The sequence below is a fragment of the Filimonas lacunae genome (assembly GCF_002355595.1).
GTDB lineage: Bacteria > Bacteroidota > Bacteroidia > Chitinophagales > Chitinophagaceae > Filimonas > Filimonas lacunae.
In genome coordinates this window covers 3,806,315-3,863,985 of sequence record NZ_AP017422.1, presented here as the reverse complement: position 1 = coordinate 3,863,985, position 57,671 = coordinate 3,806,315, and the positions used below count along the sequence as shown (strand labels likewise).

Genomic DNA, 57,671 nt, shown 5'->3' with positions numbered 1-57,671 from the left:
CAGTCATCAACGCTATTTAAGCATGAACAAAACACAGGCGGGCGACCCGATAAAAGCGGCAGAGGTGATGATGCAACTGGTAGAAAACCCAGCCCCTCCGGTGGTATTGTACATTGGAACAGATGCCTATAACCGGGCAGCGGCTAAAATGGATGAACACAGGGTAGCGCTGGAAGAGAATAAAAACATCAGCTTTTCTACCGATTACACTGTGTAGGTAGTGCCGGCAAATGAAAAAGCAGTGGATGCTTTACATGGGTAACATGTAAAGCATCCACTGCTTTTGTCTTGTATACTATTTATAGATCTTCTTCTCTTTCCAGCATCAGCACTGCACTTTGCGGAACGATATAGTATTTGTCATCTTCATATACTATTTCCGTAGCGCCACTTAACAGGAAGATAGCCAGGTCGCCTTCACGGGCCTGTAAAGGCACATATTTCACCTGTTCTTCACTATTGCCCCGCCACGATTCATCTTCTACCGGCATGGGAATAGCGTAGCCCGGGCCGGCTTTAATTACATAGCCCTGTTGTACTTTCTCCTTTTCCTGTACGCCGGGTGGCAGGTATAAACCGCTTTCTGTACGCTCGTGTTGTTTAGACGGACGTATTAACACACGGTCACCAATTATAATCAGCTTTTTAAACTTGTTGTCTGTTGTCAATCGCATAGTTCTCTGTTATCCTGCTACTTTTCTGCCTTTCATTTCTCTCTTTTCCACTTTGGAATTGTTGGCCACACTTTTCTTAATCTGTAAGCGTGCTTCGGAACCAGAAGGCAGAATATAATATTGATGTCCATCGTAATTAATGGCACCTAAGTCGCGCCCCCACGAATCGGCATACAAAGTATAAGCAGCATGGCTATCCCTTTGCAGCTTGCCAAAGGTAAGGTGTTTGCCATCTCCCATTTCAAACGACACATCTATTTTGTCGGCATAGGCTTTTGTGCAAACGCCAGGTGTGTTCTTTTTCAGGGTAATAATATTTACATATTTCCCGTTTTCAAACTTTACCACACCGGCGCTCACTTTGGTAGAGCCGGATGCTACTTCCCGTTTCAGTTCCACATCCCTGTCTACGTAATATTGAATTTTGGTAAGATCAATGCCGTTGGCTTCTACATTGGCGCGAACGGGTGGGGTAAAATACGTTTTAGGGGTGCTACACGCCGCAAATGCTATTGCGGTAAAGGTGGTCAGGATTACTTGTTTCATCTGTTTGCCTATTAGCAGTGTTCTAAAAATCATTATTGTGATAGCAAAAATGCATTATTAAGACCTGTTTTCGGGAAAAAAGTTACTATGCGAAAAGTTAAACATCTTTAAAAGACTGCTAAAACTGCTTTTACAAGGGTGGAAATGGCCGAATATGGCGATGGGTTTACATATATTTAATTTTTATAAAATCCTAACAACCTATTATGAACACTACAAGTGGTTTCCTGAAACAATGTTTGCTTGTATGTCTGTTGTTGTTTCCAATGGTATTACATGCACAGGAGCAGATGGAATTACCTCATGGGCGGAAAAAGTTAAAGATAGATACTTTGCCTTTTTGCCAGGTAGAGGTGTTGGATAACCGGTTTGATACGGTAAGATTAGTTACATATACTAACGCGCTTGGCGGGTTTTCTTATAAGAAATTAAGTCCTTCTTTGCCAGCGGCTTTTACTTCCTGGATAACAGCCGAGACAGCACACATACCGCATAAAGCAGGGAAAATACTGATGAATGTAAAGGAATTGCGGACATTAAATGGTGATAGCAGATTGAATGCAAAGTTGGATATTTACTGGGCTGTGGGAAAAAATCAGTATGCGTATTGGTTTAGCATACATCTGTATTACGAAAATATTATGGTGAATGTGGAAAACGCCATAACGGACATGTTGAAAAACTTATTGAAAAAAGCCGGTAAGGAGTCTTTGCCGGTTGGGGGAACGCTGTTGAGTAGAGAGCTGATCAATATAAGTGCACTTGCACGTTGGCAGCAGTTGCCGGTGATGAAAGATAGTTTGCCGGCAAACGGGGAGTTTTTGCGGAACGCCCATTTTTATAATAACGATAAAACAGCGTTAACACATCTGTTGCAGTATAATGCAAAGGACAGCACCTGGCACACCGCTAAACGTAGTGGTCATTTATACCCGGAAGTAATTATCCAGAATAGACAGTATTATTACCTGTATCGTCAAAATGTGTATTTGCGCATGCAAAAAATAGAGACAGGCTTTATGGTATATATACCTTATGCTTTTCCGGATATATACACCACCATGGCTATCGACGCAGCAGGACGTAAAAACAAGGATAATGATCTGACTTCTCATGTAGGCAATAATGGGTTGCTCGCCTTTGCTGTTGCAGTGTTTATTGATGGCTTTATTTCTATCTTTCATCATCCTTATTCCGATAAAGTGAAGGAGATAAAAGCGATGGCAGCTTCGCACAATTACCGTGTTTGCGTTTACGATATGGAATCGGGGGAACTGATGTATTAAATCGCATAAAAGCCGGCATGCGAATGTTTGTTTGCATGCTGGCATTCTTTTATATGTGGGAAATTTACTTGTATGAAGCATTTTTGCCGATGAATCAGGTGGTTTTTCCCGTTGTCGTAAGGTTTGTTCCCGATTTCGTTAACCAACGGCATCTGTATCCGGTCACCTTTGCAAAAAATTAACAAAGCTAAGATGACTCAACTACTCCGTAACTCGCTTCGGGCATTTGCTATTGTATTATTGGTATTCTGTAGTTTCCTGCATGTATTTGCCCGGGAGGGGGATAATGAAAATCCGGAAAAAGGAATGATCACCGGCCAGATAACTACCGCCGATAATAAAGTAGCCGAAGGGGTGGTGGTGCGTTTAAAAAGTACAGGTAAGGTAACCACTACTAATGAAAACGGTTTTTACAGCTTCAAAAACCTACCTGCCGGCAGCTATGAAATAGAAGTAACACTGATAGGGCACGAGCCTGTTACCAAAACCATTACACTGGATAAAGACGCTAAAAAGAACAATATTTCCTTTAAACTGAATATCTCACAGGGCGAACTGGATGAAGTGGTAGTAACTGCAGGTGGCAACCGTTATAAAACCAACGGTGTATCGCCAAGTCTGCGTTTACAAAGCTCTATCCTGGAAACGCCGCAGAACATACAGGTGATCGGTTCCCAGATATTGGCAGATCAGCAGGTGTATGACATTGTGGATGGCATCACCCGTAACGTAAGTGGTGTAACCCGCCAGGGACATTGGGATAACCAATATGCCAACATTCGCATGAGAGGTTCTAAAATACCTGCTTTCCGCAATGGGATGAACATTGAAGCCAGCTGGGGGCCTACTGCCGAAGATGCTTCTATGATTGAGCGTATTGAGTTTGTAAAAGGTCCTGCAGGTTTTATGCTGGCGGCTGGTGAACCCGGTGGTTTTTATAACGTGGTAACCAAAAAGCCTACCGGTATTACCAAAGGAAATGTATCAGTAAGCATGGGTAGCTTTAGCACTTATCGTACTGCGGTGGATTTGGATGGTAAATTAAGCAAGGATGGCCGCTTGCTATACCGCTTAAACATGGCAGCACAGCAAAAAGACTACTTTACCAAGTATAACTACAGCAACCGTTATGTAATTGCACCTACTTTAAAGTACTTAGTAGACGATAAAACTTCTGTTACTTTTGAATACACTTTCCAGGGTTCTAAATACCTGGCTAATGGTAACTATTCGTTCTCTACTAAAGGTTTTGCAGATACTGGTGTTAAAAATGACTTCTTTTATGCCGATCCTTCCCTGGAGCCTGGTAAGTTGAAAGATCATAGTGTGTATGTATACCTAGATCATAAAATGAGTGATAACTGGAAAATGCACGCCCAGGTAGCTTACTTTAACTTTAGCATGGTGGCAAATAGCATATGGGCTGATCACATGACCGCTAACGGCGACATGGTGCGTGCGTTTAGCATAGGGGATGAAGCAGGTGAAAACCGCTTTGCACAAATGTCTTTCACCGGTGAAGAAAGAACCGGTGCTATCAGACACCGTATTATGGGTGGCGTTGATTTTGGTAACAAGAAGTTCTGGGGCGATTTCAGGTCACTGGATTCTTCTATTGGCTTACCTAAAGGGCAGGTGTTTAACGTATATAATCCCATATATGGTATTTCTTTCGATTCCATTCCTGCTATTGACCGTTCCAAGAGTGTTCGCGTAAGAGCGGGATCTACTACCTATGCCACAGTAGTGTCTTATGGTTCGGTATATGCACAGGATGAATTAGGATTTTTGAACGATCAGTTGCGTTTGTCGTTGGGACTGCGTTTTACCTATGCTGAAACAGTGGGTAAAACCAATACTGCTAATATAAAAGACAATGTGTTTTCTCCTCGGGTAGGTATCAGTTACTCGATAGATAAGCAAACCTCTGTATATGGCTTATTCGATCAATCTTTTGTACCGGTTTCTGGTACGGATTACTTTGGTAATGGCTTTAAACCTATCAAGGGCACTGACCTGGAAGCTGGTATTAAAAAAGACTGGATGGGTGGTCGCTGGAAAACCTCTTTAACTGCTTACACTATTACCCGTAAGAATGCGTTGGTAACTGATACAGTGGCTTCACATAGAAACGGTTCGCAAACATACTCTATACAGGTAGGTGAAACCGTTACAAAAGGTATTGAGTTTGATCTGAGTGGCGAAATACTTCCTGGTTTAAACACTACCATTAACTATGCCTATACCAATTCTAAAATCACTAAATCTACCGACGCCAAACAGGTAGGCATCTGGACTGCAAATACTGCTGCTCACATTACCAATGGCTGGTTGCAATACCGTGTTCAACGTGGAGCATTTGAAGGCTTTGGTGTAAATGGTGGTATTCAATGGCAAGCCGATCGTTACATAGGTTCTACCACGGTAGCGAATTTTCCTAATTATTTCCGTGGAGATGCAGGATTATCGTTACAGCGTGGAAAATACAATATCTCCGTGCTGGTAAACAATGTGTTCAACAATCTGAAGCTGTTAACCGCCGGTTCTACTACCAGTGCCCAGCAATATCAGAAAAACTTATACAATGCGGTTAATTACTATTCTTATATCGTAGAAGCCCGCAGAAATTTCCGTATGACCATTTCCTACAGGTTTTAACGAATAGAAACTGTTTTTAAAGCTGTTTAGCCAAAAGCGTCTCCTGCGGGGCGCTTTTGGCATTAGTAGGGGGTGCCTGAAATAAAGCTTAAAAAGCGGGCTTTTTTAAAGCGGGTTATAAGGCGGCTTTAATACGCTATAGGTTTGGTGCTTTTCTTTAATTGACAATTAAGTAGTTACAAGGATGAGGTGTAAAGGGTAGTTCTACCTTTGTTACAGCAACATATATTCATGAGAGAACTTATTCAATAGTTGTTCCGTTTGTGTATGTGCATGTTCGATTAATCTTGTAACAATGAAAAAGAATTCGCAACAGAATAATGAGAAGAGCAGGCTGGCAGCCTTGCGAAGCTACCAGGTTCTGAATGCATGGCGGGAACCAGAGTTTGACCGCTTTGCTTTGCTGGCTTCTCTCATTTGCGAAGCGCCCGCAGCAGCCCTGTCGCTGGTAGACGAACATGACGTACACTTTAAAGCTACCTACGGATGCAACTTTACTTCTGTACCCCGTAACAATAGTTTCTGCCAGTATACTATCCAGGAGAAAGGATTGTTATACATAGAAGATATCCGTAAAGACAAACGTTTCCAACACCTGTCTGAAAACGAATCTTCTTATGTGTTTTATGCAGGATATCCTTTAATAGATGCACAGGGGCATGCCCTGGGGGCATTGTGTGCAATGGATGAAAAGCCACGCTCATTAACCGAAGCGCAGAAAAAGGCATTACAGGTGCTGGCTGAACAGGCTACTGCCTTTATAGCAGAGCGTAGAAGTAAAAAAGAGGTGAACAGTTTTGAAAAACTATTTAACCTGGCTAACGACCTGGTTTGTGTGGCGGGCACCGATGGTTATTTTAAAAAGATAAACCCGGCGTTTACCGCGTTACTGGGCTGGGATGAGCAATACCTGTTACAGCACAAAATTGAACAGCTGGTTCACCCGGACGATTCCGAAAGAACCCGTATTGAATTAGAGAAAATTGGTGGCGGCAAAGCCTGTATCCATTTTACCAACCGCTATCGTACTAACAATGACACCTATGTGTCACTGGAATGGGTAAGCAATATTGACCCGGTAAGTGGTAATATTTATGCTATAGCCCGCGATGTAAGTGATGAGGTTAAAAAAGAACGTAAGCTCAGAGCCAGTGAAAAAAGCTTTCGCGATTTTTTTGAAAGTTCGCAGGGCTTAATGTGTACCCACGATCTGAAAGGGAACTTTATATCCATAAACCTGGCTGGTGCGCAAATTTTAGGCTATACCCGCGAAGATCTGCTGAAGAAAAGCTTATACGATATCATTCCCGAAGAGCGGCATAAAGGATTACAACTTTACCTGGACGGTATTGTATCTAAAGGTAAGGCCAGAGGCATTATGCAAACCCTGCATAAAGATGGCTATAAAAAGATATGGTTGTTTCAGAATGTGCTGGAACACACGGCAGATGGAACGCCTTATGTAATAGGAAACGCTACAGATATTACCCAGGCTTATTACCTGGAAGAAGATTTGAAGCGCACCAAAGAAATGATGGAGCAAAGCAGCAGCCTGGCCGGTGTTGGCGCATGGGAAGTAAACCTGATTAAGCGTACCGTGTTCTGGTCGGAAGAAGTGCGTCGTATTCACGAAACTACCAGCGATTTTCAGCCTGATTTTGAATCTACATTATTGTTTTATAGAGAAGGAGCCAGCAGAGATCGTATGCTGGCGGCGGTGAACAAGGCTGTTGAAACAGGCGAAAGCTGGGATCTGGAAGTAGAAATTACTACGCATGGTGGTAACAGGCGCTGGGTAAGAACCATAGGACATGCTGCCTTTGCAAAAGGCAAGTGCGTGCGCATTTTTGGCGCTATACAGGATGTAGATCATATTTATTTGCAACGGGAAGAATTGAAAAAGGCTAAGCGTACGGCAGAAGATGCCAGCCTGGCCAAATCGGAATTCCTGGCTAATATGAGCCACGAAATACGAACGCCGTTAAACGGTATTATCGGCTTTACCGACCTGGTGCTGAAAAGCCAGTTGAACGAGTCGCAGCAACAATATCTTTCCATTGTTAATCAAAGTGCTAATGCTTTATTAAGTATTATTAATGATATTCTTGATTTTTCTAAGATAGAAGCCGGTAAGCTGGAGTTGAATATAGAAAAATGTGATTTGTTTGGTGTGGTAAGCGAAGCGGCTGATGTGGTGGCTTTTCAGGCGCAGCAAAAAGGGCTGGAAGTATTATTGAATGTGCAGCACGATTTACCACGCTATGTACAAGCAGATGCATTACGTGTAAAACAGGTATTAATAAACCTGTTAGGCAATGCGGTGAAGTTTACCGATAGTGGGGAAGTGGAATTGAAGATAGATGCAGTAAGGCATATAGCCCCTCATAAAATGCAATTTTGTTTTCAGGTGCGCGACACTGGCATTGGAATTGCTAAGGAGAAGCAACAAGTCATTTATGAAGCCTTTCTGCAGGAAGATGCTTCTACTACTAAAAAGTACGGTGGCACTGGCTTAGGGCTGGCTATCTCTAACAAGCTGTTAGGCATGATGGGTAGTAAGCTGCAACTGAACAGTACACCGGGCGATGGCAGTACCTTTTATTTTGATATCGTACTGGAAACAGAGGCCGATAATGCTTTGCCGGAAGTAAACCTGGATGTATTAAAAAGAGTGCTGATAGTAGATGATAATGAAAGCAACCGCATGATTGTAAAACAAATGCTGTTGCTGAAAGATATCGCATCACAGGAAGCACGTAATGGCTTTGAAGCATTACAGTTTCTTGCGATGGGAGAAAGATATGATGCCATACTCATGGATTATCATATGCCTTATCTGAATGGGATTGAAACCATTCGCCAGATAAGAGATGCGTTTAAAGACCGCGCAGAGAATACCCCCATTCTATTGTTGCAGAGTTCTTCTGATGACGAAATAATCACCAGGCAGTGTGAAGAGCTGCAGGTGAATAAACGATTGGTGAAACCTATAAAAATGCAGGACTTGTACAATTCTTTATCTAAACTCACAGCAGCTGAAAAAGCGCCTGTAGAGCCAGTTACCACAGCCAATATTACTGTAATTGATGTGCCTTTAAAGGTAATGATTGCAGAAGACAACAGGGTGAACATGTTGTTGGCTCAAACAATTGTAAAACGTTTAATTCCCGATGTTTCTATTATAGAAGCGCGTAATGGGATAGAAGCAGTAGAAAAATACAAAAGCGCTGCGCCTGATATCATTTTAATGGATATACAGATGCCCCAGATGAATGGTTATGAAGCTACCATCAAAATCAGGCAAATGCAAAAAGTGCATACTCCTATTATTGCACTTACCGCTGCCAATGTAAAAGGTGAGCGGGAGCATTGTCTGGAAATTGGTATGGATGATTACATTACCAAGCCATTTGTGGAAGAAGCCTTAATGCCGGTATTAACCCAGCTGGTACGTAGAATAAAACAGCAGCCGAAAAACCATATTGATATTCCTCTGCTCAAAGAGATGTTAGGGGATGATGAAAGCTTTTTGAAAGAGTTGTTAGCTGTATCTGCTGCAGAATTACAGAAATCTGATTCTTTGCTGGTGAATTATGCGCAACTAGGGCAGTACAATGAACTAAAAGCAACGGCACATAAGTTGTACGGTACCTGTGTTAGTTCCGGAATGAGAGAACTGGCAGGACTGGCCAAAAAAATAGAGTTGCTTACCGCCGATGAGTATCCACACTCTGTAACACTGGTAGAAAATGCCCACGACGAAATTCAATTATTATTACAGGAGGTGAAAGAATACCTCGAACCTGCTTCCTGATCCAACGTAGAGATAGCGCCCGGTTGGGTGAAGCTTTCACCTGGCCGGGATTGGCTATAGAAAAGGAATGATTTTACCGCTCTATCCGATGGAGCAGTGATCAGGGCCTTTTGTGGGTATACCGTAAAATGCCGTACGCCGTGTTGTACAACGACAGCCAGTACCGGTTAAACAACTCGGTAAACGCTTTTTCATCGTTGTGGTAAATGCGTTTTACTAAACTAATATCATCCAATGCTACGTAGTCCATTGCTCTCTCAGGGGTAAAAATAAGAAAAATAGGACTACGGCTATTTTCAAAGCAGGTTGTTGGGTATTCGTGGTTGCTCCTTTTATATTGTTAGTTTTTGTAAAAAGTACACATTAGGTTATATGAAATGATTCCGTATTCTCTGTTTTAGAAGAAGATTCGGGAAAAAAGGATACTTACAGTAATTTCGCCGCGCGGTACAGGATATATAGTGTGGTTAGACAGTTTTGTAGAATGCTATTAATATTCATGTTTCCTTGCTTCTGTATGTTAATGCCTTCTCTGGCTTGCCGGAAAATCCCTGTAAACCGTTAGTAAAATACCTGGTAGTTGAGACTACATTTACCCTACTTTTAGGGGCTGAAAGCTGTAAATTGCTGCTTTTTAACCTTTGCTCGTAAAAAACTCTTCATGAATAGGACCCTGTATGCACTTTTGTGTGCCTGTTTGCTTGTGCCAGGTACCCGGATATTAGCCCAGGAGCCGCATTTTTCCCAGTATTTCTCTTCTCCTATGACCATGAACCCCGCATTTGCCGGACGTATGGTGGATGACTGGCGTGGCAGTATTAATATGCGCAGCCAATGGTGGGGACAAGCTATCAAACCGTATTACACAGTAACTGCTTCCTTAGAAAAGAAAATTGCAAAGGGGGGAGATAATCCCAGCTATTGGGGACTAGGTGGTATGGTGGTAAGCGACCAGTCTAATGGCGGTATCTTAAAAAATAACTACTTCTCTTTAACAGCTGCTTATCATATTGCCCTGGATGGCAAGGGTAAGCATATGCTTGGGGCCGGTATTATGGGCACCTATGCTAACCGGGTGTTGGATGCCAATAAATTCCTGTTTCAATCGCAGTTGGGCTCTATGGGCTTTCAGCGCAGTACGCCTGCTAATGATGGAATTACCATACAAAAGAACAACTACTTTGATATCAGCGCTGGTTTATATTATAGCTATACCGGTGAAAAGAGCGGTTTCTCTGCAGGAGGAGCTTTATTCCATGCTGCCAAACCCAAGGAGGGCGCTTATGAGAATACTACCTACAATATGCCACGCAAATACAGTGCAAACGCCAGCTACTGGTTTACCTCCGGTGTGGATAATGAAGTGCACCTGAGTGGTTTTGCTGAGTTTCAGGGAGGTAACAGTATTTATACCCTGGGTGGTGTATATAAGATAGGGGTAGGGGATGAATTGTTGCGTAGTGTGAACGTAGGGGTATTTAATCGCTTTGGCGATGCCTGGTATCCTTATGTGACACTGGAAGCCAAAAGCTGGCTGGGTGGTTTTACCTACGATTTTGTGCGGTCCGATGTAAGCAAATACGCTTCTGTACAGAGTATGGAGCTGTCTTTTGTATGGAAAATGGGGCGTAAAAACAATAGCCGGCCGTCTGCCGCTGGCGTAGTAGCTTACTAGCTGCTGCCTATTACATGAAACATAGCTGAAAAGCATATTAAACATAGAATAAGAACCCTTCTGCAATGAAACAATGTATTTATGTAAGCCTGTTGTGTATGCTTACCCTTTTTCAGGTAACAGCACAGGCGCAGGATGCCAATGGCATTTTGTACGTTAAAAAAGGCAGCACCGGAACAGGTGTCAGCTGGGCCGACCCTTTGGGTGAATTGGCCGATGCTTTAAAGGCCGCTACGCAGCTGAACGCAGCTACAGCAGGAACTGTAAAACAAATATGGGTAGTTGCCGGTACCTATTTACCTATGTATCCTGCTGATGCAGTGACTACAGGAACGGCTACTACTACAGATCGTACCAATGCTTTCGTATTGGTAAATGATGTAAAAATATACGGTGGATTTGCCGGAACAGAAACAGCGCTTACCAGCCGTGATTCTTCGCGTGTCACCAATCAAACGATATTAAGTGGTAATCTGGGTGGTACTGCTTTAGCTACTGATAACGCACAGCGTGTGGTAATTGCTGCCGGGGCGGTAGGTGCGGCGGAAATCAACAGCTTTATTGTCAGGGAGGGTTATGGAAGCGGAGGCTCTGCTATAACGGTAAACGGGATAAATATTGCTAGCGGTTTAGGTGCGGGGATCGTTTGCTACGGTGCCCCTGGGAATTTAGCCTCTCCTGTCATTGCGAATGTTACCAGTACAGCCAACACCAACGCGACTGCTGGTGGAGGATTATATTGTAATGGTGCTGCACCTGTAATAAATGATGTCATCATCAGTGAGAATAGTGCCGGCAACGGAGGTGGAATGTTTAGTACGGTAAATACTGCTCCGGTATTACACAACGTCGTGATTAGTGGCAACAGTGCTATTAATAGTGGTGGAGGAATATATATTCTTAACCCAACTGCTTTAGCTGTTTTGTCAAATGTAGTTATCAAGGGAAATACAGCTAGCGGTAATGGAGGTGGCGTATATAATACCAGTGCTCCTACGTCTTTTACGAATGTATTAATGAGCGGTAATAAGGCGGGTAGTGGCGGAGGATTGTATAATATATCAGCTCCTAATATCGTTTTAACGAATGTGACTGTTGCCGGTAACGTAGCTTCCTCTAGTGGAGGCGGATTGTTTTATAACAATAACACCCCTAAACTATACAATTGTATTATTTATGGCAATAGTGCAAGTACTGCCACCTATGCAGGTATATATCCGTCCATCACACCATCCACTACCTGTCAATATAATTTAGTGCAAGGTGCAGTCGCCAACGCTACTTATCATATACAAAGTGGTAATACGGTTGATCCGGCGTTTACAGGGGCTTCTACTGCAACGGCTCCTTTTACAGATGGTGATTATAGTTTACAAAGTAGTAGTCCGGCAAAAAATGCCGGAAACGATGCTTTATATACTGCTATATTAGATTACCCCACAACAGATCTGGCAGGTTCGGCGCGTTTTAATGGAACCATTGACCTGGGGGCTTATGAAGTGCCGCTTTTTCAGCCTCAGACCATTACAGCACTGGCAGATACCACGGTTACTTACGGGGCGGTGTTTACGAGGGCTTTTGCTACCAGTTCAGGCTTAACGGTTTCGTTGAGTTCTGCTGATAATAGTGTTGCGGAAGTATACCAGGATGCAGGTGATAATAATATCTGGAAAATAAAGGCGAAGAAAATAGGCTCAGTGGTGATAACCATGAGCCAGGCTGGTAATGCCAGTTATGCTGCGGCAACTGATAAAAGCTTTACGTTAACGGTAAATCAGGCAGACTTAACAGTTACAGCAAACGGCAGTTTAATTACTTATACCGGCGCTTCTTTTAGCGGTGGTAACGGCATTACTTATACAGGTTTTGTGAACGGGGATGATTCCACCTCCGCTTTAACAGGCACACTTACCTATAGCGGTACCTCGCAGGGAGTTAGCAGTGTAGGCACTTATGTGATTACGCCCGGAGGTTTGAATGCTACTAACTATACTATTTCCTATGCTGATGGCAGTTTGTCAATAGTGCTGGCCACTAATGCCAACGGTGTCCTTTTTGTAAAAAAAGGAAGCACCGGTAATGGTAGCAGCTGGGCAAATGCAACAGGGGAGGTAGCCACTGCGTTAAGGGCGGGGGCTATAGCAAATGGGCTAACAGCAGGTACGGTAAAGCAGATATGGGTGGCCAAAGGTACCTATCTGCCTATGTATCCTGCCAATAATGTAGCGGGTGGCACGTCCACTACCACTAACCAGATTAATTCTTTTGTATTGCTGAAAGATGTAAAAATCTATGGTGGTTTTGCAGGAACGGAAACGGATACCGCAGCCCGTGATTTCACCAGCCCTGCTAATACCAGTATTTTAAGCGGTGATTTGGGGGCAGCAGGTGATATTTCGGATAATGCTTTTCATGTGTTACTTGCCGGTGGTAATATGGGTAATGCTGTTATCAGCGGCTTTACGGTAACAGGGGGAAATGCAGGTACAACAGCAGGTTCTACTTCCGTGAATGGATATTCCTTTGGTATGGGATATGGAGGAGGTATCAGTATGGGGGGAACTGTTGCTCTTTTCATGGAGGATATGACTTTCTCCAATAACACCGGATATTACGGAGGTGCCATATCGGTCAATGGGTCAAACCCCAGCAATGTAGCCATGGTTGGATTCAGGCGTGTGAATGTGTTGAATAACACATCGCTCAATTTGGGGGGAGCTGTGTATCTGGCCTTTAGTACTGTGGATATAGACAGTGCCAATGTTAGCTTTAATACCTGTACGGGTAATTATGCAGGCGGGATGTTTGTGAGCTACGCCAGCAATGTGAATGCTACCCGGTTACATGTGAACGACAATAATGTTACTGGCACAAGCGCTGTGGGAGGTGGAATATATGTTAGCAATTCATCAACTGTGAATATGACTAACAGTGAATTGTTGCGTGATACTGCTACTACCTCCGGTGCGCTTCTGTATGAAAACTCCACCACAGCCCAGGTGTTTAAAAATGTAAAGATGAGTGGAGGTTTGGGAGGCAGTACAGGTTCTGTTGTGTATTGTAGTCCCAGTACAAACATGACCTATATCAATACCCTGATAAGCGGTAATGCAGGGTTAGCCGTTTATATGGGTTCTGGTACACATAATTTTATCAATACCACTATCAGCGGTAACGGAACCGGGATTTATCCTTTTGGGGGTACTGTTACTATTCAGAATAGCATCATTTATGGTAACACCACTGAGGGTATACAATCCGGAAGTGCCACTGTTAATATACAATACAGTACGATACAAGGTGCAACGGATGACGCTACCAATTATATTACCAGCGCCAATCCGCTATTTAAAAGTCCTTCTTCTAATACTGCACCTTTTACCAATGGCGATTACAGTTTACAAAGCAGCAGCCCGGTGAAAGATGCCGGAAATGATGTTTTATATACGGTTGTATCCGGTTATCCCACAACGGATCTGGCAGGCTCGGCCCGTTTTGATGCAACAATTGATCAGGGAGCTTATGAAGTGTCAGGTGTACAGGGGCAGACTATTACAGCGCTGGCTGATACCACAGTACTCTATGGACAGGTGTTTACCAGGGCTTTCTCTGCCAGTTCGGGGTTAACGGTTGCCTTAAGCTCTGCTGATAACAGTATTGCGGAAGTATACCAGGATGCCAGTGACAATAATATATGGAAGATGAAGGCGAAGAAAGCAGGAGTTGTGTTGATAACGATGAGCCAGGCAGGCAATGCCGGTTATACTGCGGCTGCGGATGTAACCTTTTCATTAACGATAAGTAAGGCTGCGTTAACAATTAAAGCGAATGACAGTACAGTTACTTATGCCGGAACTGCTTTTAGTGGTGGCAACGGTGTTGCTTATTCTGGTTTGGTGAATGGTGATGATTCTACTGCTGCATTAACAGGATTGTTAACTTATAGTGGCACTTCTCAGGGTGCTAAGAATGTAAACACGTATGTTATTACGCCTGGTGGCTTGTCTGCTGCCAACTATACTATTACTTATACAAATGGCACTTTAACCATTGGCAAAGCTGCATTGACGGTTACGGCTAAAGATTCCTCTAAGGTGTATGATGGTTTAGTATTCAATGGTGGAAATGGCCTTTCTTACAGCGGATTTGTAAATAGCGAAGATTCTACTGCTGCCTTAACCGGTGCGGTAACTTATAGCGGCACTTCACAGGGAGCTAAGAATGTAAACACTTATGTGATTACGCCTGCTGGCTTATCAGCTGCCAACTATACCATTACTTATGCGAACGGTACTTTAACCATTGGTAAAGCTGCATTGACAGTTACCGCTAAAGATTCGTCTAAAGTGTATGATGGTGTAGCGTATAATGGTGGTAATGGTCTTTCTTATAGCGGATTTGTAAATAGTGAAGATTCAACTGCTGCCTTAACCGGTGCGGTAACTTATAGCGGCACTTCACAGGGAGCTAAGAATGTAAACACTTATGTGATTACGCCTGCTGGCTTATCAGCTGCCAACTATACCATTACTTATGCGAATGGTACTTTAACCATCGGCAAAGCTGCATTGACAGTTACCGCTAAAGATTCGTCTAAGGTATACGATGGCTTATCGTATAACGGTGGAAATGGCCTTTCTTACAGTGGATTTGTAAATAGTGAAGATTCTACCGCTGTCTTAACCGGTGCGGTAACTTATAGCGGTACTTCACAGGGAGCTAAGAGTGTAAACACTTATGTGATTACGCCAGGTGGCCTGTCTGCTGCTAACTATACCATTACTTATGCGAACGGTACTTTAACCATTGACAAAGCTGCATTGACAGTTACCGCTAAAGATTCGTCTAAAGTGTATGATGGTATAGGGTATAGTGGTGGAAATGGTCTTTCTTATAGCGGATTTGTAAATAGCGAAGATTCTACCGCTGCCTTAACCGGTGCGGTAACTTATAGCGGTACTTCCCAGGGAGCTAAGAATGTAAACGCCTATGTAATTACTCCGGGTGGTTTATCTGCTGCCAACTATGCTATCACTTATGCAAATGGTACTTTAACTATCGGTAAAGCTTCATTGACAGTTACTGCTAAAGATTCGTCTAAAGTGTATGATGGTGTAGCGTATAGTGGTGGTAATGGTCTTTCTTATAGCGGATTTGTAAATAGCGAAGATTCTACTGCTGCCTTAACCGGTGCGGTAACTTATAGCGGCACCTCCCAGGGAGCTAAAAATGTAAATACTTATGTGATTACGCCTGGTGGCTTATCAGCTGCCAACTATACCATTACTTATGCGAACGGTACTTTAACCATTGGCAAAGCTGCATTGACAGTTACCGCTAAAGATTCGTCTAAAGTGTATGATGGTGTAGCGTATAGTGGAGGTAATGGTCTTTCTTACAGCGGATTTGTAAATAGCGAAGATTCTGCTACTGCCTTAACCGGTGCAGTAACTTATAGCGGTACTTCCCAGGGAGCTAAGAATGTAAACGCCTATGTGATTACTCCGGGTGGTTTAACTGCGGGTAACTATACTATTACTTATGCAGATGGCACTTTAACCATTGGCAAAGCTGCTCTGACAGTTACCGCTAAAGATTCGTCTAAGGTGTATGACGGTTTAGCGTATAGCGGTGGAAATGGTCTTTCTTATAGTGGATTTGTAAATAGCGAAGATTCTACTGCTGCCTTAACCGGTGCTGTAACTTATAGCGGCACTTCTCAGGGTGCTAAAAACGTAAATGCCTATGTGATAACTCCGGATGGTTTAACTGCGGATAACTACGACATTACTTATGCAGACGGTACTTTGACCATCGGTAAAGCTGCTCTTACAATTACCGCTCAAGATTCGTCTAAAGTATATGATGGTGTAGCGTATAGTGGAGGTAATGGTCTTTCTTACAGCGGATTTGTAAATAGCGAAGATTCTGCTGCTGCCTTAACCGGTGCGGTAACTTATAGCGGCACTTCTCAGGGTGCTAAAAATGTAAACACTTATGTGATAACTCCGGGTGGTTTATTGGCGGGTAATTACGACATTACTTATGCAAATGGCAGTCTGGCTATTATTAAGGCAGCGCTGACTGTGACAGCTAAGGATTCTACTAAAGTGTATGATGCTACCGCATTCGCCGGAGGTAACAATGTAAGCTACAATGGCTTTGTCAGTGGCGAAGATTCCACTGCTGCTTTAACGGGTGCTGTTACCTATAGCGGTACATCGCAAGGTGCTGAGAATGTGAATACATATGTAATTACTCCGGGTGGCTTAACGGCTGATAACTATGCTATCAGTTATGTGAATGGAATACTCTCTATTAATAAGGCGTTGGTGACCATAACGGCGGCAGACTCTGCGCGTTGCTATGGTATTGCTAACCCAGTATTCCGAATTATCTACAGTGGACTGGCAGGTAACGAAACCGAATCTGTGTTTACCAACGCAGCACAGGCTACTACAACTGCCACTACTCAGTCTGCTGCGGGTACTTATGCTATTACGGTGGCAGGTGCAGCTGCGGATAACTATAGCTTTGCTTATACCAACGGAGCACTTACGGTGAACGCTTTGCCGGTAAGTACTATTAGTGCAGGGGCAGGAACAGTATTGTGTGGTGTAAACGGTACCCGTGTGCTATCTGCATCCGGTAACTACAGTTTCGAATGGCTGTTTAACGGTACAGCAGTGCAGGGTAATGCCACTGACACCATACTGGTGTCAGCAACCGGTACTTATACTGCTGCTGCTACGGATAATAATGGTTGTGTGGCTCCGGCTACCAACAGTCTGGCTATAACCAGGTTATTGCCGGCACAACCTGCCTTTAGCTATGATTCTTATTGTGCGGGCACGGCTGTACAGTTTAGTAATGAAACTAATGTGGTTAACAGCGGTACAGTAAGTTATTCCTGGACAAGTGGCGATGGTCAGAACAGCAGCGATGCGGCTCCGCAGTTTACCTATCTGGCTGCGGGTAATTATACTGCTGCCTTAACGGTAACACCTGATGTGTGTCCTTCATTGGCGGCCACGGTAACCAAGGTGATACCCGTAGTAGTACCGGTAACAGGAGAGCAGTTGGCTACTGTGAATACAACAGCTGGTTTGCCTACAACGCTGGCTGCTCGTCAACTGACCAATGCTTCTTACAGTTGGTCGCCTTCTACAGGTTTGTCAGCTACTAATATTTATAACCCGGTAACTACTTTAGGTGCAAACCAGTTATATAATATCCGTATGGATTTCCCTTCGGGTTGTGTAACGGTGGATACCTTACTGGTAACTGCGTTTGTTACGAACGACATATTGGTTCCGAATGTATTTACTCCAAACGGTGATGGTCAGAATGATCTGTTGTATGCCAACCTCCGAGGGGTGAAACAACTGAATTACTTCCGCGTGTTTAATCGTTGGGGTAAAAAAGTGTTTGAAACTGCTGATGTGAATAAAGGATGGGATGGCCGTGTAAACGGAGAACTGCAACCTTTAGCTACCTATGTGTGGACAGCGGAAGGGGTGGATGAAAATGGAAGAACTATGCACAGGCAGGGGTCTGTAACCTTACTTAGATAGCATCCGGATAATGAACAGCCCCGATGGGGGAAATATTAAAAGGGGGCGGGTTGGCCCGGTCATGGTCGAAGATTTTTCTTCCCACTATGGCTGGGAGAACCTGCCTTTTTTGTTTTCCGGCAGAAAGTCGATCTTCGCAGCGAAATAAGCATATCCTATAATGGAATACACAAAAACTTACGTTACCAAAGATGAGCACATTGATGTGCAGCAAATAATGGATGGACTTTACTATCCGTTTTACATGGAAGATTGTCGCCACGCTTTTATTAAAGATGTACTGGGATTTGACTTTGTGGAAGAAGCAGAAAAAGGTGTGTACATGGTGCTTTCGCAATACTCTATAAAGTTTTTACGTTCCCTGAAAAAAGGCGATGAGTTTACCGTAACCTGTGCTGTATTTGGCGATGCTGGCGGGCAGCCGCGTTTGCATTTTAAGCAGTCCATTATGCTGAATAATAAGGTAATGACCTCTGCTGTATTTACCGGCACCTGTGTGCCTGCAACAGGTGGAAGGCCTTATTTGCCGGAAGGGTTAAAGGCGAAGCTGGAAGGGATACCTACGTTGGAGGTGTAAATGGTGGAGCTTGTTAATAAAACTGCTCAATTCTTTTATAGAATTGAGCAGTTTTATTGTAATGCTGATACTAAATGAATCTAAATAACTACACTAATCTTTGGGTGAATTTTTCTGGCCTCCTGCTTTCTTAATTTGCTGTCATTTTTTAGTTCAAAAGCTTTTTGTTTAGCTAATACTTCATACCATATTGGTGCGGGGAAATTGTAGTTTGAATGTATTTCCAGTCGCATCATGATTTTAGTATTGGGATCTCGTTGATTATGCAAAATTTGACTAAGAAGGGAAGGTGCTACGTCTATTTCATTAGCAAAGGTCTTCCCATTCAATTCAAAGCATTTCATATATTCTTCCAGGAAGAAACCAAATTGAAAATCAGAGTACTGACTTTTTAGAAAATTGTTAATCTCAAATTTTAATCGTAGCAAACGCAATTTTATCTTATCCTCCTCAGAAATTTGTTTGCTCGCTTTTTTACGATAAGTACCAAATGCAAGTAAAGCCTCTTGCTCTTGATTTTTAGTTAAGGCTGGAGACTGAAAGGAAATGTCATCAGTCTTTTCCTTTTTCTCTTTAGGATTATTTGGTTTCATCTGATATTGATTTATCTGTATACTCTTTGGCTAATTTTATCGAATTGATGGTGTCTGACATCATTCTTTCACCCGCTACACCTCCACCACTTCCGATATACTGAAAACCATATTTTTCATGAAAAAGTGCGGCTCTTTTGCTTTTCACTATTAATGCTAAAAATCCTTCATGTCCATATTGGTCTGATAATAGCGCGGCAAATCCAAGGAGATTGCCGCCAATTCTATCTAATCCTTTGTCTTTTCCTTGATGATCTTTGTTGATTTCTATTAATTTAATTTCAAGGCAATCATATTGTGGTTCGGGGTGGTCGATTACGCACATTAATCCCAAAATTTCAATGGTGCCAAGTATTGAAATTTTATAAACTTCCTCGTTTTTGTGTTTATCCCAATCAAATCCGAATTTTCCACTTTTTTTAATTTTAGGAAAGTCTTTGTTAGAGATTTTGTCAACCGTTACTTCCCATTTTTCGTTTGTCTTTAGGTCTTCAACATACATTAACACCCTCTTTTCTCAAATTTACAAAATCTGTAAATATTTACAAAATCTGTAAATTTGATAGGGGGCTTAATAGGCAGGAATTAATGATTGGATAGCTATAGAAGCAAAAGTGGGGAAATCAATAGCAGTACTTAGAAAAATAAGGTGTTATATTGAAAAGCCCCCCTGGCTCATTGCCAGGGGGGCTTTTACTAGAAGTCAATATCATCAGCAATATTTCCTCCGTTTTCTTCTGCAAAACGGGCGGCATATTCTTCTTTTCTTTCCAGGCGGTAGTTGGCGAAGGCCAGGATGGTTTCATGATCGTCCGTTTTCTGCACTTCTGACCACTGCATGGCAATAGACTGGAAATCGCCCAGGGAAATACCGTAGTTGTCCAGTATCCACTGTGCACCATCCAGACCGGCTTCGTAGGCGGCTTCACGTGCGCCATTCAATTCTTCATAGAAATAGCGGTCGCTGGCCATTTGTTGCAGGTAAGCTTGTCCGGAAGCGCTTACTGCTGGTTTTAAGGCGCCTAGTTTAGGGTGCTCATCGGCCTGCGAAAAGTAGGTGCCCATTTGCATGGCGATAATAAACTCGGAATCTTCCTGCATACGTTGTGCCCACAGACTGCTGGCTTCCTGCCATATCGGAACTTCAACGCCCAGGGCGCTGCATACATCTTCCAGGGCAATGTTGTTGGCCAGGCGTGCGTTGCCGGCTGAATAGTCGTACAGGCTGATACCGTGAATCGGTGCTAATAATGGATTTTCAGACATAACTAGAATGATAGATTGTTATTGTGGATTGTATTTTTTCTGTAGATAGCTTTCTTTAATGGATAAGAAGAATTTGTCGTTATGCTCGCTCAGGTCGGGTAATAGTTTAGTCATTTCGTCAAACATAGCGCGGTAGTAAGCTTCCAGTAGTTCCGGTGCTTTGCGGATAGCTTCCTGGCGTTCTGCTTCGAGGGCGGCTATTTTATTATTGACGGTGTTAATCGTGTTTTTGTCTTTTTCATGAATCAGGCTCAGGTGCAGTTCGTGGCCCTGCATATATAAATCCCTTTCGTGCTGGTTCATTTGCTCATGTGCATCCTTCATGGGTTTGCAGCGTTGCTCGGCCAGTTGGCGGGCGGTATGCTCCAGTTCGCGTGCGCTGGTGCCGGGGTCGAATATGTTTTGCGTGTTACAGAAATTACAGGGTATGTAAGTGCTGTAATAATAAACGCCCTCTATGGTAAGCTTAGCTCCGCATTGCTTGCAATGCACATTTTCCTTTTGCTGATGGTAGTTGTTCATCAGGTTGCTGAACACTACTTCATAGTCTTTCCATTCGGCTTTTTCAATAGCGGTATCCATGCGGTTGAACAGGTTGTCTTCCCATGCATTCAGGGTGTCTGTGCAACGGTTAAACCAGTCTTGCACGGTAGAGTACACCGGCGTGCCAAAGTTGGCGCTGGTGGCGTAGGATTCGTACAATGGCCTTATCTGCTTTTGCCGCACATCGTCTGCTTTCTGACGCAGGGTTTGTATTTGTCCGCGGGTGGCATTGGTAAAACGGTACATAGATTGTCCGTACTGGTCATCACCCGCAATAATAGCCGGGGCTTCTGCCAGGTAACCTTCTAATAGTTCATCGGCGCGTTGGTCCAGTTTCTGTAAAAAGGCATTCAGGCGCTGTTCGGTATCGCTCAGCTGCTGCATTAAGTCCTGCATGTGTGATAGTGGGTATTGTTATAGGGAATTGTCTTCTTTTTGAATGTATTTGCCGTCGGTAAGCTCGGTATGAATGAATACATGGCCGCAGTAACCGCATTTGGTAAGGCCATCATCCTTAGTGCGACCTGCGCCACAGTTAGGACAAGCAGCCTGCACGGTGCCTGCTTCGGTGGGTGTGGCGGTGCCGCCATAGTTTTGCTGATTTACCGCACGTTGTTTCATGCGTTCTACAAACGACAGTGGTTTTTCTTCCGGGTTCATGTGTTATAGGTTTTCCAGTAATACGGCTTTTCTTGCTTTATATTCCTGCTCATCTATCAGTTGATTCTCGAACAGGCTTTTCAGTTTCACCAGCTTGGCGGTAAGGTCATCTACAGGAGCAGCTGCGGGTTGTGGTGCAGCTGTAGCAGGGGCTTGTGCCTGTTGTGCTGCTATCGATGCCTGCACCATGGCTGCCATCGCTGCCCCCTGCAGGGTGGCGTCGTTTAAAGCGCTGCCTTTTTCGCCAACGGCATTGGCGGCATTGAATTTCGCAAACTTATCCATATCGGTAACCATGTTCATACCGGTTACCTGGTCGTAGTATTTCAGCACTTCTTCCGGCAGTGTAACACTGCTGATAACAAACTCTGTTACTTCTATACCAAAGGCATCAAAGTAAGGTTGTATTAAAGGTTTTATTTTCTGGTTTACCGATGTAAGATTACCGGCAACATCCACCACAGGCAAGTTGGCCTGTGCCAGTACCTCGGCAAAAGTGGGCGCAATAAAATCGCGCAGTTGCATCTGTAATTCATGAACGCTTAGCGCAGGGTAGGTACCAGCATATTCTTTAAAAAACTTAGCCACATCGGTAATGCGCACATTGTAGGTGCCAAAGGCACGTATACGCACCTGGCCAAACTGGGCATCGCGCATTAATACAGGCGCTGGAGTGCCCCATTTCAGATTTACGAATTGCTTGGTAGAAAAGAAATATACATCGGCCTTAAAAGGGCTTTCAAAGCCATGTTTCCAGCTTTTTAGCCTGGTGAGTAAAGGAATGTTGGCGGTGCTGAGCGTATGTAAGCCGGGTTCAAATACGTCTGCCAGCTGACCTTCATTCAATAACAATGCTTTTTCCGATTCCCGTACGGTAAGTTTTGCGCCGTTCTTAATTTCACAGTCTTCATCGGGAAACTTCCACATGAGAAGGTTTGGGCTATGTTCCACCCAGGCGATAGTTTCAATAAAAGGTAGCTTCATGTATGGTTTTTTACAGGTACTGCTTTACAAGTTAATAGGGTTGTGCAAAGATTATGCAATATATACATGTGTTGGTGTGATTAACAAAAAAATGTTTTGAGCCATAAAAGTGACCATTCTTTGAATGTTACAAGATTGAGTTTGAATTTTCTAAACAGTGGTGGCGTGATGCGTTTTAACTTTGCCGTATTATTTAAGCAAGGAATTATGTTACAAAGTGCGTCAGAAAAAAGGAAGAAGATAGCTACTATACTGGCTTTTATTTCCATACCCTTATCGGGGTTTGTTACGGATATTTATTTGCCCTCTTTTCCCGACATGGCTAAAAGCCTGGAAGTAGCCGAAAAGAACATACAGTTAACCCTAACCTGTTTCTTTTTAAGTTATGGTATATCGCAATTGTTTGTGGGCAGCCTGTTGGATAGTATTGGCCGGTTTAAGCCTGCTATGTATGCGCTGGTAGCGTTGGTGTTATCCAGCATGGTGATAGGGCTAACCAGGGATGTAAGGTTAATTTGTTTGCTGCGTGTGTTGCAGGGGATTGCCGTGGCATTTGTGGTGGTGGGTAAACGGGCTTTTTTTGTGGACTTATATACGGGGGATAAATTGAAGCATTATCTGAGTTTTTTTACCATCACCTGGTCGTTGGGGCCTATTGTAGCGCCTTTCCTGGGTGGCTTTTTGCAAAAGCTGTTTGGCTGGCAAAGTAACTTTTACTTTCTGGCTATCTATGCTTTGCTGATGCTGGTGTTTGAGTTGATATATAGTGGTGAAACGCTTGCTACGCGTAAGCCTTTTCATATCACTACCATTAAAAAAAACTATGCAATGATGCTGGGTAACCCGGTGTTTTTGCTGGGTATTATTACTTTGGGATTGGCGTATTCTGTAGTGATGGTGTTTAACATCTCCGGCCCGTTTGTAATAGCCAATAGTTTTCACTTTAGTTCGGTGGTGATTGGGTATTGTACATTAATGTTGGGCTTTTCGTGGATGATAGGCGGTATTGTTGCCAAGCGGCTTATTGCGCTGGAGTTTAACAAAAAAGTAATGGGGGCTGCTATGCTGCAATTGGCTTTAATTGTGGTGTTGCTGGCAATATCTGTTTATTCTCAGCAACTGTGGTGCTTTATGTTGTTTGCTTTTATTATTCATATCTGTTCGGGCTTTTTGTATACTGTTAACTTTACCACCAGCCTGTTGTTTTTTCCACAACATGCGGGCATGACCAGTGGCTTAATGGGAGGGCTGGTATACCTGATCACTTCACTGGCCAGTTATGTTATTTCTATTACGGGTAAGATAGCTACACAGGAAGATATTGTATGGCGTTACATATGTATCTCTGTGTTGCTGGTAGGCACTGTGGGTATGGCTATTTATAAAAAGAAAGAAAAATATTTGGTCGCTAAATAAATAATATTATACATTTGCTGCATAATAATTAACAAGTGTTACCGATCATAAACATAGCAAATATACAAGTCATAGGATGCTGTAAAGCCGCCGATGGTTTGATATGATGCTAATATCATTACAATTCTTTAGAACCCTCGGCATTACAGGCACGAGGGTTTTTTATTTCCATCATTTTATTGTTATTCTGTTACACTGTAACTACTGACGTTTAGCTCAGCTGGTTAGAGCAGGTGCCTTATACGCACAAGGTCATCGGTTCAAGTCCGATAACGTCAACTATTGTATGTCTGAAAGAGTGTGTACCCAATGTTGGTAGCGGGGATAGTCTGCAAAACTATTGTAACACCGGTTCAATTCCGGTCATGCTCTCTGTTATTACTGGCGTTTAGCTCAGCAGGTTAGAGCAGGTGCCTTATACGCACAAGGTCATCGGTTCAAATCCGATAACGCCAACTATTGTATCATAAAAACGTTGCCAGTTGTCTGTAGGTTTCTATAGGTATATCGTTAAGGTTGATGTTAAAGTTGCCGTTTTTTATTGCACCGGGTAATAAAGATTCTTAATGTAGGTTAAGCAGCGTGTAGTACCTGTTAAGTAGCTTTGATACCGAACCAGTAAATCTATTATATGAACACTTTTCGGGTAACCAGAGTATACCATGATGCAGCCGGGGAAAGTCATTTTGCAGAAGATGAATATCCGCTGACAGATAAAGGGGCCATAGGTTCCTTGTCTGAACAGGTGCAGGTGAAATCGCTCATTTTCCGTACCGTGCCACCTACGTATGATTTTGATTTTCATAATGCACCGCAGAAGCAGTTTATTGTGTTGCTGGATGGCAGTATTGAAATTGAAACTTCGTTGGGCGAGAAACGGGTGTTTAATGCCGGTGAGGTGATTAAAGTGGAAGATACGGAAGGGAAAGGACATCGTACCCGTAATCTGATACCCGTTACCCGGCATTCGGTATTTATTACCTACGAATAGGATCAAAAAGCACTGTTTTAGGGAATAAACCCTTTTCGGGTATAGCTTCTATCTACTGTATAGGGAATGCGTTCTATTTTTATCTGGAAATTCTGCATAAAAAACTGATGAAAACGATCCTGAACAGCAAACCCGCCAGGCAAGATGCTATTGCCAGTGCGGGAGGTTACTCGCATAACCCCATGGCCTTGCTTCAAAAAAAAGAAGCTACTGCCAATCCATTCGAAATATTAAAGGAAAACCCCTCTTTTCCTGTACAAGCCCGGTTGGTGCATCCCGGAGCTGCTATAGCGGGGCGTGTTAATAATGTTGCGCAGTTGCAGCTGACTGAAGATTTACCTATTGGGCAATTGTTTAAATCCACCGTGACAACAAACTACATGGCTAATCTGGATGCCTCAATAGCCTATTTTAAAAAAGCTTATAATGATTTAAACATTGGTTTTGCTTTATGCCAAAGTGAAAATATTCCTGCGCCTAAAACTACAGAATTGAGAACGCTATATCTCAACGATGTTTTCACTATTAAAGATGAGCTTGATGGGCAGTTTAGTAAAGGAAAGCAGGATAGGTTCAGGACAAAGTATGATAAAATTAAAAAAGCAGAGGAAACCAAACTGAAAAAAGATGCGGAAGAGGAATTGGGAACTAAGGCTACAGCTGGAGAAGGATTAAAAACTACTATCGAAAAAATTACAAAAGCTAATGCAGATGCGGCTCCTCGATATAATTTATTGAAGAACAGAAATGTTCCGTTGCCGCTATCAGACCAGCTTATTGCACTGGTAGCCAATGAGCCTGCTAATATGAAAAAAAATCTCGTTGCTCCTTTAGACAATATTAGGCTGTCTTTTTTCTACACGAAGTATAATGAATTAAAAGACGCTGAAAAAAAGATGATAAAAGATGCGTCAGATGAACGGAACGAATATTTTACGGCAGATGAATTATTGACGGGAAGAAAATCTGCCGATGTAATAACTGAGCGGCTAGGAAAAATGAAAGAAAGAACCGGGAGCACACAGTTGTTGTTTGGAGATGATATTGACCGGAATGATGCCAGTAAATGGACTTTTACTTATATATCTGATGGGCAGCCAGACGTTAAATGGGATATAAATATAGTAACAACTAATGCTAATCCATTAGCATTTACCTTAAACACAGCTTTCAACGCAAATACAGTAACCATTACTGTTAATAATGCTGTTGTGCCTGCAACGCAGCAGAAATTGTATCAGGAGATAATTATTAATCAACTGGCATTTGATTTTCGCGCTTATAAAAATGTAGCTGGTAATCGTGTATTGGTGCCAGGAGGAAATGCTTTGGCTCCATTAAGTGAAAACGACAAAGAAAGAATAGGCCTGTTTAAAGAGGTTTACAAAGTGTATACAGAAGAAAAAAAACGTTATGTTGCTAGTGCAGCTAGTGAAGGTTCTGCTTATAAACTTAGATTGATTACAGAGCGACTAGACACAATGGTTAAGGAAATGCATCTAGATAATGATGCAAAGCATAACCTATTTAAACAGGAACTAGGTAATTCGTCAGACGTTGATGATTTAAAGTTTAAAACAGAATCGCATGTATTACATAAAAAATTTGAGGATGAATCAGGTGCAGCCGGCTTTAATGCTGCACAGGATATTGCTACAACGGGTGTAAGAGTGATTACCCCTTCGCTCATTGAGCATATGATTAAACCAGAGAAAAATGATAAGGAGTTTAAGGCAAAGGGAATTGGTGGTGGGCATGATGAAGGAAAATTAAGAGCTTTTTTACTTGCCAATGCAGATTATGATATTGTTCAGGAAGGAGGGGATACTGTAATTAATATTACTATCAATGGACTTGTCCGTCCTTTAAGGATAAAGAAGTTTAAACAGTATCGCTGGACAGGAGCTGCAAATGCAATACCGCCATTGGCAGCAAACAGGCCACCAGCTTCACTGGTAAATTGGGAAGTTGCCCAGGTACCTAAAACAACAGCCAGTGATTTGCTGGTGATGTTGCATGAAGGCCGAAAGGCATATTTAAATTGGCTTGCTGCTAACCCGGGCAAGAAAAATGATAATGGTTTCGGGCGAATAAATCCTGCTGACGCTGCTGTGCCTGTAGCGGAAAGTGATAATAATGTCCGTTTTGGAGGATTCGGGAACCACGATCCGGTTAATGATATGAGGCAGCTGGATACCATTTTCCCCATTATATAATGGCGAAAGAAGGGGGAGATTGGTCGGAAATCAGGTGTAAAATAGCCGGATTAAACCGGGTTGTCCTGGTGCGAGTGTGCAATTAACAGCAGCGGGAGTGGTGTCTTACCAGTGGAGCCCGTCCACTTACCTGTCAGACGCATTTATTAATAATCCGGTGGTCTTATTAACAGATAATATTTTATACACGGTAACTGGCACAGATGCGAATGGTTGCAGCAATACTGCTTTGGCGGCGTTGGTAATAGGGGCTGAGTGTGATGTGTTTCCGGTACCTAACGCCTTTACGCCTAATGGGGACGGCCGTAATGATGTATTCAGAATACTGAGTTATAGCACGCCGCTTACCTACAGTAAGCAGATATTTAACCGATTTGGTGATAAGGTGTTTAGCAGTAATAATATTGCGATAGGTTGGGATGGTAACTATAAAGACCATCTGACGGATGAAGGCACTTATGTGTATATTATTTCCATTACTGACCGGGAAGGGAAGGTGATAACAAAGAAAGGAACGGTAGTGTTGTTACGATAAAAAAAGCAGGGATTATATCCCTGCTTTTTTTATACCATTTTAGCTATTTCATGAAACTGCATCACATTGTCTGCATAATTTTCGGCGCGTTGTCCCGAACCGTTATACATTCTCACGGTGGTGCGCAAATCGCTGGCATGCGCCGCCTTCCTTTCCAGTTCTACTACCAGCTGTTTAACGCAATCTCCCATGTTGTACCACTGCCTGTTCTCGAAAAAAGAGGGGTTGTCTGTAATGTTCTGTAAGTCGTTCTGGAACAGGCCATAGCCCTTGTATAAATACTTAGCCGGCTTATAACGGTTGGGAGCATCGGGCTGCGGCATGGCTCTTTGTTTGTTGCCTTCCTCAATAAGCATGTTGGTAAGTGCTGGGCCATATTTTGCTTCAAAAGCTGTGCGGTTTTTAGGGAAGGCTTTGCGGGAGGTGCCGGGGAAATCGCCGGAAGCGTCCAGCACACAGCGTTGTAAAATAATATCGGGTTGGTGGGTGTTAATCCAGTACAGCCATTTGTAGGCGGTTTCCTGGCAGGCAATGGCGCATACAAGATCAATAGTCCACGGGGTGTTGGCTAGTGCGGCTGTAATGTCCTGCTCAAAATGGGTTTTGAGCCAGACGGTAGCGCGCCGGGCCTGCGATTCGGTGATAGGTAATGCCATAGTTCGATTTTTTAATGGTGAAAAGGAATGTTGCCATTAGAATTGCTATAAAAGGTTACGTGTTCAGGTGCAACAGATGGGGGGAAGAAATGTTTGCGCCAGGCTTTTTTTATGGAGGTACCCCCACATTTGGGTATGCCAGGTGTCTGCTATAACAGGCGATGAAAAATAAAATGATATTTAAAAAATACTGTTTGCTTATATATGAAAAAATATATTTTACTATTCAGTCTGCTACTGAATATGACAGCATTGCAGGCGCAGAGAGCCCGTTTTAATTTTAACAGCGATTGGAGAGTGTGGGTAGGAGATGTGAAAGAAGCGGCGGAGGAAAATTTTGCAGATAAGGATTGGAAACAGGTTACCCTGCCTTATGCGTGGAATGAAGATGATGCGTTTAGAAAGGATATTGAGAATTTGTCTACCGGCATTGCCTGGTATAGAAAACATTTTAAGCTACCGGCTGCTGCCAAAGGGCAAAAGGTGTTCCTGGAATTTGAGGGGATACGGCAGGCGGGTGAATTTTACCTGAATGGTAAATACATAGGTTTGCACGAGAATGGGGTAATGGCTTTCGGTTTTGATATAACAGACGTGGTGCGAACCGGTGATGCAGAAAATGTGCTGTCGGTGCGTGTTGACAATGACTGGAACTATAAAGAGAAGGCCACCAACACTAAATTTCAGTGGGAGGATAAAAACTTCAATGCCAATTACGGCGGTATTTCTAAAAACGTATTCCTGCATATTACACCCCGTGTGTACCAGACATTGCCTTTATATGCGGGGCTGCAAACTACGGGTGTATACATTTATGCGGATAACATAGATATAGTACAGGAGAGTGCGGTAATACATGCTGAGTCAGAGGTGAAGAACGAAAGCGGCAAGCCGCAACAGGTGAGTTATGAGGTAGTGATAACAGATGCAGCCGGTAAAAAAATAAAAGCATTTCGTGGCAATACAGTAACGCTCCAGGCAGGGGCGCAGCAAGTGTTACAGGCAACAGCGCCGGTAAAAGGACTGCATTTCTGGAGCTGGGGCTATGGCTACCTGTACCAGGTGCAAACCATTGTAAAAGTGAACGGGCAGGTGGTGGATAGTGTAACCACGCGCACGGGCTTTAGAAAAACAGATTTTAAGGATGGTATGATTTACCTGAACAACCGGGTGATACTGGTGCATGGCTATGCACAGCGAACCAGCAATGAGTGGCCATCCGTAGGGGTAAGTGTGCCGGCGTGGTTAAGTGATTACAGTAATAGCCTGATGATAGAAAGCGGTGGCAACCTGGTGCGTTGGATGCATATTACCCCCTGGAAGCAGGATGTGGAAAGTTGCGACCGTGTGGGCCTGATGCAGGCGATGCCTGCCGGAGATGCAGAAGCGGATGTGAACGGGCAACGCTGGGAGCAGCGTAAAGCAGTAATGCGAGATGCTATTATTTACAACCGCAATAACCCCAGCATCCTCTTTTATGAGTGTGGTAATGAAAACATTAGTGAAGCGCATATGCAGGAGATGAAGCAGATAAGAGACATGTATGATGGGCATGGTGGCCGTGCTATTGGCAGCCGCGAAATGCTGGATAGCAAAGTGGCGGAATATGGTGGCGAAATGCTGTATACTAATAAAAGCGCCCATATACCCATGTGGGCTATGGAATATTCAAGGGATGAAGGTTCACGTAAATACTGGGACGACTTTACGCCCCCATATCATAAAGATGGCGATGGTCCCAAACATAAGGGACAAAGTGCGGCTCCTTACAACCGCAATATGGAAAGCCATGCGGTGGAAAATGTAAAACGCTGGTATGAGTTCTGGCGCGAAAGGCCAGGCACGGGTAAGCGTGTTAGTGCAGGCGGTGTAAATATTGTTTTTTCAGAAACAAATACCCATCACAGAGGAGAAGAAAATTATCGCCGTAGTGGTGAAGTGGATGGCCTGCGTATTAAAAAGGAAAATTATTATGCACACCAGGTGATGTGGAATGGCTGGGTGGTGCCTGAGCAACAGGGTATTCACCTTGTAGGACATTGGAATTATGCCGAAGGTGTTAAAAAGCCCGTGTATGTAATTGCCACTGCGGATAAGGTGGAATTAAAGCTGAATGGCAAATCGCTGGGATGGGGAGAGAAAAGTAATGGATTTTTATTTACGTTTCCTGGCGTGGACTGGCAGTCGGGCACTTTGACTGCCACAGGATATGATGCTGCTGGCAAAGAAGTATGTGTTAGTTCCAAAGCTACTACCGGTAAAGCAGTAGCGCTTCGGTTAAAAGCGATAGATAACCCCAGGGGATGGATAGCAGACGGACACGACCTGGCCCTGGTAGAAGTAGAAGTGGTAGATGCACAGGGCAACCGTGTGCCTACCAGCCTGGATAAGATACAGTTTACTTTGTCAGGCCCGGCAACCTGGAGGGGTGGTATGGCTATGGGGCCGGATAATTATACACTTACACAAGCTTTTCCGGTAGAAGGCGGTGTGAACAGGGCGTTGATACGGTCAACCACCACGGCAGGTACAGTTACGGTACAGGCAACGGCGGATGGCTTACAAAGCGCTGCATTGACTTTACAAACGAAACCTTTTGTAGTCGCCAACGGGCTGGCCACTCAACTTCCCGCAGATGGTTTGCCTTTGCATTTACAAAGAGGTCCTACGCCTGCAACACCTTCTTTTACTGTTACACGCACAGCGGTTGCTGTTGCAAAGGCAACAGCCGGGGCCAATGCTGCTGATGTAACAAAAAGCCTGGATGACAATGAGTTAAGTGCCTGGGGCAATGATGGTAAATTAGCCACTGCCTGGGTGGAGTACGAACTGGAGCGGGAAGCCGTTGTTCAGGAAGTATGTTTGAAACTGGATAAATTCCGTTCGCGCAGTTATCCTTTGCGCATTACTGTGGATGGTAAAGAAGTGTATAATGGGGCTACACCGCTTAGTTTGGGCTATGTTACGCTGGCCTGTAGCCCGCAAAAGGGGAAAAAGATAAGGGTGGAATTAACCCGTGTGCCCAAAGATGATGACGGCAGGCAAATGGCGGAGGTGAATGGAAAGCAGCTGGATGAAGGTGTGGCACATGCAGCAGGAGAACTGAAAGGAACACTTAGTATTATAGAAGCAGAAATATACGAAGCGCCCGGTAGATAAATATTTTTACACTTCAATCGGTTGCACCTGCAGGAGGCAGGATAGGGCAGGACAGGTGTTTGGTGGATAGGTGATAATATCGTTTATTCTATAAGTAATACGATTGCCTTACACCATTAATACTTGCCTGCTTTGCCTGTTAATACGCCATATGAAGAAGAAGAAATACTCAGGCGCATTGCCCTGGGTGATGAAAAAGTCTTTCACATCCTGTATCTGCGCCATTTTTCCAAGGTATATGCTATGGCAGTAAGTTACCTGCCTGATGCAGTAGCGGCCCAGGATATGGTACAGGAGGTGTTTGCCCGCGTGTGGCTGCACCGGCAAAAGTTGCACGGTATTCTGAATATAGAAGCCTGGATTATTGCCATTAGCCGCAATTTGTTGATGAACGAACTACGCAAAGCTTATCCACTGGATGTTGCCGGGCATGTGGCTATAAACAGCACGCAGGATACTTTGAATTACCGGGAATTGGAAAAGCTGCTGGCAATAGCCATCACCATGCTCAGTAGCCGTCAGCAGGAAATTTATCGTTTAAGCCGTCAGGAGGGGTATTCGCACAAGCAAATTGCGGAGCGATTAGGCATTTCGGTAGATATGAGTAGGGAGCATCTGAGTAAAGCGTTAAAGAATATTCGCATCTTTTTAGCCGGGAAATATAGCCAGGTAAGTATTGCATCTTAACAATCCAATGAAAATGAAAAATACAAAGACAATAAAGCTGGAATAAACCGGCTTATCAATGGTCATTGAAACTAACGATATGCTTAAAATATTACTTTGTATGGTTGCTGTATTTGCACTGACACCCTTGTTGGCGCAGATGCTTAACTTTCGCCAGTACCAGGTAGAAAGCGGGTTAAGTAATAACCAGGTACGATGCAGTATGCAGGATACCCGGGGCTTTTTGTGGTTTGGTACGCCAGACGGCCTTAATCGGTTTGATGGATATACTTTTAAAGTGTTTCGCAACAACAGATGCAACCCTGCTCATTCGGATAACAATAATATCAGGTCGCTGTGCGAAGATGCCGGAGGAAAGCTTTGGGTAGGTACAGACAGGGGGCTTTTTCATTTCGACCCCCGTACAGAAAGTTTTCGCCTGGTGGCAGTAGATACGCCGTCGGTAGTGCGATCTATGAAAATGGATACCCGGGGAAACCTTTGGTTTGTGCTGGGCGATAAGCTGCACCGGTTAAACAGTTATTCCGGCGCAATAAAAATATATCCCTGGCATCACTACTTTAAAGCCACTACGGTTTGTTTCATTGGCAACCAGTTATGGGTGGGAGGTGCAGAAGGAGTGCTGGGAAAATACAATGCAACAACAGATTCCTTTACCATGTTTGATGTATTTGAGGGAGCTGTGGTGCCGGATAAAAACAAATGGATAGATCAGTTATACGCTACCGATAATGGCGATTTGCTTGTAGGCACTGCTACCCATGGCGCTAAAATATTTCATCCCGCTACAGGTGCTTTCCAGGATATGCTCACTTATCATGAAGACAATACCACGGTGTTTGCCAAAGATTTTGTGCAGATGAATAAAGAGGAGTATTGGATTGGTACAGAGTCGTCTGGCATTTATGTGTATAACAGCAAAACCGGTAAAGTAGGTCATATAGAAAAGCGTTATAACGATCCTTACGCTTTGTCAGACAATTCTATCAATACTTTTTGTAAAGACACAGATGGCGGCATTTGGATAGGGTCTAATTATGGCGGCTTAAATTATTACTCCAACACATACGATGTATTTAAAAAATACTATCCTAAAGAAGGGCGCTATACCTTACGGGGCAATGTTATCCGGGAAATTCATGAAGATGATAAGGGGAATTTATGGATAGGAACAGAAGATGGCGGTTTGAATAAACTGGACATAGCTACCGGGCGTTTCTTCAATTATCATCCTGATGCAGCCCGGCCCAGTATTGCCTATAAAAATGTACACGGTATGCTGATAGATGGCAATGATTTGTGGGTGGGTACCTATGTGCATGGATTAGATATACTGGACGTTACAACAGGGGCCATCAAACATCACTATCCGATAGGGCCCGACAGTAATTCCCTGCAAAGTGATATTATCACGGCTATCTACCGTTCAGCCGATCAGCAAATTTACCTGGCTACGGTACGTGGAGTGTACCTGTATCACAGGAAGCAAAGAAATTTCTCTTTATTAAAGTCGTTATCGCCTGGTTCAAGTACCTGTTTGTTCAAAGATAAGAACGGATGTTTATGGGCGGGCACTACCATGGCGGGATTAAAAATGCTGAACACTCTTACCGGGCAGGTAAAGCGGTTTACGCATGATGCGAGCGATCCGGCTAGTATAGGTAGTGGCTGTATCAATGCAGTATTTTGCGATAGCAGGGAACAGATCTGGATAGCCACTGACGGAGGCTTATGCAGGTATAATGCGGCCGGTAATAATTTTACACGTTATACCACACGGCAGGGCTTACCTTCCAATATGATACTCAGTATGCTGGAAGATAACAGCGGGCAGCTGTGGATAGCAACCTCACATGGTTTAGCGTGTTTCAGCGCTGATAGTAAGCCGGTAAGGGTATATAAGAAAGAAAACGGATTGTTAAGTGATCAGTTTAATTATAGATCAGCCTTTAAGGCCAAAGACGGCACTTTATATTTTGGCAGTCTGAAAGGATTGGTGAGTTTTCATCCCGCTTCGTTTACTACCCACACTTTTCAACCACCGCTGTATCTTACCGGGATACAGGTGGATAATAAAGAGTTGGTTATTGGCAATAAGACCAAAGCGTTGCATCAATCCATCTCCTTTACAGACAGTATTGTGCTAAAGCATCACCAGTCTTCTTTCAGTATTGACTTTGCTGCACTGAACTACACTGCACCGGAATGTACAGAGTATGCTTATAAAATGGAGGGGCTGGATGATAGCTGGACGTATTTAAAGGTGAACCGGAAAGCTTACTTTACCAACCTGTTGCCGGGTAGCTACCGGTTTAAGGTGAAAGCATCGGCGGGCGGGGCGCAATGGTCTATGGCAGAGCGCGTGTTATACATTCGTATTCTGCCGCCGTGGTGGCTTAGCCCGGTAGCCTTTTTGCTGTATATAACTGCGTGCATAGCGTTGGTGGTGGTACTGGTGAAAAGATATAAGAGGAAAGTGCTGCTGAAAAACCAGCGTAGAATGGAGCAGCAGGAGCTGGTCAAAACCAGGGCCATGTATGAAGAGAAGCTGCATTTTTTTACCAATGTAGCGCATGAGATAAAAACGCCGCTTACGCTGATTAAGGGGCCGATGGAAACAGTGGTGAAGGCGGTGGGCGATATGCCGCATATTGCACAAAGCCTGCAGATAATGGACCGCAATACCAACAGGCTGGTAGAGCTTACACATCAATTGCTGGATTTTAAACAAACAGAGATTAAAGGCTTTAGTCTCAGCTTTACCAGAACCAATGTATCGGAGCTGCTGAAAGAAGCTTTTGACAGTTTTAAACCGCTGGCAACAAGCCGTGGGCTGGAATATAGCATTGCGTTACCGGAGGAAATGGTGTTTGCCTGGATTGATGCAGAAGCCTTTAATAAAATCACTTCCAATTTGTTTTCCAATGCCGTAAAATACGCCGAAAGCAAGGTGGCGGTTACTTTAATGGGAGTAGAAGCGGGCAGCGGGTTGTTTGTAATAGAAATAAGCAATGATGGTTTTGTGATTCCGCCCGAAATGGCCGAGCGCATATTTGAGCCTTTTTTCCGGTTAAAAGAAACGAAGAAGCGAAGCGGTACGGGCATTGGATTGGCATTGGCGCAAAATCTGGCCCAGTTGCACAACGGATGGATTGCCTTGAAAAAAGCAGAGGTGGGCCTGAATACTTTTTCTTTAAAAATGCCCACCCGCCAGGTATAAAAATAACTAACGATTAAAAATTGCTGTATGAAACCACTGATTCTTTTAGTTGACGACAATGATGATATTCTAACCTTCCTGGAATCTGAACTATGTACTCATTACCGGATAAAGAAAGCGCTGGATGGATGCGAAGCGCTGGAAGTGTTGCAGGAAGAAGCAGTGCAGCTGGTTGTTTCGGATATTATGATGGATGGAATGGATGGCCTGCAATTGTGCAAGCGCATGAAAGCCCATGCCGACTACCGCCATATGCCGCTGATATTGTTAACAGCAAAAAATACACATCAATCTAAAATTGAGGGGCTGGAGACCGGTGCGGATGCCTATGTGGAGAAGCCCTTTTCGCCCGACTTTCTGCGGGTGCAGATTGCTAACCTGCTGGAGAACAGAACCAGGATTAAAGAACATTTTGCCCATTCTCCCTTACTACACATTCAAACTCCGGGCTTCAGTAAAACGGAAGAACATTTTATGGAAAAGCTGCATGAAGAAATATTGCTGCACATGGAAGAAACCGGGCTGGGTGTAGAAGATTTAGCCCGGTATATGAACATGAGCAGGCCTACCTTATACCGCACCATTAAATCCATTACCGGCATCAGCCCCTCCGATCTTATCAATATCACCCGCTTAAAAAAGGCAGCAGAGCTGTTGGCAGAAGGTTCTTATAAAATTTATGAAGTTGCCGATCTTACAGGCTTTGCGTCTCAAACCTATTTCGGGAGAAGTTTTTTAAAGCAATTTGGTATTACGCCTTCGGAGTATATAGCTACCAAAAAAACAAATCCCATATTAAAAGCCGGATGAGCAGTTTGTGCGAAATAATGATCTGTATGTGAGAAGTATTGTTTTAAACTTTTAACATCTTTACATTTCAAGATTCGATTGACCAGAATTGCCATTTAGATAAGCTGTATGAATTGCCATGGAATGTACACTTTCCAGATGATGTTGTAAAAGCTGCTTACTGCTGATGAGAACGATTGTTTTTACTGAATGTGTATAAAGCCTGTCAGGTAGGATTTTTCATACTACTTCCTGTAAAAAGAAATGGCCTGCAAAAGCGTAATGCCAGCAGGTAGGGCTGTTTATTGCATGTAACTGCTTAGTATAACAACAAACACAAAGGGATAGGCTGCCCGTTAATGGGGCCGGATGAGCAGGTGAATTACCTGGCAGGCCGGTGCATGCCTGCATTGAAAGCAGTTAAATAATATATAATGATGAACCGACGATTGATTGCCATTTCCGTACTGGTAATAGTTGCCCTGGCAAGCTGCCGGAAAGAGACGTGGGACGAGTTCTACGGCCGCCCGGAAACCCTGCCGCCGCCCATTTACCAAACCCTTGCTTCTAAAGGTAATTTTACACACCTGCTGGCTGCTATTGATAAAGCCGGGTATAAAGACATTCTTTCCGCTGCAGGTTACTGGACATTTTTTGCCCCGCACGATTCGGCTTTCAAAGTGTATTTATCGGAGAAGGGGGTGTCTGGTGTGGACCAGCTGGATTCCAATAGTTGCAGGCAGATAGTGACCTATTGCCTGGTGTACAATGGTTTTAAAAAGGAAAGGATAGGTGATTTTCAAAGTACTTCCACCATTGGATGGGTGCCTAATCAGGCTTTCAGAAGGCGTACGGCTAACTACGTGGGTGTATATGATACCAAAGATACCAGTGGTAACAGCATCAAAGCTATCAGCGCTAACCGCAACGGAACGGCAAACTATGTGGATGCGGATAACAACAACAAGTATATTACTTATTTCGTTGACAATTTTATGAGCGCCAAGGGATTGAACGCCAGCGATTATAATTATTTCTACCCCAACGCTACCTATACTGGTTTTAATGTGCTGGATGCAACGGTTACGGCAAAAGATATTTTAACCGAAAATGGTATTATTCATATCGTGAATAAAGTGATGGTGGCTTTGCCTTCGATAGATGAGTATTTAGCCAGCAAGCCGGAATACAGCGAGTTTAAAAAACTGTTCGACCGGTTTTTGGTTTCGTATTTGTTTAACCAGGGAGTTACTACTAAGTATAATAACATTAATAGTACCAATGCGCGGGTGTACACCAAAATGTTTAGCGCTGCTATTGGCTTTTCGCTGAATAACGAAAACTTTTTGAAGCAACAGGATAATGATGGGCAGCAAAACTGTTATAGCATTTTTGTGCCCGACAACACTACGTTAAAGCAATACATTAATACTGTATTGCTGGAGCATTATCCAAGCGTGGAGTCGATGCCGCCTTCTATTATTTACGACTTTATCAATGCACACTTATGGCAAAATGCGGTATGGCCCAGCAAGTTTACCACTACCTATAATGTAGTGAATGAAGAAGCGCGTTTTGATCCGGTGGCCGACATCACCGACAAGAAAATTGTAAGTAACGGCATCTTCTATGGCACCCGCAAAGTACAGGAAGCCAACGTGTTTACCAGTGTATATGGCAAGGCTTATCTCGACCCGCAGTATTCTATGATGGTATCGCTGCTGAACCTGGAACTGAAAGGGCAGATCTCCAATATTCACCGCAACTATACCTTGTTTATGATCAGTAATGCGGTACTGAATGCTGCCGGTTATTTTGCCGATCCAACAGTGAGCAATGATGTCACCAATCAATGGCGCTTTGTACCGCCGCCGGGTTCTACGCTGGTGGGCCAAACCGGTGCCAATGCGCGTATTCGTTTACAGCGCATCATTAACCTGCATGTAGTGCCTAACAAACAGCTGAAAAATTTGTCAGCCGAAGGTGTGGCCTTAACCTATGGTGGTGAGTATATTGGTTTTAAAAACGGAACTGTGTATGCGCCGGGTAATGTGGAAGCCGGCAACGTGGCTACGGTAGTGAATACCAAAACAGCCCTGAACGGGCCGGTATATTACCTGGACCGTATATTGGATTTTAGTGATGCTGTCATTGGCACACACCTGGAAAAGCTGGCAGGTACTTCGGCAGGCTCTTCGCCTTATTACCATTTTTTCCAGTTTTTGAAAAACGCTACGCCACAATTGTGGAACACCACCACCAAGGATATTACAGGCCTTCCTTCCGGAACCTTCTGTACCATTTTCATACCGAATAATGCGGCTATTCAGCAGGCAGTGAATGATGGACTGTTGCCTGGCACAGGAACTGCACCCAATAAGGTGCCCACTTTTAATCCAACGCTTACTACGGAGAAAGAACAGGTAGTGCGGTTTATACAATATCATATACTGGCTAAAAAGATAATAGCTGCCGACCAGGTGGAAAACGGGGCTATGGAAACGCTGCTGAAAAACGACCTGGGTGAGCCTACTACTTTGTTTATAGATAATTCGGGCAGCAACCTGAAAGTGTCGGACGCAGCAGGTGTGAGCGCCAACATTATCTCTACGGTGAGTTACTACCTCAGTAACCGGTGCATGGTGCACTTAACAGATAATTACCTCAGGTATTAAATTTTGATCCATGAACAACTGTATTATGAGCAACCATTTGGTAAAAATAATAGGGGTTTGGATAATAGCCACCTGTTGCCTGCTAGGGGAAATGCGGGCACAGGCTCCGGCTTTGGTAGCTATGATACGTGGTAAGGTTACAGACAAAGCCACTAAAAAGGCGGTGCATGGCGCTTCTGTATCGGAAGTGGATGCAGATGGCCGTACCATTAAAAGCGCTATCACGGATATTGAAGGCAATTATGTGTTAAAGGTCACGAGCACCAAAAACAGGATCGGTGTTTCGTATGTAGGGCATAAAACAATAGAAGGCGACAGCATTAAAGAGCGCTCTATCATTAACTTTCAACTGGAAGCCGAAGATGCCCGGTTAAGCGATGTGTATATTACCAGCGCCAGAACCACCAGTAATGGTTTAAACAATATTGCCGACAGAAACCTGACCACGGCTACCGGCAGAATCAGTGCCAGTGAAGTGGAAGAAATGCAGGCAGCCAGTATTGACCAGGCTTTGCAAGGCCGTTTGGCAGGGGTGGATATTACTGCTTCGAGTGGCGACCCCGGTGCTGCTATGAACATTCGCATACGGGGTGTAAGCTCCATCAATTCTACCGGTAACCCGCTGATAGTGGTAGATGGGATGCCGTATGATACGGATATTCCTTCCGACTTTAACTTTGGTACAGCAGATGAACAGGGTTATGCCCAGTTGCTGAACATATCGCCTGCGGATATTAAAGATATTACTGTGTTGAAAGATGCGGCAGCTACTGCGGTATGGGGCAGTAAAGCAGCTAATGGGGTGCTGGTGATTAACACCAAACGTGGTGCGCGCGGTAAGCCCAGTATATCCTATACATTTAAAGGAAGTACTTCCCGTTTGCCGGCTGCTATACCCATGCTCAATGGCGATCAATATTCTACTTTAATACCCGAAGCATATATTAACCGTAATGGCGCTGCTTTAAACTCATTAACCTCCCGCGAGTTTAACTACGATCCCTTTGATCCCTATTGGTATCACAACTATAGCAACAATACCAACTGGGTAGATGCCATTAGTAAACGTGGATATGTGATGGATCATACCATCAGTATGACAGGTGGAGGAGATAAGGCCCGGTATTTTGCTTCGCTGGGTTATTTTAATCAATCCGGTACTACTATAGGCACTTCTCTACAGCGTATTAACACGCGAATCAACCTGGATTATACCATCTCTGAGCGCATCAAGATCTTTTCCAGTGTGGCCTATACACATACCGATCAAAGCCGTAATTACCTGAGTGCTGGTGAGGGGGCTATCAGGGGAGTGGCTTACTTGAAAATGCCCAATATGAGTGTGTTTGAGTATGACGAGCAAGGGAACATCACGCCTAATTATTTTTCACCGGCTTCTAATATACAGGGACAGTACTCACGCATTTATAACCCGGTGGCTATGGCCAGCAAAGCAGTATATAGTGTGCTGGGCGAAAGGATTGTACCTCGTTTTCAAATCAACTACACGATTGTTAAAAAAGTGCTTACCAGTAGTTTTGATGTACAGTTTGATATTAACAACACCAAAAACAACAGCTTTCTGCCACAGATAGCAACCGGCCGCCCCAATACCGAAACGGTGGTGAACAGGGCTTATGATGGCGATAATGACGCGTTTGGGGTAACAACGCGCACCTCTTTAAACTATACACCCGATCTTAAAAATGAGGACCATAAGTTATCTGCTTACTTAAACCTGTTCACCAGTGATGCAACCAACGTATCGCAGGAAATGGTGATTTCCAATACGGCATCTTCGCTGATTACCGATGCATCGGCAGACGGACGTACACAGAACGAAGAGCTGCTAAGCGCCAGTCGTCAGTCGCAATCGCGCAGCGTAGGAGCGGTGATGCAGTTACAGTATGGTTTTAGGGATAAATATCTGCTTGGGGCTACGTTACGAGGAGATGGCAGCAGCCGTTTTGGGCCAGATAATCGCTATGGTTTGTTCCCGGGCATCTCTGCCAGGTGGCGGGTATCGAGCGAGAACTTTTTGAAGAACTTTAAGCAGATGGATGAATGGAGCTTTCGCGCCAGCTATGCGTTGAGCGGGAATGCTCCCCGGAAAGACTATACTTTTTACAATACCTATAACACCTATTCCTGGAGCTATGGCGGAGCCAGTGCGGTGTACCCAAATGAAATGGAGCTGCGGAAGCTGAAGTGGGAAACCATTCATGGCTTTAACGTGGGAACGAACATCTCCTTTTTCAAAAGCAGGTTACGGGCCGATATTGATATCTATCGCAACCGCACCAAAGACCTGTTCTTTACCGATTTGCAGGTGGGGTCTTTTACAGGCTATGGTACCGTTGACATGAACATTGGCACTATGGATAACCAGGGTTGGGAGATAGCGATATTTACCCAGCCTATTAAAACCAAAACCTGGGTGGTAGGGTTTGACCTGAACCTTTCGCATAACCAGAATGTGATACGGGAAGTATCGGAGTTTTATACCAACGCGAAGGGTAATGTAGCTAAAAACGGGGAGTACCTGCGTTTGATGCAGGTAAATAACCCGTTTGGCTCTTTCTTCGGTTATAAGTATAAGGGCGTGTATAAAGACAAAGCTGCCACTATTGCCATAGGAGAGAATGGTAAACCTATTTCTACGGGGGTAGGCCAAAGCGTATACATGCGCTTTAATTATCCTACTACAGATTATATTTTCCAGCCCGGGGATGCCATGTATGAGGATATTAATAAAGATGGTAACATCAATTATATGGATGTGGTGTACCTGGGCAACAGCAACCCCAAGCTTACCGGTGGTTTTGGGCCTAACATTTCGTGGAAGAATAAATTAAAGGTATCGGCATTTTTTAGTTTCCGCTATGGCTACCAGGTGATTAACGGCACCAAGATGAACACTACCAAAATGTATGAATTTGATAACCAGAGCACCGCTGTGTTACGCCGCTGGCGACAGGAGGGGGATGTAACAGATATGCCGCGTGCCTTGATTGGTGGTGGTTATAACTGGCTGGGCAGCGATCGTTATGTAGAGGATGCTTCTTATCTGCGTTTCCGCACTATTACGGTGCGCTACACTTTTAGTCCGCAGTTTCTGGCGCGTATAAAAATGAAATCGCTCAGTGCTTATCTCACCGCTGAAAACCTGTTCACCTTCACCCGTTATACGGGGCAAGACCCGGAGGTGAGTTCTACCGGTGCTGATCCTTTTCGCCTGGCTATTGATTACAGTATGACGCCGCCTTCTAAAACACTGACCATTGGCGTGGTGGCTGGCTTTTAAAAACGAAACCATATGACTAAACTAACGATATACCTGTTTGCCGGCTGTTTGTTGTTAACAGCAAGCAGTTGTAATAAATTCCTGGATTTAAAGCCTAAAGATGGCATTATACGGCAGGATTACTGGAAAACCAAGGAGCAGGTGGCTGCTGCTGTAAATGGTATTTATGCTTCTATGCTGGGAAGCACCACGGGCGACCGGGCTATTCCCGAATATCTGTTCATGTGGGGCGAAACGCGTTCGGATAATGTGACCCCAGGTTTCAGGGCTGTTCAGGACGAACTGGATATTGCCAACCTGAATGTGTTACCCACCAATGTGTTTACCAATTGGCGTACTATTTATCAAACCATTAATTACTGTAACACGGTAATTGAATTGACACCCGGTGTGCTGGAGCTGGACAATACTTTTACACAGGAGCAGGCCAATGCTTATATAGGGGAAGCCCTGACCGTTCGCTCCCTCTTGTATTTTTACCTGGTGCGCACTTTCAAAAACGCACCGTTACGATTGAAGGCCACTTTCAGTGATGAGGATATTGCTTCTGTTCCACTGAATACAGACAAGGAGATATTAAACCAGCTGGTGACAGATTTGAAAACGGCAGAAGAAGGTTTGCCTGTTACTTATGGTAATAAAGTAACGGATAAAGGACATGCTACACGTTATACGGCCAATGCGTTGCTGGCAGATGTGTATCTGTGGATGGACAAGTATACCGAGTGTGTGGCGGAGTGCGATAAGGTGATTAATTCCAATCGTTTTGGCCTGATACAGGCCGGGCAGTTTTTTATGGAAGTGTTTTATAATGGTAATTCCAATGAAAGCATTTTTGAACTGCAATATGATATACAGAAAACCAATCCGTTCTATACCATGTTCACGCCTAACAACAAACGCTGGGCGGCCGCATCGCAGCTGAGTGAGCTGGTGTACGGGGTGGATGTAATCAATGCTACGCCCATAGTAGATTGCCGGGGTGATAACACTTCTTTCCGAAGCACAGACTTTACTATCTGGAAATATGTAGGGGCTGATCAATATGGAGAGGATATGCGAGCCACTGACCAGTCTATTGCGCACTGGATCATTTACCGCTATGCCGATGTGCTGTTAATGAAGGCCGAAGCGCTGAATGCGGCAGGGCAGCCGCTGGAAGCATCGCGGCTGGTAAAAACCATTCGCCGCCGCGCCAATGCGCTGGATCTGGAGCCGATGGATAGCACCAATAAGCTGGGGATGATGTATTATATCCTGGCAGAAAGGCAGCGTGAGTTTGCTTTTGAGGGCAAGCGCTGGTTTGATGTGTTGCGCAATGCGAAACGGGATGATTATCAGAACCGCCAGTTGTTGCTTAGTATGGCCGCCATCAGTATTCCTACCGACAGGCAGCAGGCGGCCTTTGCCAAATTACGGGATGATAACAGTCATTACTTTCCTATTTATATACGCGAGCTGGAAACGAATAAACTGCTTGTGCAAAACCCGTTTTATAAATAAATACAAAACGTGCTTATGAAATTTAGTATTATAAACAGGTGGATTGCAGCAGGCCTTATTGCATGGGCATTATTACTGGTAAACTGCACCAAAGAAAATTATACCTCTACCACTACCTCTGATGTAAATATAGTGGGCTATCTACGCAACCATAAAGATTCCTTTTCACTGTTTCAGCAAATACTGGAAAAAACAGAGTTCTCTAATTTTCTAAATGCTTATGGTAAATATACCTGCTTTGCACCCACTAACCAGGGTGTGCAAAAATGGCTACAAAGCATAGGGGCTGCCAGTATTGACGCAGTAGATATGGATAAGCTGAAAGATATGGTGCGCTTTCATGTGCTGAACGATGTGGTTACTACCAGTCTGTTTAAAGATGGTAAACTACCGGTGCCTACTATGTATGGCCAGTTTTTGATTACCGGTGTGGCCGTTGAAAATGCGGTATCCAGTTATACGGTAAACAGGCAGGCGAATGTGATACAATCGAACATTACGGTAGGGAACGGCGTGGTACACACTATTGACAATGTGTTACAGCTGGCGGAGTTAACCATTGCCGGGCAACTGGCTAAAGATCCCAACTATTCCATTTTTGTAGAAGCCTTGCATGAAACAGGCTATTTTGATACGCTGAATACCGTGTATACCGATACTGCCTGGCGTTTTAAAACCGTGTTTGCAGAAAGTAACCAGGTGCTGGCAGATAGCGGCATTACCAGCTATGCGCAACTGAAAGCGCGGTATTCTAATAAGCATAACCCGGCGCTGGTAACGGATAGTTTGCATATATACATGTCGTACCATATCCTGCCCACGCTGCAGTTCCTGGGGGATATCATTACGCTGCCTTCCCAATCTACGTTACAACCGCAGGAGGTGATCAGTGTAAAAAGCCTTAACCAGGAAGTGGTGATTAATGAAGATGAGTTTAACGGGGTACTGGAAAAGGGTATCACTATTGAAAGGGGTACCAGTGATAATGCGGCCGCTAATGGTGTGTGGCATCATCCCAAGGCGCATTATATGGTGAAGTTCAGGAAGCCGGTGGCTTTGTTCTGGGATGTGTGTACTTTCCCCGAAATAGTAAAACAGCCCGGCTATTATAAGAAAACCAATCTTGTTTTTGCTAAGCCCAGCCAGGAAGCGCGGCCTATTGCCAGCATTGACTGGGAGTATAAAAGTGCCAGCGCTTCGGTAACCTATAGTTATGCCACCAGCGGTACCATTAACCAGTCGTCCTGCAATAACGATCTGTTTCTGTTTGGCTTTGGTTTGCCCAACAGATCCAGCTGGATGGAGTTTAAAACACCGCCTGTGATCAAGGGAAGATATAAAGTGTGGATCTGTTATTCTGCCGTAAACGCCGTTCAAACAAACGTAGAGGTAAATGGTGTGTTAATGCAGCGCCCGGTGAACTGGGGCGAAGCCAAGCCATCGGGAACAGATAACCAGCTGGAGTCTGTAGGTTGGAAACGGTATACTTCCAATACTACTTCGTACCGCCCGGCAGGTCGCTTAGTGGGTACCATTGACATTGCCACTACGGGTATTCAAACCGTGCGTTTAACTGCGTTGAGTGGCTCCAATGGGGCCATGTACCTGGATATGATTCACTTTATTCCTGTAGATGATCCACAGTTTTTACCACGTTTTGGTACAGACGGCTTACCTGTTTACCAATAAAACCAGATGAATGAAATATCCATTTTTATATACTATATGTTTTGTAGCTGTAGCCGGTATGCTGTTGTGCGGCTGCCGTAAATGGGAAAAGCATAATGAAGGCTTAGACCCGAAGGCGTCTAAAACATTGCTGGAACAAATTAATGAAACTGCCAGTCTGAGCAGGTTTGCTGCCCTGCTGCAAAAGTCTGGCGTAGATAAGCTGATCAATTCAAAAACCTATACCGTATATGCACCCACTAACGAAGCGTTAGCGGCATTGGATAATGCGGTAGAGAACGATACTGCACAGCTACGCCGCTTTTTATCCAATCATATTGCGGTGCAAACCTGGCTGGTGGCTAACAATACCGAACTAAAGCGTATTGCTATGATCAATGGCAAGTATCACAATATCCAGGGCGCACATATAGAAGATGCGAATATTGTAGTGGCCGATCAATATGCCAAAAACGGGGTATTGCAGGTGATAGATAAAATACTGCCTTATTTGCCTAATAGCTGGGATTTTGTAGAAAACAGTGCGGATATGCCTGCTTTGGAAAAAAGCTACCTGATGTCCAACTTTTATAATGTATTTGATGCAAGGAATGCGGTACAGGTAGGAGTGGACACGCTGGGCAGGCCGGTGTATGAGCCTGGTACCGATTCGGTGCGTACCAATATTTTCTGGAACAACACGTATGATATCAGGGACGAAAGTAAACAATATACCACGTTTGTACTAACTGATGCGGCCTGGCTACAGGAAGGTGTTCGTTTACATCCCTATTATACCGATTCTATGCACAGAAGCTTTGCTTTTGCCCGTATGATACAGGAATATGCTATAGAAGGTGCCTACACGGCTGCACAGTTACCGGATACTATTCTCTCGCGCTACCATGTAAAACTGGGCATTGCTAAAAGCAATATTGTAAAAACGATACAAACCAGCAACGGGTATGTGCATGTGCTTAGCGCGGTACAGGTGCGTTTGCAGGATAAGTTTACACCTATTGTAGTAGAAGCAGAGAACTATAGCTTTAGCAGTGCCAATCGTATAAGTGCTACTTATAAGCGCCAGATGCTGGATTCGGCTACCGGCCGGCAGTTTGTTGACCTGGTGGTGTATAACCACGGATTGCCTTTGTTTAACTATGGCTATCGCATCACCGATGTGGCGGGAAACCAGAAATACCGGGCTTACTGGGTAGCGGTAAACAATAGTATCAATGGCATCAGCGCACCTTTTTCGCAAAAGCTGGGTATTGACACAGCCACCTCGGTAAAGTTTTTCGGGTATACGTTGGTGCCCATGTATAATTATGGTGAGCAGCTGATTGGTGAATTTACCCTGCCGGAATACAGGCAACGGATGAACATTTACCTCACCGCTGCCAATACCACTACTGCTGCCACCAATGCCATTGTATGTGATTACATAAAACTGGTGCCTGTATTTTAAGAATGTTTACAAATTATGCTGTTTGCCATGAATAGATATATCAGAAAAGCAATTGTGGTAACCGCTTTCAGCCTGGTAGCTGCTGCGCCCGGTGTTCTGGCTCAGGCCGATACGGCTAAGGCGGTAAAAGCAACAAAGAAAGGAGTGCAGCTGGAAGGTGTGATAACAGACGCCGCCACCCACAAACCCGCAGCGGGCATCCGGGTGCAGGTAGATGACTATTCTGCCGCCATTACCGATAACCAGGGCTATTTTAAACTGAAGGTGCCTTCTTATAACGAGGTAGTATTGATAGAGGGGGAAGGGTACGACTCGCGCCGTGTGCCGCTGAAAGGCCGAAAGCGCCTGAATATGGCCTTGCTGGGCGAAGATGTGGAATCGTTTCACGAACAGGTGACCATGCCTTTTGGGCGGCAAACACGTGGATACGTGACTGCTGCTATCAGCAACTATAGCGTGAAAGGTTTTACCACACCCGGAGAAACTGCGGATGCTTTGTTGCAGGGGCGTATGACTGGGTTGCAGGCTATCCGGCGTTCGGGCGCACCTGGCGTGGGAGCTAATCTTTTTTTACGGGGCCTGAACTCGTTGTATGCTACCAACAAACCTTTGATTGTTATAGATGGGATGTTGTTTGATGCCAATGAATATGGCGAAAGCATTATTGCCAACAACTATACGAATCCGCTGGCGCTGATAGATGCGAAGGATATTGATAATATTACGCTGGTAAAGGATGCCACCAGCATGTATGGTACCAAAGGCGCTAATGGAGCATTGATTATTACCACAGCGCGGGCGGTTTCGGAAGCCACCCGGATAGACTTTGCCGTGTACTCGGGCTTTAACAAAGCGCCGGCTGCATTGCCTGTGATGAATGCGGCAGACTATCGCACCTATTTAAGTGATGTAATGCAAAGCCGGGGTTTAACGCCGGCGCAGATAGCTGCACAGCCTTACATGAACGATGATGTTACTTCGCCTTTATACGCACAGTATCATAACAATACCAACTGGCAAAATCAGGTGCTTCGTAATAGCATGAATCGTAATATTTATTTAAAAATTACCGGTGGTGACAATATTGCCACGTATGGCCTTACGGTAGGATACTTAAAGAATGAAGGAGTGATACGTAACACGGATATGTCGCGTTACAATACCCGCTTCAATGCCGAGTTTAATTTTACCAAACGGTTTACGGGAACGGCTAATCTGAGTTTTACCTACAACTCGCAAAACCTGAAAGATCAGGGGATGTCGCTGAAAACTGCACCACTGGTGAATGCTTTAACCAAGGCGCCTTTCCTGCATGTGAACGAGGTGAATGAGAAAGGTGTGGTATCGCCTAACCTGGCGGACAGGGATACCTTAGGGTTTAGCAACCCTGCTGTACTTGTCAGTGATATGAAGGCCAGCAACCGTTTTTACCGCTTCTTTGGATCGTTCAGCTTTCATTATGAAATAAACCGGTTTCTGAAAGCCAGTACATTGATTGGCGTGCAATATGACAAGGTGCGGGAAAATTTCTTTATACCGCGTAAAGGTGTGGTGGATGATACATTACGGAATGCCGTGGCCGACAGCCGCCTGGGCTCGCAGGTGAAAAGACTGTTTTCGTTGTATACCGATAGTAGGGTAGAATATAACCGGGGGTTTGAACGCACGCATAGCCTGGCGGCAAGGGCAGGTATACGTTATCAGAACAACAAAGCTGAGCAGGATCTGACATTGGGATATAATTCGGCTACAGATAACCTCACCAGTGTGCAAAATGGGGTGGCTGCCTTACGCCAGACAAGTGGTGATGTAGGAGAGTGGAACTGGATGAACCTGTATGCCAGTGCCGACTATGGCTTTGCGGAGAAGTTATTTTTGAGTGCCAATGTGGCTATGGATGGTTCCTCCCGTTTTGGAACGCAGGCGTCCGGAGGTGTGCGTATTGGGGAGCACAAATTTCCGGTGATGTCTTCTGTAGGGGCTACCTGGCTGTTGTCCAGCGAACAGTTTATGGGCCGCTCTTTCCTCAACCTGTTAAAGCTGCGCGCTTCCTATAGTGTGAGTGGTAACGATGATATTGGTAATTATACGGCCCGTCAAACCTATGTATCACAAAATCTTTTAGGTGCACAGGGATTGGTAAGAAAAGGAATTGCCAACCCGGCCCTGCAATGGGAAACCTCCCGTAAAATCAACTTCGGCTTAGATGTGGCAGTGTTTAACGAGCGGGTGAATGTTACGGTAGACCTGTATAAAAGTAGCATTCAAAATATGCTGGTATACAGGCCCATTCTCGGGTATTCCGGTTTTGAAAATGTGCTTGCCAACGATGGTAAAATGCAGAATACCGGTTTAGAGGGGGCAGTGAATGTAAGGGTGATGAACAGCCCTGCTTTTAAATGGGATGCAGGCATTCAGATGAGTGCTTATAAAAACAAAGTACTGGCAGTGCCCAACAACGGATTTTATACCAGCTATGCCGGAGCTACTATTGTAACCCGCACAGGCGGTGCAGCTAACCGTTTTGCAGGCTTTAAAACAGCGGGCGTATATACTACAGATGCCGAAGCGGCCAGTGCCGGATTACGGAAGCGGAATACAGATGGCTCATTAACGCCTTTTGCCGGCGGGGATATCCGTTTTGCAGATATAGATGGTAATAAGATTATTGATGATAACGACCGAACCATCATTGGTAATCCCAATCCCCTGTTTACCGGGGCTTTTACCAGCCGTTGGGCGTATAAAGGCTTTGAGTTATCGGCGTTGTTTACTTTCAGTTATGGTAATGATGTATATAATCAATTGCGCTATCACCTGGAAGCGGAAAACGGTTATCAAAACCAGTTGGTAAGCGTGAATAACCGCTGGAGGGCCAATGGGCAGGTGACTAATACGCCTAAAGCTGCCTATGGCGATCCTATGGGTAACAGCCGTTTCAGCGATCGCTGGATAGAAGACGGATCGTACCTGCGTTTGCGTACGTTAAGTCTGCAATACAATGTGCCGCTGAAAGCTACAGGCGCATTAAAAAGCGCCACTGTTTTTGCCACCGGCTATAACCTGGTAACCTTTACCCACTACCTGGGTTACGATCCTGAATTCAGTGCTACACCCAGTGTGTTAGGGCAGGGGATTGATACGGGGTTAGACCCGGTGTTTAAGTCTGTAACGCTGGGGGTGAAAATTGGAATATAAAATACCACAACGAACGATTATGAAATTGCTGATAAGAATAATAGGTTTACTATACTGCTGTGCTGCTGTTACCGCGTGCAACAAAACTTTTGATAAACTACCGGTGAATGAGCTGGATGTTTCTAACGCCTACCGCAATGTAGACGATGCCAACTCGGCCGTAATGGGCATTTATGGTAAGTTTATGGGGCTGGCCGACAGGTATGTGATTTTGAACGAATTGCGGGGCGACCTGCTGGAATATACAGATAACGCCGATGAATATCTGCGCCAGATAAGCACGCACAGTGTAACGGCGGATAACCCTTATGCCAGCCCGCGTCCGTTTTATGAACTGATTATTAACTGCAATGATGTGCTGAAGAATTTTACACTCATGTATCAAAGCAAGCGGCTGAAAGAGGATGAGTACAATCAGCGTTATTCAGATATAGCTTGCCTGAGAAGCTTTTTATACCTGCAGCTGGGGATTCATTATGGAGATGAAGTACGTTATATAACCGACCCACTGGAAAATGTGAGCGCTTTATCTGATGCCGGCAAATTTCCGAAAGTGCCTTTTAACGCCCTGCTGGATAGTTTGATCAATTTTACGGAGGCTATTCCTTTTAAAACACAATATACTGCCCAAGTTTCAGGTACTGTAGGCCCGGTGCTGAACATGACTTTGGATGGTATTCCTACTAATACCTTCTTTATACAAAAGAAAATGTTATTGGGTGAGTTGTATTTGTGGAAAGGGAATTATACCAAAGCGGCTACCTATTACCGGGAGGTAATGGAAATTGGCACCCCCTCGGGTTTATCCGAAGGCGGTTTGGGATTGTATAAACTGGCCTGGGGTGGCGCTAATCACTATGTTACTTATTATGTGGTAAATAATGCGCCGTCACTGGCATATGATGATGGCTGGCGCATGATTTTTAACCGGGGATATGATGCCAGTTATGGCTATGAATGGTTATGGGCTTTACCTTATGATAGCAAGTTTAAACCGGATAATCCATTGATACAATTGTTTTCGCCCATAGGTGGTAAATACCTGTTGAAGCCTTCGCAGGCGGTGGTAGATAACTGGCATAGCCAGTTACAGAACCCCAGGTTTGGGGTAGGAACTATTTCCTACGGACAGTTTACTGATGCCCGCGAACCTTTAAGCATTCGCAACCTGAACGGGCAACCGGTAGTAATGAAATACCTGTATAACTATATTGACTATGCCACTAATACGGCACTGAATCCGTTCACTAAAAACGGAAAGTTTTACCTGTTTCGCCAAACCCAGTTGCACCTGCATTTTGCAGAAGCTGCCAACCGCGATGGCTATTATAAACTGGCTTCTGCTATATCTGATCAGGGATTGGGCGCTACTTTCGCACCTCCCGTGCAATCGCCTGCCATTACAGATATGACCCTGTGGCAGAATTCGCTGATGTTGCCTGCGCCTTATAATTTTGATGCAAGGAACAGCGACAACGTACCTTATTTCCGGGGTATGTGGTACAGACATATTGGTGTGCGCAGGAGGGTGGGGCTGGTGCCCAATGTAGTAAGTGCTGGTGATAGCCTTATTTCTATAGAAAATAATATCATTAATGAAGAGGCGCTGGAAAATGCATTTGAAGGCACCCGGTGGCCCGATCTGTTACGTATTGCCCTGCGCAGAAACGACCCTGCTTTCCTGGCCGATAAAGTATATGCTAAACTATTAAAAGACAATATTCCCAACGCTGCTGCTATTCGTGAAAAACTAATGCAAAAAAACAACTGGTATTTGCCATTTAAATTATAGCAGCATTCCTGCAATAACTTTTTTTCATACAGCACGATTAGTTATAGCGCCGCCCGTTCCCGGGCAGGCGCTTTTTATTTTTTGTGGTTATAATGCTGTGATGTTATATACACCGCCTTTTTTGGTATCAAAGCTGGTGAGATAGCTGTTACCTTCTGCTACAGAGCTGGCATTGATGCCTTTGATAGCAATGGGTTTGGCTGTTCTTATTACACAGTTACCGCCATTGGCAGAGGTGATGGTAGCTGTTGTCAGCAGGTTGTTTTTCCATTGTATATCTACCGTGAATGCGCCTCTTGCTTTTAAGCCTTTTACGTTGCCTGTGGCCCAGGCTGCGGGCAATGCCGGTAATAGATGAAGCTGATCTAAATGACTTTGCAGCAACATTTCTGTCATGCCGGAGGTGGCTCCAAAATTACCGTCAATCTGGAAAGGTGGATGTGCATCAAACAGGTTGGGGTATAGGCCGCCGCCTTTGGAAACACTTACATCGCGCATCAAGTCGCGTACCAGTTTATAGGCGTGATCTCCATCGAGCAATCTTGCCCAGAAGTTGATTTTCCAGGCCAGGCTCCAACCGGTGCCGGCATCGCCACGCAGCTCCAATGTTTTTTTGCTGGCTTGCGCAAATTCGGGTGTGCTCAGTGGCGAAATTTCGCGGCCTGGATGTAATCCATATAATTGACTTACATGGCGGTGATGCGGATCTACATCTTCCCAGTCTTTATACCATTCCTGCAGGTTGCCTTTTTGTCCGATATGCAGGGGATATAATTTAGCCATCTTGGCAATCAGTAACTGGCGGAATGCAGTGTCGGTATGTAATTCCTGTGCGGCTTCTATACAGTTACGGAAATGATCGCGAATGATAGACATGTCCATGGTGGTGGCTATAGAAGTGTTGGCATGTTTGCCTTTATCATCTATATAGTCGTTTTCCGGCGAAAAAGAAGGGGCAGTTACCAGGTAGCCGTTTTTGTCTTCTACCAGGAAGTTGACCAGGAATTCAGCTGCGCCTTTCAGTACGGGATAGGCTTCCTGTAAAAAGCGTTTGTCTTTGGTAAAACGGTAATGTTCGTACAGGTGACGGCATAGCCAGGGAGCGCCCATATACCAGTTAGCCCATTTGGGATCGCCTTTGCCAATGTTGCCTACAGGGTTACTGATGGCCCAGATGTCAGTATTGTGATGGGCAACCCAGCCCTTCATGTTATAAAACTCTTTAGCCGTGTTTTTGCCGGTTACTGCCAGGGTTTTAATGAAATCGAATAAAGGATATTCCATTTCTTCCAGGTTGGTAATGGCAGCGGGCCAGTAGTTCATTTGGGTGTTGATGTTAATGGTATAGTTACTGCTCCATGGGGCGCGTAACAGCTGGTTCCAGATGCCCTGTAGGTTGGCAGGTACACCGCCGGGACGGGATGCGCTGATAAGCAGGTAACGGCCGTACTGGTAAAGCAGGGTTTCCAGTTCGGGGTCGGTAGCGCCGTTACTGAATGCCAGCAGCCTTTCATTAGTGGGCAGTTGGGTAGCAGCAGTGTTGCTGGCGCCCACCTGTAACTCCACCCGGTTAAAGTAGCGGTGATAATCGGCCGAATGTGTAGCCAGCAATGCCTGCCATGACTGGCTGCTGGCTGCCTGCATAGCGTTTTTGCAAAGGAGTGCCGCGTTTCTGCCTTCGCTGTCGGGACATTTATTAAATCCGTTGTAACTGGTAGCGGCGGTAATAATCAGCAATACTTCATTGGCATTGGTAACCGTAATACCGGATGTGTCTGCACGGGAAGCGCCACCTTTCAGTACCGCCTTTATTTGTACTACACCTGTCATGCCTTTGCAATGATTACTGTCTTCATATATCACGGGTTCTTTGTTATACTTTACATAATTGGGATCGGCCTGTGCGGGCGCTTTTGCAGTGAGGATAAGTCCATTGCTGCCATCTTTCGCCAGTGTATAATGCACCTGGCTGTTTAAACTGGTGGTGAAACTGATGTTACCGGGCTGACTGGCCGTTAAACGCATTATAATAGCCTTGCCAGGAAAAGAGGCTATTATTTCTCTTTTATAGGTAACCCCACCGGCAGTGAACTGAACGGTAGCGATGCTATTGTCAATGGAAAGGTCGCGTGTGTATTGCGTGTAAGAGCTGTTGCCGATGTTTTGTTGCAACCTGAGATCGGCCAGCGGAAGAAACGACTGGGTGTATACGCCCTGTATGTTTTTGACGAGTTTGTTGGCCTGTTCGTAATCTTCCTGCTCCAGCAATGCCTTGCGAACAGGACCGAGGAAAGAGGCCGCTTTGGGGTTTACTTCCCCTTTTACCGGGCCGCCGCTCCAGAACGTAGCTTCGTTTAACTGCAGCAACTCATTCACAGGATTGCCAAATATCATGGCCCCCATACGGCCATTGCCCACAGGCAGGGCTTCCGTCCATTTTTCGGCTGGTCGGGTATACCAAAGCTTCAGCTGGTTTTGTGCCAGGGAGCGAGCAGGCAGGCCATACGTGAAACAACCTGCAACGAGTACGATCAAAAACCTTCTTTTCATATGATGTGCTTATGCTGTATAATGGATAAGGTGCTGTGAATAGTGCTGTTTTGCAGCAGTATTCACAGCAGCGGGGCTAATGTAGGAATATTGTATTGGCTTTATGGCAGATGCTCATTGAGCTTATGCATTTGCCAATATTCGCTTCCGTAAAAAAAGCCTGTGCTGCTGATGGTTTTAGCCAGGTATATGCCGGATGTTCGATACTATTTGCCGGAGATGTGTATGGTAACCTGCTGATAGCAGAACAGGGATGGTGGTGGGAGCGTTTGATTGGTTTCATGCCAGGCAATTGTTAGGGCATACAATATACGTAAAAACTACAGTGACTATGGCCGTTTGCGGTGGTGGAATAGAAAAGCCATGCTTACAGGGAAGCACGGCTTTCGCAGAAAAGGTAAATATGGAAGAATATTATTTATAAGCCCAGTTTTTGATAAAGAACTTTTTCTATTTCCGGATATTGGTTGGTTAGTGTTTCGTTGGCCGGCTTTATAACCTGCTGCTTCATTATAAACGTTTGTTTGTACGTTTTACTGGTCAGTTGCAATTTTTGAGTATCAGTGGCAGAAGTATAAAATAGTTGCTCCTGGAATGAGCCAATGATTACATAATCGTATCCTGGTTCTATCACCAGCTTTGTATCCTGTTGCGCAGGTATCGTTCCTATGGGGGTAACTGTTAGTACCTCTACTGATTGTAAGGGTAATGGTTTTCCGGCTGTATCCACGAAATCAGCATCCAGCTCTATTTTTAGCGGAGAATAATTATACCGCGCATCAAAGTTGCAAATGCCCAGGGAGGGAACGGGCATATGTATATAAGCGCTGGCTAAAGGTGATAATACGGCAGGAGCTACGGGCTTTTTCAATTGTGCTGTCTTTAGCTTTTTTTCCTGCGCCAGCCTTATCTTTTCTTCAGATTCACGTATCAGCTTTTCTATCCGTTTATAATCTTCTGCGATCAGGCGTGAGTGTTCAATTGAATCCTGAATTAGTTTAGCCTTTTGCTGCGCAAGCTGTTGTAGCCTTTCCTGTTTCAGCTGTTCCTGCTCCTGCTGCTTTTGTTTAAATACCGCCATGGCTGCTTCGTAATCAGCACCTTCCAAAACAGGTTTGGCCTGATAGGTAACTGTTTTATGTGCATTGCTGAACTGAATAGTATACAAACCATTGTTGCTTTTTTCCTTTACCTGTACATAGGTCCACGCTTCGGCTGCATCCTGCGCATGAAAGGACTCCCCATCTGCCAATTGAAATTTCTGGTTGTTATATACCTGTAATTCTTTGAAAGAAGAAGGATCTATTTTGACAGAGATAACAGGATTTTTACCGCTGGCTTTTGCTGGTGGTAATAACAGTAAGGGATTTATATTGGTGATCGTTGCGGCAGCGGTTGTTGTGGTTGTGCTATGCGATACGCTTACATCAACAAGTGTAGCACTGCCCTGATATATCCAGTTTTGTTTTACGGTATCTAAGTAGTAAGCATTGTATTGGCTATTCTTACTGATGGCAGGGAGCATAACCTCTGGTTTTGCGGCTGGGTTTACAACTACAGGCTGATGGTTGGAAAAGGCTAGCATTTCAAACATGCCACCAGAGATAAACTGGAAGGTTTGCGCTGCCGAATCGTAGTGCATAGGTATGCCGGACAGGTAAAAATCCAGGGGTTTGGTAAATTCTCTGTATTTAATATGTATGGCTCCTGTTATTATTTTACCAGCAGCGTCGATAAAGGCATTAGGGGGAAATAAAAGGAGGCCACCTGATGGAGAAACAAGTGTGTCGCCACGGGTGGCATCCACTGTATATTCCACAAAAGGCACCTGAACGTTTGGAAGTGGTGGGTGAACAAAGGATGTGTGCGTGCTGTCGGCTGTAGATGCGTGTTGGTCGTTCAGTGTTTCACAGCCTGTTACACAGGCAATAAAAAGCAATACACAAAGTAATCTGATTGTCATATAAGAGTTTTAAGGTTGTATGCCCGCTTAGGTATAGCAGGTGTTCTGGTAAACGAAGAAAATGATTAATGAGTACACTTTTCTGTGATTTTTAACAGAAGTAGTTGGTGAATAATAACCGAAACTATCTGTGACGGGATTGTATCCGGAGAGAAAATAGTGTGTGTTGATAGGTTCGGGGGGAATATATAAATTATTTTTTCAGGCTCATGCAATGTTTTTCCTGATTGGGTTTTCATACCTGTAAAAATGCCATATGCGTAAAATTTCAATGTTTGTAATAGCGTTGTTTGCTTTTGTTGCCTGTTCAAAGGAAGGTGCAAAGAATGAGCCATCAATCATAATTTGTCCGGGTTTTGATTGTACGTGTGACCCCTTTATTGCTACCTATCAATGGGATAGCAAGGTGGTGCTGGTAAGGGGTTTTGCAAACCCTGCCTGTAATTTTGTACCTTTTTATTTAAACCAGGATAGTACTGAATTTACACTGCCGGCCGGTTACACTTATGATAAGTTTATTAGTGAAGCTACATTAGTAAACAGGGTTTCGCTTTGTGGTGATACTGGTACTAAAAAATAGGTGGAAGCCGGGTTGTATAACACAACCCGTTTTTTTTATGAATAAGTCTTTTCTGCTGTAGCAGATGGTGTTGGGGCTTTCATAATCCTGTATATTCATTGCCGGAAACCAGGAAAACCCTTTTTTCAATGAAGCACATAAAAGATCTATGAAACGGATACTGTACCTGTTATTACTGACCGCTCCCCTGATATCAGCCGATTGTCAGAAAGAAGGGGAGAACTGCCATAAGAATATCCTCTTTCGTAACGAATCGCCGGATACGGTTATCCTGGCTTATCAATCTTATATTCCCTTTGATACTGTTCAATGTCGGCTGGATGGTCAAAAGATAGCGCCAGGCGCAGAAGATAAATCAGGAACCCGTTCTTGTTTGGAAAACGGGTTGGCCGGCGGTAAAATATTAGATTTTTACCTGCTTGATCCAGCCACTTATAAGTACGATGGTGCT

Annotated in this window: 36 protein-coding genes and 3 tRNA genes (2 of these 39 running past the window's edge); 28 read left to right on the top strand and 11 right to left on the bottom strand. The window is 44.3% G+C overall.

Annotation, left to right across the window (positions count from 1 at the left end; all coding sequences use genetic code 11):
- Positions 1-217, top strand: partial view of an SDR family oxidoreductase gene (locus tag FLA_RS15290; RefSeq protein WP_076377833.1) — the final stretch only. Its footprint begins 620 nt before the window's first position; only the last 217 of its 837 coding nucleotides appear in the window; its start codon lies beyond the left edge, outside the window; its stop codon occupies positions 215-217.
- An 82-nt stretch (positions 218-299) separates the two neighbouring features.
- Here FLA_RS15290 and FLA_RS15285 read toward each other — a convergent pair whose 3' ends face one another.
- The gene (locus FLA_RS15285) at positions 300-674 is read right to left on the bottom strand and encodes a co-chaperone GroES (protein WP_076377835.1); all 375 of its coding nucleotides are present in this window, start codon (positions 672-674) and stop codon (positions 300-302) included.
- Between the two features lie 9 nt (positions 675-683).
- On the bottom strand, positions 684-1,220 hold the full coding sequence (locus FLA_RS15280; RefSeq protein WP_144263997.1) for a hypothetical protein: 537 nt from the start codon (positions 1,218-1,220) through the stop codon (positions 684-686).
- Positions 1,221-1,426: 206 nt separating this feature from the next.
- Between FLA_RS15280 and FLA_RS15275 the strand changes: the two genes are divergently transcribed.
- The 6 genes from FLA_RS15275 (at position 1,427) to FLA_RS15250 (ending at position 18,804) form a co-directional block, all read left to right on the top strand.
- A complete protein-coding gene (locus FLA_RS15275) occupies positions 1,427-2,506 on the top strand; it encodes a hypothetical protein (protein WP_076377838.1) in 1,080 nt (359 codons plus the stop codon).
- A 192-nt stretch (positions 2,507-2,698) separates the two neighbouring features.
- Complete coding sequence (locus tag FLA_RS15270; protein ID WP_076377840.1) at positions 2,699-5,164, top strand: TonB-dependent receptor; 2,466 nt, start codon at positions 2,699-2,701, stop codon at positions 5,162-5,164.
- Positions 5,165-5,459: 295 nt separating this feature from the next.
- Positions 5,460-8,978 carry a response regulator gene (locus FLA_RS15265; RefSeq protein WP_076377842.1) on the top strand — a complete coding sequence of 1,173 codons (3,519 nt, stop codon included), beginning with the start codon at positions 5,460-5,462 and terminating at the stop codon, positions 8,976-8,978.
- A gap of 661 nt (positions 8,979-9,639) precedes the next feature.
- Entirely contained in the window at positions 9,640-10,653 is a 1,014-nt protein-coding gene (locus tag FLA_RS15260) for a PorP/SprF family type IX secretion system membrane protein (protein ID WP_076377844.1), read from the top strand.
- Between the two features lie 65 nt (positions 10,654-10,718).
- Entirely contained in the window at positions 10,719-18,227 is a 7,509-nt protein-coding gene (locus tag FLA_RS15255) for an MBG domain-containing protein (protein WP_076377846.1), read from the top strand.
- Positions 18,228-18,387: 160 nt separating this feature from the next.
- On the top strand, positions 18,388-18,804 hold the full coding sequence (locus FLA_RS15250) for an acyl-CoA thioesterase (RefSeq protein ID WP_076377848.1): 417 nt from the start codon (positions 18,388-18,390) through the stop codon (positions 18,802-18,804).
- Positions 18,805-18,884: 80 nt separating this feature from the next.
- On the opposite strand, the gene FLA_RS15245 is transcribed toward FLA_RS15250, so the two are convergent.
- From FLA_RS15245 to FLA_RS15220, 6 genes are all read right to left on the bottom strand, one after another.
- Complete coding sequence (locus FLA_RS15245; RefSeq protein ID WP_076377850.1) at positions 18,885-19,397, bottom strand: hypothetical protein; 513 nt, start codon at positions 19,395-19,397, stop codon at positions 18,885-18,887.
- Positions 19,384-19,899 carry a GNAT family N-acetyltransferase gene (locus tag FLA_RS15240; RefSeq protein ID WP_076377852.1) on the bottom strand — a complete coding sequence of 172 codons (516 nt, stop codon included), beginning with the start codon at positions 19,897-19,899 and terminating at the stop codon, positions 19,384-19,386. Before FLA_RS15240 ends, FLA_RS15245 begins: the two co-directional genes overlap by 14 nt.
- Before the next feature lie 194 nt (positions 19,900-20,093).
- Positions 20,094-20,663 (bottom strand): DUF6620 family protein, encoded by a 570-nt coding sequence (locus FLA_RS15235; protein WP_076377854.1) that lies wholly within the window; start codon positions 20,661-20,663, stop codon positions 20,094-20,096.
- Positions 20,664-20,681: 18 nt separating this feature from the next.
- Positions 20,682-21,602, bottom strand: a complete 921-nt coding sequence (locus FLA_RS15230; RefSeq protein ID WP_076377856.1) for a hypothetical protein — start codon at positions 21,600-21,602, stop codon at positions 20,682-20,684.
- Between the two features lie 18 nt (positions 21,603-21,620).
- A complete protein-coding gene (locus FLA_RS15225) occupies positions 21,621-21,866 on the bottom strand; it encodes a hypothetical protein (protein ID WP_076377858.1) in 246 nt (81 codons plus the stop codon).
- Positions 21,867-21,869: 3 nt separating this feature from the next.
- A complete protein-coding gene (locus FLA_RS15220) occupies positions 21,870-22,850 on the bottom strand; it encodes an SPFH domain-containing protein (RefSeq protein ID WP_076377860.1) in 981 nt (326 codons plus the stop codon).
- A 141-nt stretch (positions 22,851-22,991) separates the two neighbouring features.
- Here FLA_RS15220 and FLA_RS15215 point away from each other — a divergent pair, with 141 nt between their 5' ends.
- The 7 genes from FLA_RS15215 (at position 22,992) to FLA_RS15190 (ending at position 28,008) form a co-directional block, all read left to right on the top strand.
- Complete coding sequence (locus tag FLA_RS15215) at positions 22,992-24,266, top strand: MFS transporter (protein WP_231940449.1); 1,275 nt, start codon at positions 22,992-22,994, stop codon at positions 24,264-24,266.
- Positions 24,267-24,471: 205 nt separating this feature from the next.
- Positions 24,472-24,545, top strand: a tRNA-Ile gene (locus FLA_RS15210).
- 17 nt (positions 24,546-24,562) lie between these two features.
- Positions 24,563-24,638 (top strand) — tRNA-Cys (locus FLA_RS31185).
- Positions 24,639-24,648: 10 nt separating this feature from the next.
- Positions 24,649-24,722: transfer RNA gene (locus FLA_RS15205), tRNA-Ile, on the top strand.
- 175 nt (positions 24,723-24,897) lie between these two features.
- Entirely contained in the window at positions 24,898-25,257 is a 360-nt protein-coding gene (locus tag FLA_RS15200) for a cupin domain-containing protein (RefSeq protein ID WP_076377862.1), read from the top strand.
- A 107-nt stretch (positions 25,258-25,364) separates the two neighbouring features.
- On the top strand, positions 25,365-27,473 hold the full coding sequence (locus FLA_RS15195; protein WP_076377864.1) for a hypothetical protein: 2,109 nt from the start codon (positions 25,365-25,367) through the stop codon (positions 27,471-27,473).
- A gap of 76 nt (positions 27,474-27,549) precedes the next feature.
- Positions 27,550-28,008, top strand: a complete 459-nt coding sequence (locus tag FLA_RS15190; protein WP_076377866.1) for a gliding motility-associated C-terminal domain-containing protein — start codon at positions 27,550-27,552, stop codon at positions 28,006-28,008.
- Between the two features lie 29 nt (positions 28,009-28,037).
- On the opposite strand, the gene FLA_RS15185 is transcribed toward FLA_RS15190, so the two are convergent.
- Complete coding sequence (locus FLA_RS15185; RefSeq protein WP_076377868.1) at positions 28,038-28,664, bottom strand: hypothetical protein; 627 nt, start codon at positions 28,662-28,664, stop codon at positions 28,038-28,040.
- Positions 28,665-28,868: 204 nt separating this feature from the next.
- Here FLA_RS15185 and FLA_RS15180 point away from each other — a divergent pair, with 204 nt between their 5' ends.
- The 11 genes from FLA_RS15180 to FLA_RS15130 all read left to right on the top strand — a co-directional run bounded on the left by FLA_RS15180 (position 28,869) and on the right by FLA_RS15130 (position 52,127).
- Positions 28,869-31,823, top strand: coding sequence for a glycoside hydrolase family 2 protein (locus tag FLA_RS15180; protein WP_076377870.1), 2,955 nt, complete (start codon positions 28,869-28,871; stop codon positions 31,821-31,823).
- Between the two features lie 132 nt (positions 31,824-31,955).
- Positions 31,956-32,510, top strand: coding sequence for an RNA polymerase sigma factor (locus tag FLA_RS15175; RefSeq protein WP_144263998.1), 555 nt, complete (start codon positions 31,956-31,958; stop codon positions 32,508-32,510).
- A gap of 100 nt (positions 32,511-32,610) precedes the next feature.
- Positions 32,611-35,730, top strand: coding sequence for a ligand-binding sensor domain-containing protein (locus tag FLA_RS15170; RefSeq protein WP_159445082.1), 3,120 nt, complete (start codon positions 32,611-32,613; stop codon positions 35,728-35,730).
- Between the two features lie 27 nt (positions 35,731-35,757).
- Complete coding sequence (locus tag FLA_RS15165) at positions 35,758-36,540, top strand: response regulator transcription factor (RefSeq protein ID WP_084206133.1); 783 nt, start codon at positions 35,758-35,760, stop codon at positions 36,538-36,540.
- A 413-nt stretch (positions 36,541-36,953) separates the two neighbouring features.
- Positions 36,954-39,194 (top strand): fasciclin domain-containing protein, encoded by a 2,241-nt coding sequence (locus FLA_RS15160; protein WP_084206134.1) that lies wholly within the window; start codon positions 36,954-36,956, stop codon positions 39,192-39,194.
- A 10-nt stretch (positions 39,195-39,204) separates the two neighbouring features.
- The gene (locus FLA_RS15155; protein WP_231940448.1) at positions 39,205-42,498 is read left to right on the top strand and encodes a SusC/RagA family TonB-linked outer membrane protein; all 3,294 of its coding nucleotides are present in this window, start codon (positions 39,205-39,207) and stop codon (positions 42,496-42,498) included.
- 12 nt (positions 42,499-42,510) lie between these two features.
- Complete coding sequence (locus FLA_RS15150; protein ID WP_076377874.1) at positions 42,511-44,001, top strand: RagB/SusD family nutrient uptake outer membrane protein; 1,491 nt, start codon at positions 42,511-42,513, stop codon at positions 43,999-44,001.
- Positions 44,002-44,016: 15 nt separating this feature from the next.
- Positions 44,017-45,690, top strand: coding sequence for a fasciclin domain-containing protein (locus FLA_RS15145; RefSeq protein WP_076377876.1), 1,674 nt, complete (start codon positions 44,017-44,019; stop codon positions 45,688-45,690).
- 10 nt (positions 45,691-45,700) lie between these two features.
- Positions 45,701-47,137: a fasciclin domain-containing protein gene (locus FLA_RS15140; protein ID WP_076377878.1), complete on the top strand. Its 1,437-nt coding sequence runs from the start codon at positions 45,701-45,703 to the stop codon at positions 47,135-47,137.
- Between the two features lie 27 nt (positions 47,138-47,164).
- Positions 47,165-50,335, top strand: coding sequence for a SusC/RagA family TonB-linked outer membrane protein (locus tag FLA_RS15135; RefSeq protein WP_076378466.1), 3,171 nt, complete (start codon positions 47,165-47,167; stop codon positions 50,333-50,335).
- Between the two features lie 19 nt (positions 50,336-50,354).
- Positions 50,355-52,127: a hypothetical protein gene (locus tag FLA_RS15130; RefSeq protein WP_076377880.1), complete on the top strand. Its 1,773-nt coding sequence runs from the start codon at positions 50,355-50,357 to the stop codon at positions 52,125-52,127.
- A gap of 87 nt (positions 52,128-52,214) precedes the next feature.
- On the opposite strand, the gene FLA_RS15125 is transcribed toward FLA_RS15130, so the two are convergent.
- Positions 52,215-54,677 (bottom strand): glycoside hydrolase family 95 protein, encoded by a 2,463-nt coding sequence (locus tag FLA_RS15125; RefSeq protein ID WP_076377882.1) that lies wholly within the window; start codon positions 54,675-54,677, stop codon positions 52,215-52,217.
- A gap of 125 nt (positions 54,678-54,802) precedes the next feature.
- On the opposite strand from FLA_RS15125, the gene FLA_RS31495 reads away from it, so the two are divergent.
- A complete protein-coding gene (locus FLA_RS31495; protein WP_159445083.1) occupies positions 54,803-54,976 on the top strand; it encodes a hypothetical protein in 174 nt (57 codons plus the stop codon).
- 119 nt (positions 54,977-55,095) lie between these two features.
- Here the strand turns inward: FLA_RS31495 and FLA_RS15120 are convergent, their stop codons facing one another.
- A complete protein-coding gene (locus FLA_RS15120; protein ID WP_076377886.1) occupies positions 55,096-56,640 on the bottom strand; it encodes a hypothetical protein in 1,545 nt (514 codons plus the stop codon).
- A 256-nt stretch (positions 56,641-56,896) separates the two neighbouring features.
- Between FLA_RS15120 and FLA_RS15115 the strand changes: the two genes are divergently transcribed.
- Both FLA_RS15115 and FLA_RS15110 read left to right on the top strand, forming a co-directional pair.
- Entirely contained in the window at positions 56,897-57,220 is a 324-nt protein-coding gene (locus FLA_RS15115; protein WP_096511049.1) for a hypothetical protein, read from the top strand.
- 148 nt (positions 57,221-57,368) lie between these two features.
- Positions 57,369-57,671, top strand: partial view of a hypothetical protein gene (locus FLA_RS15110; protein ID WP_076377890.1) — the 5' portion only. The gene runs 105 nt beyond the window's last position; 303 of the gene's 408 nt are visible here — the first part of the coding sequence; it begins with the start codon at positions 57,369-57,371; its stop codon lies off the right edge, out of view.

What these genes read in the sequence shown, in the direction of transcription:
- FLA_RS15125 (WP_076377882.1), bottom strand. Translation starts at nt 54,677, where the DNA reads ATGAAAAGAAGGTTTTTGATCGTACTCGTTGCAGGTTGTTTCACGTAT.
- FLA_RS15225 (WP_076377858.1), bottom strand. Translation starts at nt 21,866, where the DNA reads ATGAACCCGGAAGAAAAACCACTGTCGTTTGTAGAACGCATGAAACAA.
- FLA_RS31495 (WP_159445083.1), top strand. Translation starts at nt 54,803, where the DNA reads ATGCATTTGCCAATATTCGCTTCCGTAAAAAAAGCCTGTGCTGCTGAT.
- FLA_RS15185 (WP_076377868.1), bottom strand. Translation starts at nt 28,664, where the DNA reads ATGGCATTACCTATCACCGAATCGCAGGCCCGGCGCGCTACCGTCTGG.
- FLA_RS15255 (WP_076377846.1), top strand. Translation starts at nt 10,719, where the DNA reads ATGAAACAATGTATTTATGTAAGCCTGTTGTGTATGCTTACCCTTTTT.
- FLA_RS15240 (WP_076377852.1), bottom strand. Translation starts at nt 19,899, where the DNA reads ATGTATGTTGAAGACCTAAAGACAAACGAAAAATGGGAAGTAACGGTT.
- FLA_RS15165 (WP_084206133.1), top strand. Translation starts at nt 35,758, where the DNA reads ATGAAACCACTGATTCTTTTAGTTGACGACAATGATGATATTCTAACC.
- FLA_RS15140 (WP_076377878.1), top strand. Translation starts at nt 45,701, where the DNA reads ATGAAATATCCATTTTTATATACTATATGTTTTGTAGCTGTAGCCGGT.
- FLA_RS15155 (WP_231940448.1), top strand. Translation starts at nt 39,205, where the DNA reads ATGAACAACTGTATTATGAGCAACCATTTGGTAAAAATAATAGGGGTT.
- FLA_RS15245 (WP_076377850.1), bottom strand. Translation starts at nt 19,397, where the DNA reads ATGAAACCAAATAATCCTAAAGAGAAAAAGGAAAAGACTGATGACATT.
- FLA_RS15120 (WP_076377886.1), bottom strand. Translation starts at nt 56,640, where the DNA reads ATGACAATCAGATTACTTTGTGTATTGCTTTTTATTGCCTGTGTAACA.
- FLA_RS15195 (WP_076377864.1), top strand. Translation starts at nt 25,365, where the DNA reads ATGAAAACGATCCTGAACAGCAAACCCGCCAGGCAAGATGCTATTGCC.
- FLA_RS15145 (WP_076377876.1), top strand. Translation starts at nt 44,017, where the DNA reads ATGAAATTTAGTATTATAAACAGGTGGATTGCAGCAGGCCTTATTGCA.
- FLA_RS15275 (WP_076377838.1), top strand. Translation starts at nt 1,427, where the DNA reads ATGAACACTACAAGTGGTTTCCTGAAACAATGTTTGCTTGTATGTCTG.
- FLA_RS15265 (WP_076377842.1), top strand. Translation starts at nt 5,460, where the DNA reads ATGAAAAAGAATTCGCAACAGAATAATGAGAAGAGCAGGCTGGCAGCC.
- FLA_RS15250 (WP_076377848.1), top strand. Translation starts at nt 18,388, where the DNA reads ATGGAATACACAAAAACTTACGTTACCAAAGATGAGCACATTGATGTG.
- FLA_RS15280 (WP_144263997.1), bottom strand. Translation starts at nt 1,220, where the DNA reads ATGAAACAAGTAATCCTGACCACCTTTACCGCAATAGCATTTGCGGCG.
- FLA_RS15285 (WP_076377835.1), bottom strand. Translation starts at nt 674, where the DNA reads ATGCGATTGACAACAGACAACAAGTTTAAAAAGCTGATTATAATTGGT.
- FLA_RS15160 (WP_084206134.1), top strand. Translation starts at nt 36,954, where the DNA reads ATGATGAACCGACGATTGATTGCCATTTCCGTACTGGTAATAGTTGCC.
- FLA_RS15260 (WP_076377844.1), top strand. Translation starts at nt 9,640, where the DNA reads ATGAATAGGACCCTGTATGCACTTTTGTGTGCCTGTTTGCTTGTGCCA.
- FLA_RS15170 (WP_159445082.1), top strand. Translation starts at nt 32,611, where the DNA reads ATGGTTGCTGTATTTGCACTGACACCCTTGTTGGCGCAGATGCTTAAC.
- FLA_RS15270 (WP_076377840.1), top strand. Translation starts at nt 2,699, where the DNA reads ATGACTCAACTACTCCGTAACTCGCTTCGGGCATTTGCTATTGTATTA.
- FLA_RS15200 (WP_076377862.1), top strand. Translation starts at nt 24,898, where the DNA reads ATGAACACTTTTCGGGTAACCAGAGTATACCATGATGCAGCCGGGGAA.
- FLA_RS15220 (WP_076377860.1), bottom strand. Translation starts at nt 22,850, where the DNA reads ATGAAGCTACCTTTTATTGAAACTATCGCCTGGGTGGAACATAGCCCA.
- FLA_RS15135 (WP_076378466.1), top strand. Translation starts at nt 47,165, where the DNA reads ATGAATAGATATATCAGAAAAGCAATTGTGGTAACCGCTTTCAGCCTG.
- FLA_RS15180 (WP_076377870.1), top strand. Translation starts at nt 28,869, where the DNA reads ATGAAAAAATATATTTTACTATTCAGTCTGCTACTGAATATGACAGCA.
- FLA_RS15115 (WP_096511049.1), top strand. Translation starts at nt 56,897, where the DNA reads ATGCGTAAAATTTCAATGTTTGTAATAGCGTTGTTTGCTTTTGTTGCC.
- FLA_RS15235 (WP_076377854.1), bottom strand. Translation starts at nt 20,663, where the DNA reads ATGTCTGAAAATCCATTATTAGCACCGATTCACGGTATCAGCCTGTAC.
- FLA_RS15130 (WP_076377880.1), top strand. Translation starts at nt 50,355, where the DNA reads ATGAAATTGCTGATAAGAATAATAGGTTTACTATACTGCTGTGCTGCT.
- FLA_RS15150 (WP_076377874.1), top strand. Translation starts at nt 42,511, where the DNA reads ATGACTAAACTAACGATATACCTGTTTGCCGGCTGTTTGTTGTTAACA.
- FLA_RS15230 (WP_076377856.1), bottom strand. Translation starts at nt 21,602, where the DNA reads ATGCAGGACTTAATGCAGCAGCTGAGCGATACCGAACAGCGCCTGAAT.